Annotated in this window: 52 protein-coding genes, 1 tRNA gene and 1 pseudogene (1 of these 54 running past the window's edge); 10 read left to right on the top strand and 44 right to left on the bottom strand. The window is 73.1% G+C overall.

Annotated features, from left to right (window positions below):
• The 23 genes and pseudogenes from ACWD4P_RS14965 to arc all read right to left on the bottom strand — a co-directional run.
• Nucleotides 1-909: the 5' portion of a proline racemase family protein gene (locus ACWD4P_RS14965; RefSeq protein ID WP_449779873.1), read on the bottom strand. It extends 120 nt beyond the left edge of the window; only the first 909 of its 1,029 coding nucleotides appear in the window; the start codon lies at nucleotides 907-909; its stop codon lies beyond the left edge, outside the window.
• Nucleotides 909-2,264 carry an aldehyde dehydrogenase family protein gene (locus tag ACWD4P_RS14960; protein WP_359830738.1) on the bottom strand — a complete coding sequence of 452 codons (1,356 nt, stop codon included), beginning with the start codon at nucleotides 2,262-2,264 and terminating at the stop codon, nucleotides 909-911. Before ACWD4P_RS14960 ends, ACWD4P_RS14965 begins: the two co-directional genes overlap by 1 nt.
• A gap of 60 nt (nucleotides 2,265-2,324) precedes the next feature.
• Complete coding sequence (locus ACWD4P_RS14955; protein ID WP_359830736.1) at nucleotides 2,325-3,329, bottom strand: proline racemase family protein; 1,005 nt, start codon at nucleotides 3,327-3,329, stop codon at nucleotides 2,325-2,327.
• Between the two features lie 87 nt (nucleotides 3,330-3,416).
• Entirely contained in the window at nucleotides 3,417-4,280 is an 864-nt protein-coding gene (locus ACWD4P_RS14950) for a dihydrodipicolinate synthase family protein (protein ID WP_449779888.1), read from the bottom strand.
• Nucleotides 4,281-4,413: 133 nt separating this feature from the next.
• A complete protein-coding gene (locus ACWD4P_RS14945) occupies nucleotides 4,414-5,865 on the bottom strand; it encodes an FAD/NAD(P)-dependent oxidoreductase (RefSeq protein ID WP_449779872.1) in 1,452 nt (483 codons plus the stop codon).
• A complete protein-coding gene (locus tag ACWD4P_RS14940) occupies nucleotides 5,846-6,163 on the bottom strand; it encodes a (2Fe-2S)-binding protein (RefSeq protein ID WP_449779871.1) in 318 nt (105 codons plus the stop codon). Before ACWD4P_RS14940 ends, ACWD4P_RS14945 begins: the two co-directional genes overlap by 20 nt.
• Before the next feature lie 67 nt (nucleotides 6,164-6,230).
• Entirely contained in the window at nucleotides 6,231-7,391 is a 1,161-nt protein-coding gene (locus ACWD4P_RS14935) for an NAD(P)/FAD-dependent oxidoreductase (protein ID WP_359819862.1), read from the bottom strand.
• 159 nt (nucleotides 7,392-7,550) lie between these two features.
• Nucleotides 7,551-8,447, bottom strand: a complete 897-nt coding sequence (gene tatC / locus ACWD4P_RS14930; RefSeq protein ID WP_359819859.1) for a twin-arginine translocase subunit TatC — start codon at nucleotides 8,445-8,447, stop codon at nucleotides 7,551-7,553.
• Nucleotides 8,448-8,610: 163 nt separating this feature from the next.
• A complete protein-coding gene (gene tatA, locus ACWD4P_RS14925) occupies nucleotides 8,611-8,910 on the bottom strand; it encodes a Sec-independent protein translocase subunit TatA (RefSeq protein ID WP_359819856.1) in 300 nt (99 codons plus the stop codon).
• 191 nt (nucleotides 8,911-9,101) lie between these two features.
• Nucleotides 9,102-9,329, bottom strand: a complete 228-nt coding sequence (locus tag ACWD4P_RS14920; RefSeq protein WP_359819853.1) for a hypothetical protein — start codon at nucleotides 9,327-9,329, stop codon at nucleotides 9,102-9,104.
• A 21-nt stretch (nucleotides 9,330-9,350) separates the two neighbouring features.
• Nucleotides 9,351-9,557, bottom strand: coding sequence for a hypothetical protein (locus tag ACWD4P_RS14915; RefSeq protein WP_380699046.1), 207 nt, complete (start codon nucleotides 9,555-9,557; stop codon nucleotides 9,351-9,353).
• Between the two features lie 27 nt (nucleotides 9,558-9,584).
• Nucleotides 9,585-10,541 carry a helix-turn-helix transcriptional regulator gene (locus tag ACWD4P_RS14910; RefSeq protein WP_049652005.1) on the bottom strand — a complete coding sequence of 319 codons (957 nt, stop codon included), beginning with the start codon at nucleotides 10,539-10,541 and terminating at the stop codon, nucleotides 9,585-9,587.
• Between the two features lie 73 nt (nucleotides 10,542-10,614).
• The gene (locus tag ACWD4P_RS14905) at nucleotides 10,615-11,589 is read right to left on the bottom strand and encodes a helix-turn-helix transcriptional regulator (protein WP_359819850.1); all 975 of its coding nucleotides are present in this window, start codon (nucleotides 11,587-11,589) and stop codon (nucleotides 10,615-10,617) included.
• Between the two features lie 199 nt (nucleotides 11,590-11,788).
• A complete protein-coding gene (locus ACWD4P_RS14900) occupies nucleotides 11,789-12,199 on the bottom strand; it encodes an FKBP-type peptidyl-prolyl cis-trans isomerase (RefSeq protein ID WP_449779870.1) in 411 nt (136 codons plus the stop codon).
• Between the two features lie 132 nt (nucleotides 12,200-12,331).
• Nucleotides 12,332-13,645: an FKBP-type peptidyl-prolyl cis-trans isomerase gene (locus tag ACWD4P_RS14895; RefSeq protein ID WP_359819846.1), complete on the bottom strand. Its 1,314-nt coding sequence runs from the start codon at nucleotides 13,643-13,645 to the stop codon at nucleotides 12,332-12,334.
• Between the two features lie 213 nt (nucleotides 13,646-13,858).
• Complete coding sequence (locus tag ACWD4P_RS14890; protein ID WP_359819844.1) at nucleotides 13,859-14,848, bottom strand: FKBP-type peptidyl-prolyl cis-trans isomerase; 990 nt, start codon at nucleotides 14,846-14,848, stop codon at nucleotides 13,859-13,861.
• Nucleotides 14,849-14,986: 138 nt separating this feature from the next.
• Nucleotides 14,987-16,348 carry a Pup--protein ligase gene (pafA, locus tag ACWD4P_RS14885; protein ID WP_359819842.1) on the bottom strand — a complete coding sequence of 454 codons (1,362 nt, stop codon included), beginning with the start codon at nucleotides 16,346-16,348 and terminating at the stop codon, nucleotides 14,987-14,989.
• A gap of 120 nt (nucleotides 16,349-16,468) precedes the next feature.
• Nucleotides 16,469-17,224: a proteasome subunit alpha gene (gene prcA / locus ACWD4P_RS14880; RefSeq protein ID WP_359819840.1), complete on the bottom strand. Its 756-nt coding sequence runs from the start codon at nucleotides 17,222-17,224 to the stop codon at nucleotides 16,469-16,471.
• Nucleotides 17,225-17,255: 31 nt separating this feature from the next.
• Nucleotides 17,256-18,053, bottom strand: a complete 798-nt coding sequence (gene prcB / locus ACWD4P_RS14875; protein ID WP_449779887.1) for a proteasome subunit beta — start codon at nucleotides 18,051-18,053, stop codon at nucleotides 17,256-17,258.
• Nucleotides 18,050-18,127 (bottom strand): annotated as a pseudogene (locus tag ACWD4P_RS14870) (endonuclease VII domain-containing protein); the annotation flags it as partial. The pseudogene ACWD4P_RS14870 and the gene prcB, both read right to left, overlap by 4 nt.
• A 132-nt stretch (nucleotides 18,128-18,259) precedes the next feature.
• Nucleotides 18,260-18,478, bottom strand: a complete 219-nt coding sequence (locus ACWD4P_RS14865; RefSeq protein ID WP_188299085.1) for a ubiquitin-like protein Pup — start codon at nucleotides 18,476-18,478, stop codon at nucleotides 18,260-18,262.
• Nucleotides 18,479-18,652: 174 nt separating this feature from the next.
• Complete coding sequence (gene dop, locus ACWD4P_RS14860) at nucleotides 18,653-20,164, bottom strand: depupylase/deamidase Dop (RefSeq protein WP_359819835.1); 1,512 nt, start codon at nucleotides 20,162-20,164, stop codon at nucleotides 18,653-18,655.
• 228 nt (nucleotides 20,165-20,392) lie between these two features.
• Nucleotides 20,393-22,159, bottom strand: a complete 1,767-nt coding sequence (gene arc / locus ACWD4P_RS14855; RefSeq protein WP_359819833.1) for a proteasome ATPase — start codon at nucleotides 22,157-22,159, stop codon at nucleotides 20,393-20,395.
• Nucleotides 22,160-22,445: 286 nt separating this feature from the next.
• On the opposite strand from arc, the gene ACWD4P_RS14850 reads away from it, so the two are divergent.
• On the top strand, nucleotides 22,446-22,751 hold the full coding sequence (locus tag ACWD4P_RS14850) for a ferredoxin (protein ID WP_316520352.1): 306 nt from the start codon (nucleotides 22,446-22,448) through the stop codon (nucleotides 22,749-22,751).
• Nucleotides 22,752-22,773: 22 nt separating this feature from the next.
• On the opposite strand, the gene ACWD4P_RS14845 is transcribed toward ACWD4P_RS14850, so the two are convergent.
• From ACWD4P_RS14845 to ACWD4P_RS14835, 3 genes are all read right to left on the bottom strand, one after another.
• On the bottom strand, nucleotides 22,774-23,388 hold the full coding sequence (locus ACWD4P_RS14845; protein WP_359819831.1) for a hypothetical protein: 615 nt from the start codon (nucleotides 23,386-23,388) through the stop codon (nucleotides 22,774-22,776).
• Between the two features lie 129 nt (nucleotides 23,389-23,517).
• On the bottom strand, nucleotides 23,518-24,477 hold the full coding sequence (locus ACWD4P_RS14840; protein WP_449779869.1) for a tRNA (adenine-N1)-methyltransferase: 960 nt from the start codon (nucleotides 24,475-24,477) through the stop codon (nucleotides 23,518-23,520).
• Nucleotides 24,478-24,534: 57 nt separating this feature from the next.
• Nucleotides 24,535-25,842 carry a site-2 protease family protein gene (locus ACWD4P_RS14835; RefSeq protein WP_449779868.1) on the bottom strand — a complete coding sequence of 436 codons (1,308 nt, stop codon included), beginning with the start codon at nucleotides 25,840-25,842 and terminating at the stop codon, nucleotides 24,535-24,537.
• A 70-nt stretch (nucleotides 25,843-25,912) separates the two neighbouring features.
• Between ACWD4P_RS14835 and ACWD4P_RS14830 the strand changes: the two genes are divergently transcribed.
• A complete protein-coding gene (locus ACWD4P_RS14830; RefSeq protein WP_359819823.1) occupies nucleotides 25,913-26,818 on the top strand; it encodes a RecB family exonuclease in 906 nt (301 codons plus the stop codon).
• A complete protein-coding gene (locus ACWD4P_RS14825; RefSeq protein ID WP_188299078.1) occupies nucleotides 26,819-27,490 on the top strand; it encodes a response regulator in 672 nt (223 codons plus the stop codon).
• A 97-nt stretch (nucleotides 27,491-27,587) separates the two neighbouring features.
• Here ACWD4P_RS14825 and ACWD4P_RS14820 read toward each other — a convergent pair whose 3' ends face one another.
• The 3 genes from ACWD4P_RS14820 to metH form a co-directional block, all read right to left on the bottom strand.
• On the bottom strand, nucleotides 27,588-29,192 hold the full coding sequence (locus ACWD4P_RS14820; RefSeq protein ID WP_359819821.1) for an ABC transporter substrate-binding protein: 1,605 nt from the start codon (nucleotides 29,190-29,192) through the stop codon (nucleotides 27,588-27,590).
• Nucleotides 29,193-29,413: 221 nt separating this feature from the next.
• Nucleotides 29,414-30,118: an HAD family hydrolase gene (locus ACWD4P_RS14815; protein WP_359819819.1), complete on the bottom strand. Its 705-nt coding sequence runs from the start codon at nucleotides 30,116-30,118 to the stop codon at nucleotides 29,414-29,416.
• A gap of 140 nt (nucleotides 30,119-30,258) precedes the next feature.
• On the bottom strand, nucleotides 30,259-33,771 hold the full coding sequence (metH, locus tag ACWD4P_RS14810; RefSeq protein WP_359819816.1) for a methionine synthase: 3,513 nt from the start codon (nucleotides 33,769-33,771) through the stop codon (nucleotides 30,259-30,261).
• A 143-nt stretch (nucleotides 33,772-33,914) separates the two neighbouring features.
• On the opposite strand from metH, the gene ACWD4P_RS14805 reads away from it, so the two are divergent.
• Both ACWD4P_RS14805 and ACWD4P_RS14800 read left to right on the top strand, forming a co-directional pair.
• Entirely contained in the window at nucleotides 33,915-35,009 is a 1,095-nt protein-coding gene (locus tag ACWD4P_RS14805; RefSeq protein ID WP_449779867.1) for a hypothetical protein, read from the top strand.
• A gap of 352 nt (nucleotides 35,010-35,361) precedes the next feature.
• On the top strand, nucleotides 35,362-36,318 hold the full coding sequence (locus ACWD4P_RS14800) for a PAC2 family protein (protein ID WP_359819812.1): 957 nt from the start codon (nucleotides 35,362-35,364) through the stop codon (nucleotides 36,316-36,318).
• 120 nt (nucleotides 36,319-36,438) lie between these two features.
• Here the strand turns inward: ACWD4P_RS14800 and mshC are convergent, their stop codons facing one another.
• The 6 genes from mshC to ACWD4P_RS14770 form a co-directional block, all read right to left on the bottom strand.
• A complete protein-coding gene (gene mshC / locus ACWD4P_RS14795; RefSeq protein WP_359819809.1) occupies nucleotides 36,439-37,668 on the bottom strand; it encodes a cysteine--1-D-myo-inosityl 2-amino-2-deoxy-alpha-D-glucopyranoside ligase in 1,230 nt (409 codons plus the stop codon).
• A 230-nt stretch (nucleotides 37,669-37,898) separates the two neighbouring features.
• Nucleotides 37,899-38,735: a dioxygenase family protein gene (locus ACWD4P_RS14790; RefSeq protein ID WP_449779866.1), complete on the bottom strand. Its 837-nt coding sequence runs from the start codon at nucleotides 38,733-38,735 to the stop codon at nucleotides 37,899-37,901.
• A 122-nt stretch (nucleotides 38,736-38,857) separates the two neighbouring features.
• Nucleotides 38,858-39,736 carry an AraC family transcriptional regulator gene (locus ACWD4P_RS14785; protein WP_449779865.1) on the bottom strand — a complete coding sequence of 293 codons (879 nt, stop codon included), beginning with the start codon at nucleotides 39,734-39,736 and terminating at the stop codon, nucleotides 38,858-38,860.
• Nucleotides 39,737-39,932: 196 nt separating this feature from the next.
• Nucleotides 39,933-40,730 (bottom strand): SCO1664 family protein, encoded by a 798-nt coding sequence (locus ACWD4P_RS14780; protein ID WP_449779886.1) that lies wholly within the window; start codon nucleotides 40,728-40,730, stop codon nucleotides 39,933-39,935.
• Between the two features lie 44 nt (nucleotides 40,731-40,774).
• Nucleotides 40,775-41,341 carry a DUF3090 domain-containing protein gene (locus ACWD4P_RS14775; protein WP_359819800.1) on the bottom strand — a complete coding sequence of 189 codons (567 nt, stop codon included), beginning with the start codon at nucleotides 41,339-41,341 and terminating at the stop codon, nucleotides 40,775-40,777.
• Between the two features lie 197 nt (nucleotides 41,342-41,538).
• A complete protein-coding gene (locus ACWD4P_RS14770; RefSeq protein ID WP_449779864.1) occupies nucleotides 41,539-42,231 on the bottom strand; it encodes an MSMEG_4193 family putative phosphomutase in 693 nt (230 codons plus the stop codon).
• Nucleotides 42,232-42,367: 136 nt separating this feature from the next.
• On the opposite strand from ACWD4P_RS14770, the gene ACWD4P_RS14765 reads away from it, so the two are divergent.
• Nucleotides 42,368-43,348: a magnesium and cobalt transport protein CorA gene (locus ACWD4P_RS14765; protein WP_449779863.1), complete on the top strand. Its 981-nt coding sequence runs from the start codon at nucleotides 42,368-42,370 to the stop codon at nucleotides 43,346-43,348.
• A gap of 66 nt (nucleotides 43,349-43,414) precedes the next feature.
• Here ACWD4P_RS14765 and ACWD4P_RS14760 read toward each other — a convergent pair whose 3' ends face one another.
• Complete coding sequence (locus ACWD4P_RS14760; RefSeq protein ID WP_449779862.1) at nucleotides 43,415-44,461, bottom strand: LLM class F420-dependent oxidoreductase; 1,047 nt, start codon at nucleotides 44,459-44,461, stop codon at nucleotides 43,415-43,417.
• Between the two features lie 239 nt (nucleotides 44,462-44,700).
• Between ACWD4P_RS14760 and ACWD4P_RS14755 the strand changes: the two genes are divergently transcribed.
• Together ACWD4P_RS14755 and ACWD4P_RS14750 are read left to right on the top strand one after the other, a co-directional pair.
• The gene (locus ACWD4P_RS14755; protein WP_449779861.1) at nucleotides 44,701-45,681 is read left to right on the top strand and encodes an aldo/keto reductase; all 981 of its coding nucleotides are present in this window, start codon (nucleotides 44,701-44,703) and stop codon (nucleotides 45,679-45,681) included.
• Between the two features lie 58 nt (nucleotides 45,682-45,739).
• Nucleotides 45,740-47,944 carry a helix-hairpin-helix domain-containing protein gene (locus ACWD4P_RS14750; protein ID WP_449779860.1) on the top strand — a complete coding sequence of 735 codons (2,205 nt, stop codon included), beginning with the start codon at nucleotides 45,740-45,742 and terminating at the stop codon, nucleotides 47,942-47,944.
• Nucleotides 47,945-48,060: 116 nt separating this feature from the next.
• Here the strand turns inward: ACWD4P_RS14750 and ACWD4P_RS14745 are convergent, their stop codons facing one another.
• The gene (locus ACWD4P_RS14745; RefSeq protein WP_359829833.1) at nucleotides 48,061-48,666 is read right to left on the bottom strand and encodes a hypothetical protein; all 606 of its coding nucleotides are present in this window, start codon (nucleotides 48,664-48,666) and stop codon (nucleotides 48,061-48,063) included.
• A gap of 367 nt (nucleotides 48,667-49,033) precedes the next feature.
• Between ACWD4P_RS14745 and ACWD4P_RS14740 the strand changes: the two genes are divergently transcribed.
• Complete coding sequence (locus tag ACWD4P_RS14740; RefSeq protein ID WP_359829843.1) at nucleotides 49,034-49,240, top strand: DUF5703 family protein; 207 nt, start codon at nucleotides 49,034-49,036, stop codon at nucleotides 49,238-49,240.
• Nucleotides 49,241-49,391: 151 nt separating this feature from the next.
• Here the strand turns inward: ACWD4P_RS14740 and ACWD4P_RS14735 are convergent, their stop codons facing one another.
• From ACWD4P_RS14735 to ACWD4P_RS14725, 3 genes are all read right to left on the bottom strand, one after another.
• Entirely contained in the window at nucleotides 49,392-50,276 is an 885-nt protein-coding gene (locus tag ACWD4P_RS14735) for a chaplin family protein (protein ID WP_449779859.1), read from the bottom strand.
• Nucleotides 50,277-50,644: 368 nt separating this feature from the next.
• Nucleotides 50,645-50,884, bottom strand: a complete 240-nt coding sequence (locus tag ACWD4P_RS14730) for a chaplin (protein ID WP_359829835.1) — start codon at nucleotides 50,882-50,884, stop codon at nucleotides 50,645-50,647.
• 254 nt (nucleotides 50,885-51,138) lie between these two features.
• The gene (locus ACWD4P_RS14725) at nucleotides 51,139-52,470 is read right to left on the bottom strand and encodes a M20/M25/M40 family metallo-hydrolase (RefSeq protein WP_359829837.1); all 1,332 of its coding nucleotides are present in this window, start codon (nucleotides 52,468-52,470) and stop codon (nucleotides 51,139-51,141) included.
• A 291-nt stretch (nucleotides 52,471-52,761) separates the two neighbouring features.
• Between ACWD4P_RS14725 and ACWD4P_RS14720 the strand changes: the two genes are divergently transcribed.
• Nucleotides 52,762-52,846 (top strand) — tRNA-Leu (locus ACWD4P_RS14720).
• Between the two features lie 86 nt (nucleotides 52,847-52,932).
• Here ACWD4P_RS14720 and ACWD4P_RS14715 read toward each other — a convergent pair.
• The 4 genes from ACWD4P_RS14715 to ACWD4P_RS14700 all read right to left on the bottom strand — a co-directional run.
• Complete coding sequence (locus ACWD4P_RS14715; protein ID WP_359829839.1) at nucleotides 52,933-53,202, bottom strand: hypothetical protein; 270 nt, start codon at nucleotides 53,200-53,202, stop codon at nucleotides 52,933-52,935.
• Between the two features lie 256 nt (nucleotides 53,203-53,458).
• Entirely contained in the window at nucleotides 53,459-54,820 is a 1,362-nt protein-coding gene (locus ACWD4P_RS14710; RefSeq protein ID WP_449779858.1) for a chloride channel protein, read from the bottom strand.
• 165 nt (nucleotides 54,821-54,985) lie between these two features.
• Nucleotides 54,986-55,726 (bottom strand): TetR family transcriptional regulator, encoded by a 741-nt coding sequence (locus tag ACWD4P_RS14705; protein ID WP_359831914.1) that lies wholly within the window; start codon nucleotides 55,724-55,726, stop codon nucleotides 54,986-54,988.
• An 85-nt stretch (nucleotides 55,727-55,811) separates the two neighbouring features.
• On the bottom strand, nucleotides 55,812-56,111 hold a 300-nt coding region (locus ACWD4P_RS14700; protein ID WP_449779857.1), incomplete at its 5' end, for an acyl-CoA dehydrogenase family protein.

Raw genomic sequence — 56,111 nt, 5'->3', positions numbered from 1 at the left:
CGCGAGGACCCGTCCGCTGAAGACCGTCCCGATGACCGACTCGTGCCGCAGCGGCTCGCCGGGGGCCAGCCGCCCCTCGGCGGCGAGCACCGCGAGCCGGGCGGAGGTGCCGGAGCCGCAGGGCGAGCGGTCGATCTGCCCGTCCGCGAAGACGGTGACGTTGCGCTGGTTCAGTACGCCGTCCACCGGGGGGAGTTCGTCGTACAGGATGACCCCGTACACGCCGGACAGCCGGGCGTCCGTCGGGTGCGCGACCGCCTCCGATCCGGCCAGGGCGGCCCTGATCTCCCGCCCCACGGCGGTGAGTTCGGGCAGCCGGCCGGTCTCCACGGAGAGCCCGAGGGCGGCCGCGGACACCGAGGCGTAGCAGGCGCCGGAGTGCGCGACGGCGACCTCCACGGTGCCGTGCGAGGTCTCCACCGGGAGCTTCAGCGCCGTCACCCGGCTGGGCACGTTGCGGAAGGTCACCCCGGTGGTCCGGCCGCCGGCCCGGTGCACCAGGGCGGTCACCCGGCCGGAGGGCACGTCGATCCGCACCCGGGCCACGCCGTCGGCGGGGGCCGTGACCAGTCCGGAGTCCACCGCCCAGGCGCCGAGCGCGATGGTGCCGTGCCCGCAGGCGGTGGAGTAGCCGTCCTTGTGCCAGAACAGCACGCCCAGGTGCGCCTCGTCGTCGTCCGGCGGCACCAGGAAGCCGCCGTACATCCCGGCGTGGCCGCGCGGCTCCCGGCTGAGCAGCTGCCGGACGTCGTCGAGCGCGCTGGGCCGGGGCGCGGTGGCGCTGCCGCCCGCGCCGAGCGCGATGGCACGGCGCTCGGCGACGGTGTCGCCGGGGATCGGCGGTACGCCGTCCAGCACGATCCGGAACGGCTCGCCGGCCGTGTGGTAGTCGACGGTGCGGACGAACATCAGGCGACACCTCCCGGCAGCACGCTGACGGTCCGGCTGACGGTGTAGAAGTCCAAGGCCGCCTGGCCCTGCTCGCGCTCGCCGTGGCTCGCGCCCTTGGTCCCGCCGAAGGGCAGGTGGAAGTCGACGCCGCTGGACGGGGCGTTGACCCGGATCATGCCCGCGTCGAGCCGGTCGGCGGCGGCCAGCGCCACGTCCAGGCTGCGGGTGTGCACCGAGGTGGAGAGGCTGTGCGGGGTGTCGTTGGCGAGCGCGACGGCCTCGTCCAGGTCGGCGACGGCGTGCAGCACGGCGATCGGGCCGAAGAACTCCTCGCGCGCCAGCGGGTGTTCGGCCGGCACCTCGGTGAGCAGGGTCGGCTCGACGTACCAGCCGGCCCGCTCGGGCACCCGCCCGCCCGTCAGGACGGTGGCCCCGGCCTCGACGGCCGAGGAGACGGCTCCGGTCAGCCGGTCCCGGGCCGCGGCGTTGATCACCGGCCCGCAGACCGCGTCGTCGACCGCCGCCAGCGCCTTGACCAGCGCCTCGCGCAGCGGCTCGTACGCGGCGCCGACCGCGATCACCCGGCTGGTGGCGGTGCACTTCTGCCCGGCGTACCCGGCGACGGCCGCGGCGATGTGCCCGGCGGCCTGCGCGATGTCGGCGTCCGGCAGCACCAGCGCGGCGTTCAGCCCGCCGAGTTCGGCCTGCACCGGCACCCCGCGCTCGGTCGCGGCCCGCACCACGGCCCGGCCGACGCCGGTCGAGCCGGTGAAGGAGACCACGTCCGCGGCGTCGACCAGCGCCGCGCCCTCCTCCGCCCCGCCGGGCAGCACGGTGAAGACGTCCTCGGGCAGCCCGGCCAGCTCCGCCAGCCGCAGCGCGCAGGCCGTCGCCTCGGGCGCCGGCTTGAGCACCACCGTGTTGCCGACGGCGAGCGCGGGCGCGGCCTTCCAGGTCGGGATCGCCAGCGGGAAGTTCCACGGCGCGATCAGCCCGGCGACCCCGTACGGGCGGCGCCGGGTGAGCAGCAGCCCGGGGCCGGCGGCGGTCTCGTGCACCGCTCCGGAGGGCGCGTACGGTGCCTGCGCGTAGTAGCGCCAGATCGCCGCCGTGCGGGCGACCTCGCCGAGCGCCTCGGCGAGCGGCTTGCCGACCTCGCGCACGATCAGCGCGGCCAGCTCGTGGGCGTGCGCCTCCACGGCGTCCGCGATCCGGCCGAGCGCCGCCGACCGGGCGCCCGCCCCTGCGGCGAGCCAGTCGCCCTGGGCCGCCCGGGCCCGCCCGACGGCGGCCCGCACGGCATCGGCGCCGGGCTCCTCGACGGCGACCACGAGGTCGTCCGGGTCGGCGGGGTTGTACGAGGTGATGGTCACGGCCAGCAGCCCTTCGGGGGAGGTACGGGGACGAAGGAGGTCGGTGGGGTCCCGGTGGGGTCAGAGCAGGAAGCCCGCCGGGAACGGGTCGCTCGGGTCGAGGAAGTACTGGGCGGTGCCGGTGATCCAGGCCCGTCCGGTGACGGTGGGCACGACCGCGGGCCGTCCGGCCACCTCGGTCTCCTCGACCAGCCGCCCGGTGAAGGTGGTCCCGATGAAGGAGTCGTTGCGGAAGTCCCGTCCGAGCGGCAGTTCGCCGCGCGCGTGCAGCTGGGCCATCCGCGCCGAGGTGCCGGTGCCGCAGGGCGAGCGGTCGAACCAGCCGGGGTGGATGGCCATCGCGTGCCGGGAGTGCTCGGCGGTGGAGCCGGGGGCGAGCAGCTGGACGTGGTGGCAGCCGTGGATGGACGGGTTCTCCGGGTGCACCGGGCGGTCCGGGCTCGCGTTGATCGCGTCCATCATGGCCAGGCCGGCGTCCAGGATCTCCTGCTTGCGCTCGCGCTCGAAGGGCAGCCCGAACTCGGCGAGCGGCAGGATGGCGTAGAAGTTGCCGCCGTAGGCGAGGTCGTAGGTCACCGTGCCGTGGCCGGGCACCTCGATCTTGCGGTCCAGGGCGACGGAGTAGGAGGGCACGTTGCGGATGGTCACCGCCTTGGCGGCGCCGCCCTCGACGTGGACGTCGGCGATCACCAGTCCGGCGGGGGTGTCCAGCCGCACGGTGGTGACCGGCTCGACCACCGGGACCATCCCGGTCTCGACCAGTACGGTCGCGACCCCGATGGTGCCGTGCCCGCACATCGGCAGCAGCCCGGAGACCTCGATGTAGAGCACGCCGAAGTCGGCGTCCGGCCGGGTCGGCGGCTGGAGGACGGCGCCGCTCATCGCCGCGTGGCCGCGCGGCTCGTACATCAGCAGGGTGCGGAAGTCGTCCAGGTTCTGCTGGAAGTGCACCCGGCGCTCCGCCATGGTGGCGCCGGGGATGACGCCGAAGCCGCCGGTGATCACCCGGGTCGGCATGCCCTCGGTGTGCGAGTCGACGGCGTGGAACACGTGACGGGTGCGCATGGGTCACAACTCCCGTGGGGGTTCGGATGGGTGGTGTGGGCCGGGCCGGCTGCCGCCGCAGCCGGCCCGGAGGCCCGGGATCGGGTCTCAGACCAGGCCGTCGGCCAGCGCCTTCTCGGTGGCCGCGCGGACGGCCGCCTCGATCTCCGGGGTGAGCGGCACGCGCGGGGCGCGCACCGGGCCGCCGGGGCGCCCGGCGATGTCCATGGAGAGCTTGATCGCCTGGACGAACTCGGTCTTGGAGTCCCAGCGCAGCAGCGAGTGCAGCGACTTGTAGAGCGGCAGCGCGGTCTCCAGGTCCTTGGAGACCGCGGCATCGTAGAGCGCCACGGAGGCGGTCGGCAGGGCGTTCGGGTAGCCGGCGATCCAGCCGACGGCGCCGGCGAGCGCCAGCTCCAGCAGCACGTCGTCGGCGCCGATCAGCAGGTCCAGCCCGGGGGCCAGCTCGGCGATCTCGTACGCCCGGCGGACGTCGCCGCTGAACTCCTTGACGGCGACGATCGAGCCCTCGGCGTGCAGCTGGGCGAGCAGCGCGGGGACGAGGTCGACCTTGGTGTCGATCGGGTTGTTGTACGCCACGATCGGCAGGCCGGCCTTGGCGACCTCGGCGTAGTGGGCGCGCACCGAGGCGTGGTCGGCCCGGTAGGCGTTCGGCGGGAGCAGCAGGACGGAGCCGGCGCCGGCCTCGGCGGCCTGCTCGGCCCAGCGGCGGGACTCGGCGCTGCCGTAGGCGGCGACGCCGGGCATGACCCGGGAGCCGTCGCCGGCCGCCTCGACGGCGACCTCGACGACCTTGGCGCGCTCCTCGGCGGTGAGCGTCTGGTACTCGCCCAGCGAGCCGTTGGGGACGACGCCCTCGCAGCCGGAGTCGATCAGCCAGCGGACGTGCTCGGCGTAGGCGTCGTAGTCGACGGAGTGGTCCGGGCGCAGCGGCAGCGTGGTGGCGACCATGATGCCGCGCCAGGGACGGTTGGTGTCGTGCTGGGTGGTGGACACATGAGCTCCTTGATGAGGTGTGACATTTTACTAGAGCGGGCGGGCCGGAGACAAGGGTCCCCGGCCCGCCCTTCGACGACGGGACCCGTTACGCCTCCGGGGTGGGCCTCGCCGCCGGGTCCGGGGCGGGTCCCGCCGCCAGCTGGGAGAGCGGCACCGGGCAGCCCAGCGGCCGCCGGTCCGGCCCCGGCTCACCCGGGCCGGCCAGGCAGGCCACGGCCGGACCGCACATCCGGCCCTGGCACCAGCCCATTCCGGCCCGGGTGAGCAGCTTGACGGTGCGCGGATCGCCCGCGCCCAGCTCGTCGACCGCCTCCCGGATCGCCGAGACCGGCACCTCCTCGCAGCGGCAGACGTCGGTGTCCGGACGCAGCCAGCCGGTCCAGCCGGGGCCCGGCCGGTGGGCGGCGGCCATCAGGTCGGCGAAGGCCCGCAGCCGCGAGCGGCGGCGCAGCAGCGCGGGTGCGGGCGGCCGCCCGGCCACCGCGTGCGCGGCCAGCTCGCCCTCGGCGAGCGCGAGGTCGGCGCCGCCGACACCGTTGGTCTCCCCCGCCGACCAGAGGCCGGGCACGCTGGTGCGCAGCCGGGCGTCGACCTCCAGCGCGACCGCGCCGTCCGGCCCGGTCGCGGTCCGCGCGCCCAGCTCGGTGGCCAGGTCGATCTGCGGCAGCAGGCCGTGGCCGACGGCTAGCGCGTCGCAGTCGATCCGCCGCCCGGTGCCGGGCACCGGCCGCCAGTCGGCGTCCAGCCGGGCCACCGTGACACCGGTGACCCGGTCCGTCCCGTGCGCCTCGACCACCGCGCTGCGCGGGCGCAGCCGTACGCCGTGCCGCAGCAGCGCGCCGCCGTGTCCGGCGCCCTCGACCAGCTTCCCGGGGACGCCCGCCAGCACGCCGGGGCGCCGCGCGTACCCGAGGTAGGCGGTGGCCTCGACCACGGCGGGCACCTCGGCCCCGGCGGTGACCAGCGAGGAGGCCGCCGCGAGCAGCAGCGGGCCGCTGCCCGCCACCACGATCCGCTTCCCGGGCAGCACCAGCCCGGCCTTGAGCATGGCCTGGGCGCCACCCGCGGTGACCACCCCGGGCAGGGTCCAGCCGGGGAACGGCAGCTGCCGCTCGTACGCGCCGGTGGCGAGCAGCACCGACCGGGACCGGACGGTGGCCCGGTCGGTGCTCTCCGGCCCGCGGGTGACGTGCACCGCGAAGCCGTCCCCGACGCGCTCCAGCGCCCACACCTGGTGCCCGGCCCGGAAGGCGGCCCGCCCGGCGCGTTCGTGCGCGTCGAGCCGGTCGGCCAGGGCCGTGTAGGCGGACCAGTGGTGGTGCAGCCGGTCCGGCCGGGCCGCACCCAGGCCGGGCGCCGGGTGGCGGTAGTACTGCCCGCCGGTGCTCCGCCCGCCGTCCAGCAGGGCGCAGCTCAGCCCGAGGTCGGCGGCGGTGACGGCGGCGGCCAGCCCGGCCGGGCCGGCGCCGACCACGACGAGGTCGAAGGTCTCGGAAGCCCCGGTGGTCCCGGAGGTCTCAGACGGCGAGGTCGGCACGGCCGTGGCCCTCCTGGGTGGTGACGGTGGTGCCGGGCTCGGCGGGCAGCAGGCAGGTGCGCTGGTTGGGGCGGCCGTCCACGGTGGCGAGGCAGTCGAAGCAGGCGCCGATCCCGCAGAACGCCCCGCGCGGCCTGCCGCCGACCCGGGTGGTGCGCCAGGCGAGCACGCCGTCGGCCCAGAGCGCGGCGGCGATCGACTGGCCGGGCAGCGCGGGGACGGGCCGCCCGTCGAACTCGATGTGGTGGGCGGGGCCGGGCTCGGCCTCGACCAGCCGGGCGGGGGTGCGGCGGCGCATCGTCGGCTTCTCCAATCCAGAACGTGGTCTCAGGGGGTCGCGGGCGGTCGCCCGGGCGGCGGGGCCGTCACTCGGCCGGGAAGCGGTCCGCCCGGAACGGCGCGAGGTCCAGCTCCGGCTGCTTGCCGGTGAGCTGCTCGCTGATCAGCAGCCCGGTCGCCGGGGCCAGCCCGATGCCGGCCCCCTCGTGCCCGCAGGCGTGGTACAGCCCGGGCACCCGGGGGTCCGCGCCGATGGCCGGCAGGTGGTCGGGCAGGTACGGGCGGAAGCCCCGGTAGGTGCGCATCACGGTGACGTCGGCGAGCACCGGGAAGAGTTCGGCGGCCTGGGCGGCGAGCCGGCGCAGCACCTCCTGGGAGAGCGTGCGGTCGAAGCCGACCCGCTCCCGGCTGGCGCCGATCAGCACCGGGCCGCCCGGGGTGCCCTCGATCACGGCGGAGGTCTCCAGCCCGGCCGATCCGCTGGCCACGTTGGCCACGTAGTCGGCGGCGTAGACCTTGTGCCGGACGACCCTCGGCAGCGGCTCGGTGACCAGCACGAAGCCGCGCCGGGGCAGCACGGGCAGGTGCACCCCGGCCAGGGCGGCCAGTTCGCCGCCCCAGGTGCCGGCCGCGTTCACCACGGCGCCGGCGGCCAGGCTCCGGCGGTCGGTCCGCACGCCGCGCACGGCGCCGTCCGGGCCCCGGTCGACGGCGGTGACGCTCTCCCCGGTGATCAGCTCGGCGCCCATCCGGCGGGCCTCGCGCAGCAGGTGGGCGGCGGCGAGGGCGGGCTGGACCTGGGCGTCCTGCGGGTAGTGGAAGCCGCCGGCCAGGCCCTCGGCCAGATGCGGCTCCAGCTCGCGCAGCCGCTCGCCGGGCACTTCCTCGGCCTCGACCCCGACGGTCCGCTGCCCGGCGGCGAAGGCCCGCAGGGCGTCCTGCCCGGCGGCGGTGGAGGCGACCACCACGCCGCCCTTGGGCTCGTACTCGATCGCCGGGCCGAGCCGCTCGGCGAGTTCGCGCCAGAGTCGGGTGCTGAGCAGGGCGAGGTCGAGTTCGGGGCCGGGCTCCTTGTCGGAGACCAGCAGGTTGCCCTCGCCCGCGCCGGTGGTGCCGCCGGCCACCGGCCCGCGGTCCACCACGGTGACGGCGAGGCCGGCGCGGGCGGCGTAGTAGGCGCAGGCGGCGCCGACCACACCGGCGCCGACCACGACGACGTCCAGGGGAGGTCTCTCGTTCTTCAGCACGTCAGTAATATGTCACATGCCATGCGACCTGCCAAGACCGTCCCCCGAAACCCGGCGAGCCCCGACCAGCGGAAAGGGCCGCAACGCCGGGGAGCCCCGGCCCACCGCTCGGCAGAGCGGCGGACCGGGGCTCCCTCGGGACCCACCGGTTCGGCCGGATCAGGTGATGTCGTCCATCTCCTCGCGGCGGGACGCCGGCACCGGTGCGGCACCGGCCGTCGGCGCCGCCGAGGCGCTCACCGACTCCGCGCCCTCGACCCGCTGCACCGAGAGGTCCAGGTGCGAGGCCTCCTCGTCGTCCAGCCCGGCGTCCGGGTTGCGGCGGGCCTTGCGCTTGTCGTTGAAGATCGCGATCCCCACCGCGATGAAGTACAGCGCCCAGATCGGCGCGGCCAGCGCCAGCATGCTCAGCGGGTCGGCACTCGGCGTGGCGAAGGCCGCGAACACCGTGATGCCCATGACCATGCCGCGCCACCAGCCCAGCAGCCGCTTCCCGGTGACCACGCCGACCATGTTCAGCATCACCAGCAGCAGCGGGAACTCGAAGGCCAGGCCGAAGACCAGCACCATCCGGGTGGCGATGTCGAAGTAGTCCTCGGGCGGCAGGATCGGCGTGGTGTCGTTCGGGGTGAACGAGAGCAGCACGTCGACCGTGGTCGGCAGCACCAGGATGGCCACGGCCACACCGGCCAGGAAGAGCGGCGTCCCGCAGATCAGGAAGACGACCGTGTACTTCTTCTCGTGCTTGTGCAGGCCCGGCGCCACGAAGGCCCAGACCTGGTAGAGCCAGATCGGCACCGTCCCGACCACGCCCGCCGTCAGGGCGACCTTGAGCATCCAGGTGAAACCGGCGGTCAGACCGATGTTGGAGACCTGGGCGCACTTGCCGTGGTAGTGCTTGGCCAGCTCCAGGGTTTCGCACCGCGGCAGCGGCTGCAGCAGGAAGTCCTCGATCTGCTTGTGGTAGATCGCCGCCACGATGGTGATCAGCACGATCGCCAGGACCGACTTGACCACGCGGTTGCGCAGTTCCCGCAGGTGGTCGGCGAGGGCCATCCGCCCCTCAGGATCCTTTGACGCCTTCGGCGCCTTGGAGAGCTTGCTCAACCCCGGTCCTCAACTCGTGCGTCGGGGCCCGCCGGTCGGCGGGCCTCCGTGGTCGCGCGCGCCCCGCGCGTCGGGTGCGCGGCGCGCGCCAGGTGCCTCACGTGCGCCGCGCTCAGTGCGGGCGGTCGCCGTCGGGCGCGGAGGCCCCGGCGGCGGGCTCGTTCACCGGACGGGCCGTGGCCGACGCCCCCGGAGCGGACTGGATGGTCCGGCCCGCGGCACCGTCGACCGGGGCCGCGGCGGGCCGGGCCGGCTGCTCGGACTCGCCGTCCGAACGCATCGCCTTGGCCTCGCTCTTGAGGATCCGCATCGACTTTCCCAGCGAGCGCGCCAGGTCCGGGAGCCGCTTGGCTCCGAACAGCACGATGGCGAGAACCACGATCACCACGATCGCGGTCATCGAGATGCGCATGCGCGACCACCTTCAGTCATGGCGGCCCGACGGGCCGTCCGCTGCGGATGGTAACCGCTGCGGATGACGCCACGACGACGGCCGCCCGAACAGGACAGCGGCCCCCGGTACACGGTTCAGGAGCCATCTGAGAGCGTAACCCGACCCCACCCGCGCGCAGCAGCCCCCGTACCGTCCCGGACCCGACCGTGCTAGGCCACCGGGACGGCCCGCTCCCCGGCCGGGGCGTTCGCGTCCGGGGCGTTCGCGGCCGGCATCGCCTCCGCCAGGTCCCCGGCGGCCGCGGCCAGCGCCCGCGAGGCCGCGTCCACGCCCTTGGCCAGCGCCCGCACGTCCAGCCAGAGCCGGATCGCGAGGACCCCGAGGACCAGCAGGCCCGCGGTGGCGAGCAGGACGGCGGCGACGAGCATCCAGGACATGCGCCCCAGCCTATACGCGTACTACCCCTCGGCCGGGACGAGCCGCATGGTGCGCACCCCGGCCCCGGTGAGCGCCTCGACGATCTTCTCCCCGGCCGGCTTGCGCACCGCCGCCCCGCACCGCGGGCAGCCGAAGCTGTAGTGCGCCTGGGCAGGGGTGCGACCGAGGGTCAGGCGGAACTCCTCGGCCGGGAGCTCCACCTTCTCCCGGCACTCGGAGCAGTACACCTTGAATCTGGTCCCGGGTTCCACCGCTCAGACCCGCCCCTCCCCGTAGGCGGCCAGCGCCTCCCGCGCGGCCGAGCGCGCCTGCTCGGCCAGTTCGGGCGGCGAGACGATCCGGCCGTCCCGGCCCAGCCGCAGCGCCAGCGGGCGCAGCTGGGAGGGGTCGGCGCTGCGCAGGGTGATCCGCAGCCCGCCGTCGGGCAGTTCCTCGGCCCGGTCGTGGGTGTAGTACTCGGCCACCCAGCGCCCGCCGGAGGAGACCTCGACGACCACCTCGGGGTCGTCCGCCGCCGGGTTGACCAGCCCGCCGCTGAGGTCGCGCGGCTCGCGCCGGGGCGGGTCGGCCGGGACGTCCAGGACGCGGATCTCGGCGACCCGGTCGAGCCGGAACATCCGGTGGTCCTCGGAGGTGCGGCACCAGGCCTCGAGGTAGGTGTGGCCCTCGGTGAGCAGCCGGATCGGGTCGACCTCGCGCTCGGTCATCCCGCCGCGCCCGTGCGAGTAGTAGCGCAGCCAGAGCCGGCGGCCCTCGCTGAGCGCGCGGTCGATGTCGGCGAAGACGTGGCTCTCCGCCTCGAAGGTCACGCCGACCCGGGCGCTGCCCTCGGCGCTCTCCCCCGCCGCGTTCTCGATCTTGGCGACGGCCCGGGTGAGCGCCTCGCGGTCCCCGGCCCGCAGGCCCGGCAGCCCGGCCACCGCGCGGGCGGCCACCAGCAGCGCGGTCGCCTCGTCGGCGGCCAGCCGCAGCGGCTGGGCCACGTCGTCGACGTTGTGCCACCAGATCCGCTCGCCGTCGGTGTCGATGTCGAGCAGGTCGCCGCCGCGGAAGCTGGTGCCGCACATCGGCAGCACGTTGAGGTCCGCGATCAGCTCGCGCTCGCTGATCCCGAACGCCCGGGCCACCTCGGCGACCTCGGCCCCGGGCCGCTCGCGCAGGTAGGTGACCAGCGACAGCATCCGCCTGGTCTGGTCGATCGCGTTGCTCATGCGTCCACCTCACTGGACTCTGCGGGCGCCGCGCACAGCGCGTGCCCTCCGGTGGTCCGCTCGCCGCGCCCGCTCACGCCTGCTCTCCCTCGGTACCCGCGACCGCCCGCAGCCGGTCGACCACATCAGCCCGCAGCTCCTCCGGCCCGAGCACCAGCACGTCCGGCCCGAACTCGGCCAGGTCCGCGCCCAGCCCGTTGCCGTACGGGATCTCCAGCTCGTCCCAGGCCTCGTCCACCCGGGTGCTGCTCAGCGCCTTGGTGCGCAGCGGGAAGCCGGCGCCCCGGCGGACCCGGACGGTCGCGGTGGCGGTGGCGCCCTCCCCCGCGAACTTCGCCACGGTGGCCCGGACGTCCACGTGCTCGGGCACGGTGCCGAGGAAGGCCCCGGACCTCGCCTTCACCCTGCCGGTGATCCGGCTCAGCCGGAACACCCGGGCGTCGCCCCGGTCGCGGTCGTACCCGGCCAGGTACCAGTGCCCGCGCCAGCACTCCAGCGCCCACGGCTCGACGCTGCGCTGCTCGACGGCGGCGGCGCCGGCCTTGCGGTACTCGAAGGTGACCGGACGGCGGTCCCGGGCGGCGGTGAGCAGTGGCTCGAACGCGGCCTCCCGGGCGGGGATGCGCGGCTCCAGGGCGGTGCGGCCCTCGGCCTCGGCGAACGGCACCCCGGCCGCGCGCAGCTTCTGCAGGGCGCCGCTGGCCGCACCGGACATCTTGGCCTGCTGCCAGACCCGGGCGGCCAGGGTCAGCGCGGCCGCCTCCTCGGCGTCCAGGGCGATCTCGGGCAGCCGGTTGCGGTCGGCCCGGGCCAGGTAGCCGAGCTCTCCGTCCAGGGTGCTCTCGTCGACGTCGATCACCAGCCCGAGCTCGCGCAGGTCGTCCTTGTCCCGCTCGAACATCCGGTTGAAGGCGTCCTCGCTGCTGGCCTGCCAGGCCTCGCGGTACGCCTCGATGGACTCCCGCAGCTCCTTCTTGGAGAGCGGACGTCTGGTGTTCATCAGGCACAGGGCGAGATTCATCAGCCGCTCTGCCTTGGCGATCGCCATCGCTGACCCTTCCGGTGTGCCGCGCCGTGCGCGGGGTGCGCCAACCGGGCGATCACCACCCGGCGGGACCGACCGTACCGGTAGCGGTACGCACGGCAAAAGCGGCCTCCCGCGGGCGGTGCCCCCGGGGTCCCGGTCGGGCCCGGACACGCCCGTGGGCCGGGCCCCCGGAGGGGTCCGGCCCACGGTCACGGCAGGCTCAGACGGCCAGCAGGTCGACCACGAAGATCAGGGTCGAGTGCGGCGGGATCGCCGGGGTCGGCGACTGGGCACCGTAGGCCAGGCGCGACGGGATGGTCAGCTCGCGGCGGCCGCCGACCTTCATGCCCTCGACGCCCTGGTCCCAGCCCTTGATGACGCGGCCGCCGCCCAGCGGGAAGCGGAACTCGTTGGGGCTCCGGTTCCAGCTCGCGTCGAACTCCTCGCCGGTCTCGAAGGTCACGCCGACGTAGCGGACGCTGACGTTCTGGCCACGCTTGGCCTCCGCGCCGTCACCGACGACGATGTCGCGGATCTGCAGCTCCGTCGGGGCGTCGCCGATCGGGAAGTCGATCTCGGGCTTCTCGTTGAGGTTGACGCTCACAGTCCCTCTTCTCACATTCGCTTGCATTCACGACCAAGCGGCGGGCGTCCGCACCCGGTCCGTTCCCGGACCACCGTACGGGCGCCCGCCGCCCGTCCGGGTCCGGCCACGCGGCCGGACCCGAAGGTCACACGTCGACCATTGTCACCCGAAAGTGGATCAGCCCTGACCCGCGTCCAGAATGTCCACCACGAAGACCAGCGTCGCGCCGGGCGGGATGTCGCCCTGGCCCTTGTCGCCGTAGCCCAGCGAGGCGGGGATCACCAGCTCGACCCGGCTGCCGACGGTCTGGCCCTCCAGGCCCTGGTCCCAGCCCTGGATGACCTGGCCGCCGCCGACCGGGAAGCTGAACGCCTGGCCCTTGCTGAGCGAGGAGTCGAACACCTTGCCGCTGGAGAACAGCGCGCCGGTGTACTGGACGACGACCTTCTCGCCCTTCTCGACCTTCGGCCCGGTGCCCTTGATCAGCACGTGCGACTTCAGCTCGGTCGGGTCCTTGGCCCCGGCCACCGGGGTGATCTCGGCCGGCTTCTTGCCGTTGTCCTTGACCTGCGGGAAGTCCGCGGGCGGCGGGGTGACGGTGCCGCTCACCACGGAGTCGGGCGCGTTGGCGTTGCGGATGTCGATCACGAACACCAGGTCGTCCTTGGCGCCGATCGACATGTCGGCCTTGCCCTGCTCGCCGAAGGCGGCGGCCGGCGGGGCCACCACCAGCAGCCGGCTGCCGGCCTTCTTGCCGACCACGGCCTGGTCCAGCGCCGGGATCAGCGCGTCGGTGCCGGCCTGGAAGATCTGCGGCTTCCCGTTGTCGTCGTACGAGCTCGGGATGTCCTTGCCGGTGTTCCAGTCCTTGGCGGTGTAGTCCACCGAGGTCCAGGAGTTCTTCTCCACCTTGGCGCCGGTGCCCTCGGTGAGCACCTTGACCACGAAGGAGCCGTCGGAGGCCTCGCCCGGGATCTGGATCTCGGCCTTCTTGCCGAAGTCCCCGGCGACCGTCGGCAGCACCTTGGCGCTGTCCTTGATCGGCGGCACCGGCGCGGCGGTCGGCGTGGGCGGCGCGGACTTGGTCGCGTCCGCCTGGGCCGCGGTGCCGTCCTTGGAGCCGTCCTTGTTCACCATGTAGAGCGTGACACCGCTGCCGACCAGCAGCAGGGCGATCACCGTGCCGAGGATCACTCCCAGCTTGCCGACGCCGGGCGGGTTCTCGTCGTACCCGGCCTCCGAGGTGTCGCTCTTGCGCACGTTGGAGGCGAAGATCTGCGGGGCGTCGTCCGTCTTGGTCCCGCCCGCGGCGCGCTGCGCCTCGCCGGGCTGCGCCCAGCCGGCCTGCTGCGCCAGGATCGCCGGGGGGACGACGATCGACTCGCGGTCCCCGCCGACCGGACCGCCGGGGCGGGAGGCGGCCGGGTCGCCCGCAGAACCGTCGTTCGCCGCGGTGCCGGCCCCGCCCGGGCTCGGCGTCTTCTCAGTCATGACTCCCCATCCATCTCGCCACGAGGTCTTCCAGATCTGCTCCGGCGTGGGCACGCCGGCCTGCGGTCGCACCGCCCGCCCGGACCTCGGCGCCGGGCGGCGCCTGCCACAGTGCGTGGGCAGTATGACAGCTCAGGATGAGGGCGGACGCTTCGTTGTACGAGCGTCCGCCCAAGCGTACGGAATCCCCCCGGCCAGTTCATAGGGCGTGTCTCAGACCGCTTCGAGAATGTCGATCACGAAGACCAGGGTCGAGTTCGCGGGCACCGAGCCCTGCGCCTTGTCCTGGTAACCGAGCGACGGCGGCACCACGAGCAGGACGCGGCTGCCCACGTTCTGCCCGACCAGGCCCTTGTCCCAGCCCTCGATCACGCTGCCGGTGCCGATCTGCACCGCCTGCGCCCCGCCGTGCGTCCAGGAGGCGTCGAACTGCTGGCCGTTGGCCCACAGCACCCCGGTGTACTGCACCACCAGGGTCTGCCCGCTCTTGACCTGCTTGCCCTCGCCCTTGATCAGCACCGCCTGCTGGAGGTCGGTGGGCGCGGCCTGCCCGGCCGGGAGGGTGATCGTCGCCGGCGCCTTGCCGTTGTCCTTGACCTGCGGCATCGTCGCGGCCGGCTCGGTCATGGTCCCGGTCAGCGTGGAGTCCGGCGGCAGGCTCTCCATGATGTCCAGCACGAACACCACGGTGTCGCCCTTGTTGACGCCCAGCTGGCCGGAGCCCTGCTCGCCGAAGGCAGCGGCCGGCGGGGCCACCACCAGCAGCCGGGTGCCGACCTTCTTGCCGATCACGCTCTGGTCCAGCGCGGGCACCAGCTGCCCGCTGCCGGCCTGGTAGAGCTGCGGCTTGCCGTTGGCGTCGTACGAGCTGGGCAGGTCCTTGCCGGTGGTCCAGTCCTTGGCGGTGTAGTTGACCGTCACCCAGTCGCCCTTGTTGACGGTGGCCCGCTCGCCCTCGCTGACCGTGTTCACCACGAACTGTCCGCTGGGCTGCTGCCCCTCGGGGATGGTGATGGTGGCCTTGCTGCCGAATCCGCCACCCGAAAGAGTGGGCATCGGTGACGCCTCGCCGACCGGCGCGGGCACCGTCGGGGCGGCGCTCGCCGGGGAGGGCGACGCCGGGCCGGCCGCCTTGGGCGAGCTGCTGCAGGCGACGGCCAGCAGCAGCGGCAGGGTGAGAAGCAAACCGGCGGTGCGGCGCACGGTGGTCCTAACTGTCGGTCGAAGTCGGCTCTCCTGACTCGACGGACAGCGTATGCCCGGCACGCGTCCGGCCCCGGTAGGCACCACCGGGGCCGGCTCCAGCGTGTTGATCTTGGCGCGTCGCCCGCGCGCCCCGGGCTACATCCCCGCGATCAGCTTCTCCACCCTCTCGTCGACCGAGCGGAACGGGTCCTTGCACAGCACCGTGCGCTGCGCCTGGTCGTTCAGCTTCAGGTGCACCCAGTCCACCGTGAAGTCCCGGCGCTGCTCCTGCGCCCGGCGGATGAAGTCCCCGCGCAGCCGGGCCCGGGTGGTCTGCGGCGGGATCGACTTGGCCTCGAAGGTCTTGAGGTCGGTGGTCACCCGCTGCGCCTGGCCCTTGCCCTGGAGCAGGTAGAACAGCCCGCGGCGGCGGTGGATGTCGTGGTACGCGAGGTCGATCTGGGCGACCCGCGGGTTGGACATGCTCATCTGGTGCTTCTCGCGGTAGCGCTCGATGAGCTTGTACTTCATGATCCAGTCGATCTCCTGGGCCACCCCGTCCAGCCGCTCGGAGCGGACGGCCTCCAGGGTGCGGCCCCAGAGGTCGAGCACCCGGCCGACGGTGCCGGTGTTGATGCCCTTGCGGTCCGCGAACTCCAGCGCCTTGGTGTAGTACTCCTCCTGGATGTCCAGCGCGCTGGCCTCCCGGCCGTTGGCGAGCCGCACCTGGTGGGTGCCGGTGAGGTCGTGGCTGACCTCGCGGATCGCCCGGATCGGGTTCTCCAGGGTGAGGTCGCGCATCACCACGCCGGCCTCGATCAGCCGCAGCACCAGGTCGGTGGCGCCGACCTTGAGCAGCGTCGTGGTCTCGGACATGTTGGAGTCGCCGACGATCACGTGCAGCCGGCGGTACCGCTCGGCGTCCGCGTGCGGCTCGTCCCGGGTGTTGATGATGGGGCGCGAGCGGGTGGTGGCGGAGCTGACGCCCTCCCAGATGTGCTCGGCCCGCTGGCTGACGCAGTACACCGCGCCGCGCGGGGTCTGGAGCACCTTGCCGGCGCCGCAGATCAGCTGGCGGGTGACCAGGAAGGGGATCAGCACGTCCGCCAGCCGGGAGAACTCGCCGTGCCGGGCCACCAGGTAGTTCTCGTGGCAGCCGTAGGAGTTGCCGGCCGAGTCGGTGTTGTTCTTGAAGAGGTAGACGTCCCCCGCGATGCCCTCCTCGTGCAGCCGCCGCTCGGCGTCCACCAGGAGCCCCTCGAGGATGCGCTCCCCGGCCTTGTCGTGGGTCACCAGCTCGACGACGTCGTCGCACTCGGGGGTGGCGTACTCGGGGTGGGAGCCGACGTCGAGGTACAGGCGGGCGCCGTTGCGCAGGAAGACGTTGCTGCTGCGCCCCCAGGAGACGACCCGGCGGAACAGGTACCGCGCCACCTCGTCCGGCGACAGCCGTCGCTGCCCGCGGAACGTGCAGGTCACGCCGTACTCGTTCTCCAGCCCGAAGATCCGGCGGTCCATGAGCACTCCATTCTTGTCGGAGCTGTCCGAAACCGCCTCCACGACGACTGGGCCGCCGCAGGGGCACGGGAGTCCCGCACGGCGGCGGCAGGGCCGCCGCACGGGACTCCGCAGGAACTGCTACACCGGCGTGCCGTCCGCCGGATCGTCCTCGTCGTCCGCCTCGGCGGACTGGTCCCCGTCGAGCAGCCGGCCCAGCTGGTTGCCCAGGATCCGCTTGAACTTGCGCTGCTGGAACCGCTGGCGGTCGAGGACCGCCACCTCCAGCTGTTCCGGTGTGAGGCTGCGCGGGCTGCCGCCGTTGGGGTCGCGGGCGAGCGAGTCCACCGCGACCTTCACCGCCTCGGTGAGGCTCAACCCGGCCCGGTGGCGCTGGCCCAGGTAGTTGCCGATCGAGTCGGCGTTGCCGCCGACCACCACGTAGTTCTTCTCGTCGACGACCGAGCCGTCCGGGGTGAGCCGGTAGATCTGGTCGTTGTCGGGGGTGCGGCCGACCTCGGCCACGATCAGCTCGACCTCGTACGGCTTCTCGCCGACCGAGGAGAAGATCGTGCCCAGGGTCTGGGCGTACACGTTGGCCAGGCCCCGGGCCGTGACGTCGGCCCGGTCGTAGGAGTAGCCGCGCAGGTCGGCGTAGCGGACGCCGCCGATGCGCAGGTTCTCGAACTCGTTGTAGCGGCCGACCGCCGCGAAGGCGATCTTGTCGTAGATCTCGGAGACCTTGTGGAGCGCCCTGGAGGTGTTCTCCGCGACGAAGACGATGCCGTCGGCGTAGGTGAGCACGACCACGCTGCGGCCGCGCGCGATGCCCTTGCGGGCGTACTCCGCGCGGTCCGCCATGGCCTGCTGGGGGGAGACGTAGAACGGTGTCGACACCGGCGGTCGTCCCTTTCCTGTGAGGTGGAAGCTAGATCAGCGGGGCCTGCGGGCCGTTGGGCCGGGCCAGGCGCTCGTCGGTGATGGCGACGACGACTTCCGTGACCTCCGCCTCGGTGAGCCGGCGGAAGCCGTCCTCGGTGATCAGCGAGACGATCGGGAAGATCTTGCGGGCGAGGTCCGGGCCGCCGGTGGCGGAGTCGTCGTCCGCCGCGTCGTACAGCGCCTGGACGACCATGGTGACGGCCTGGTCGGCCGTCAGGTCCTCGCGGAAGAGCTTCTTCATCGAGCCGCGGGCGAAGACCGAGCCCGAGCCGGTGGCGGTGAAGCCCCGCTCCTCGGAGCGCCCGCCGGTGACGTCGTAGTTGAAGATCCGGCCGCGGCCGAGGTCCAGGTCGTAGCCGGCGAACAGCGGCACCACCGCGAGGCCCTGCATCGCCATGCCGAGGTTGCCCCGGATCATGGTGGTGAGCCGGTTGGCCTTGCCCTCCAGGGAGAGGGTGGTGCCCTCGATCTTCTCGTAGTGCTCCAGCTCCAGTTGGAACAGCCGGACCATCTCGATCGCGAGGCCCGCGGTGCCGGCGATGCCGACCGCGCTGAACTCGTCGGCCGGGAAGACCTTCTCCATGTCGCGCTGGGCGATCACGTTGCCCATCGTCGCCCGCCGGTCACCCGCGATCACCACGCCGCCGTCGAAGATCGCGGCCACGATCGTGGTCCCGTGCGGGGCCTCGACCATGACGCCCTCGGGGAGCCCGCGGCGGCCCGGGAGCAGCTCCGGCTGGTGGTCGGCGAGGAAGTCGATGAACGACGACGACCCCGGGGTCAGGAAGGCAGCCGGTAGACGCCCGGTGCCACGAGTGTTGGCTTCCACACGATTCCTTCCAGGTAGCTTGAAGCGCGCGCTGCCCGCACCCTACCCGCCCGACGATCACTGTCCACGGGTGGAGGGGCCGGTGCCGGACGGCCGGGCGGTGCTCGCCGCCCGGCCGCCCCGAACGGTCGCGACCGTGAATTCGGAATACCGGTGCCGGGCTATTGCCCGCCCTTCTGGACGAATCCCCGCACGAAATCCTCGGCATTCGACTCGAGGACCTCGTCGATTTCGTCCAGCACCGCGTCGACGTCGTCGCTCAGCTTTTCCTGGCGCTCCTTGAGGTCGTCGGAATTCTGGCTTTCCGCGGCCTGCTCCTCGACCTCCTCGGAGGAACGGTTCGCCCGCTGCTGGCCGCCGCCGGTGTCCTTGCTCGCCATTTCCCTCACCCCGCTCGATTCGTCTGGCACGGTTCGGTCGCTGCTTGCTGCACCGACCCTATACACAAGGTGCGACTGCCGCTCCCGGTTTGCCGGTGGCGCTTCCTGTCCAACACCCGCTGCCACCCCGGATGATTCCCATTCGGCGGACGTTCACCCATGGTGATCGAAAAGTTACCCGCCGGACAGCACGCGCAGCAGGTCCTCGGCCGTGCGGCAGCGGTCCAGCAGCTCCTTGACGTGGTTGCGGGTGCCCCGCAGCGGCTCCAGGGTGGGAACGCGCTGCAACGAGTCCCGGCCCGGCAGGTCGAAGATCACCGAGTCCCAGGAGGCCGCCGCGACGTGCTCCGCGTACTGCTCCAGGCAGCGCCCGCGGAAGTACGCCCTGGTGTCCTCCGGCGGCTTGGTGACGGCCCGCTCGACCTCGTCCTCGGTGAGCAGCCGCTCGAACCTCCCGCGGGCCACCAGGCGGTTGTAGAGGCCCTTCTCGGGGCGCACGTCGCTGTACTGGAGGTCGACCAGGTGCAGCCGCGGGTTGTCCCACTCCAGGGCGTCCCGGCTGCGGTAGCCCTCCAGGATCTCCCGCTTGGCGATCCAGTCCAGCTGCCTGGAGAGCGACATCGGGTCGCGCTCCAGGCGGCCCAGGACGTCCTCCCAGCGCGCGAGCACGTCCACCGTCTGCTCGTCCGCGTCGGTGCCGAAGCGGTCCTCGACGTACTTGCGGGCCAGCTCGAAGTACTCCAGCTGGAGCTGGACGGCGGTGAGCCTGCGCCCGTTGCGCAGGGTGATCAGGTGCTTGAGCGTCGGGTCGTGGGAGACCCGGTGCAGGGTGCGCACCGGCTGGTCGACGGCGAGGTCGGCGGCGATGAACGAGTCCTCGATCATCGACAGGACCAGCGAGGTGGTGCCCAGCTTGAGGTAGGTGGAGATCTCGGAGAGGTTGGCGTCCCCGATGATCACGTGCAGCCGGCGGTACTTCTCGGCATCGGCGTGCGGTTCGTCCCGGGTGTTGATGATCGGGCGCTTGAGCGTCGTCTCCAGGCCCACCTCGACCTCGAAGTAGTCGGCCCGCTGGCTGATCTGGAAGCCGTGCGCCGAGCCGTCCTGGCCGATGCCGACCCGGCCGGCGCCGGTGACCACCTGGCGGGAGACGAAGAACGGGGTGAGGTGGCGGACGATGTCGGCGAACGGCGTCGCCCGCTTCATCAGGTAGTTCTCGTGGGTGCCGTAGGAGGCGCCCTTGTTGTCGGTGTTGTTCTTGTACAGGTGGATGTTCTGCCCGTTGGGCAGTTCCAGCGCGCGTTGCGCCGCGGCCGCCATGATCCGCTCGCCGGCCTTGTCCCAGAGCACGGCGTCGCGCGGGTTGGTCACCTCGGGCGAGCTGTACTCGGGGTGCGCGTGGTCCACGTAGAACCGGGCCCCGTTGGTGAGGATGACGTTGGCGAGGCCGATGTCCTCGTCGGTGAGCTGGCTGGCGTCCGCGACCTCGCGGGCCAGGTCGAACCCCCGTGCGTCGCGCAGCGGATTCTCCTCCTCGAAGTCCCAGCGGGCCCGCCGTGCCCGGTGCATCGCCGCCGCGTACGCGTTGACGATCTGGGACGAGGTGAGCATGGCGTTGGCGTTGGGGTGCCCGGGCACGGAGATCCCGTACTCGGTCTCGATGCCCATCACGCGCCGTACGGTCATGCGGCCCTCCTTGCCCGGTGCGCCGCCCCCGACGGGCGGAGCACTCTGACGTACCGCCGAACAACACCGACGCCGGGCCTCTGCCCGCGCACGGTGGGTCGAGCCTAGAACCCGGCCCCGAGCGGCGGGCCCGGAGACGCGCCGTCCGGCTGCGGGGCCGCGAGGCGCCACAGCCGGACGGGGTGCGTACAGCTCCGGGGACCGCTGCCGGCCCGGACAACCGCGTGCTTACAGGTACTGCCCCGTGTTGGCGACAGTGTCGATCGAGCGGCCGGACTCGGCGCCCTGCTTGCCGGTGACCAGCGTGCGGATGAAGACGATCCGCTCGCCCTTCTTGCCGGAGATGCGGGCCCAGTCGTCCGGGTTGGTGGTGTTCGGGAGGTCCTCGTTCTCCTTGAACTCGTCCACGCAGGCGGCGAGCAGGTGGGAGACGCGCAGGCCCCGCTGACCGTGGTCGAGGAAGTCCTTGATGGCCATCTTCTTCGCGCGGTCGACGATGTTCTGGATCATCGCGCCGGAGTTGAAGTCCTTGAAGTACAGGACCTCCTTGTCACCGTTGGCGTAGGTGACCTCCAGGAAGCGGTTCTCCTCCGTCTCGGAGTACATCCGCTCCACCACCGACTGGATCATCGCGGCCACCGTGGTCTCCACGGAGCCGTCGTGCTCCTTGAGGTCGTCCGGGTGGAACGGCAGCGAGTCCTTGAGGTACTTGGAGAAGATGTCCTTCGCGGCCTCGGCGTCCGGGCGCTCGATCTTGATCTTGACGTCCAGGCGGCCGGGCCGCAGGATCGCCGGGTCGATCATGTCCTCGCGGTTCGAGGCGCCGATGACGATGACGTTCTCCAGGCCCTCCACGCCGTCGATCTCGGCGAGCAGCTGCGGGACGATGGTGTTCTCCACGTCCGAGCTGACGCCGGAGCCGCGAGTGCGGAACAGCGACTCCATCTCGTCGAAGAAGACGATGACGGGCGTGCCCTCGCCCGCCTTCTCCCGGGCCCGCTGGAAGACCAGGCGGATCTGGCGCTCGGTCTCGCCCACGTACTTGTTGAGCAGCTCCGGGCCCTTGATGTTGAGGAAGTAGCTCTTCCCCTGGGGGCGGCCGGTGACCTCGGCGACCTTCTTGGCCAGCGAGTTGGCGACCGCCTTGGCGATCAGCGTCTTGCCGCAGCCGGGCGGGCCGTAGAGCAGCACGCCCTTGGGCGGGCGCAGCTCGTACTCCTTGAAGAGGTCGGCGTGCAGGTAGGGCAGCTCGACCGCGTCGCGGATCAGCTCGATCTGGTTGCTCAGGCCGCCGATCTGGCGGTAGTCGATGTCCGGGACCTCCTCGAGGACCAGCTCCTCGACCTCGGCCTTCGGCACGACCTCGAAGACGTAGCCGGAGCGGGGCTCCAGCAGCAGGGCGTCCCCGGCCCGGATGGTCAGCCCGCGCAGCGGCTCGGCGAGGCGGACCACGCGCTCCTCGTCGGTGTGCCCCAGGACCAGGGCGCGCTCGCCGTCCTCCAGGAGCTCCTTGAGGGTGACGATCTCACCGATGTTCTCGAAGGCCATCGCGTCCACGATGTTGAGGGCCTCGTTGAGCATCACTTCCTGGCCGCGCCGCACCTCGTCGAGGGCGACGTTGGGGCTGACGTTCACGCGGAGCTTTCGCCCCCCGGTGAAGATGTCCGCGGTGCCGTCCTCGTTCGCGTCGAGGAAGGTGCCGAAGCCGGCCGGGGGCTGTGCGAGCCGGTCCACTTCCTCCTTGAGGGCCACGATCTGGTCGCGGGCCTCGCGCAGGGTGGAGGCGAGCCGTTCGTTCTGGGCGGTCACGCCCGCCAGGTTGGTCTGGAGCTCGACGATCCGCTCTTCGAGGATCCTCGAATTGCGCGGCGAGTCGGCGAGCTTGCGGCGCAACACGGCGATTTCCTGCTCAAGGTACGAGACCTGAGCGGCCTCGTCGGAACCACGAGCGGGCCTGCCGGTGCTGCGGTTGTAGTCGTCATCGTGGGCTGCCACGGTCCTCACCTCCTCCGGGGAGCTGGACGCTTCCAGACCCTACCTGGGACCAGGGGTCCGTAAACCCCTAGATCAAGAAAGATGGAACGGGCGTGTCCGATCTTCGCCCCAGCGCGCTTCCCCTCTGCTAAGGGGGATACCCACCGCGCACCACCCAAAGCGGGCCAGATGTATCGTCGACCGAAGTGATATCCGATCGCGACCACAAGTCGAGGTCCGATCGTTGTACGAATGGCGGGATTGCTCCAGGAATAGGGGCGACCCGGGACAGAAACGGCAGGGGACCATGTCGGTGACCGAGCAGACGGCGGCAGCGGCCGAGGCGCTGGAGGTGTGGATCGACCAGGATCTGTGCACCGGCGACGGCATCTGCGCGCAGTACGCACCCGAGGTCTTCGAGCTCGACATCGACGGGCTGGCCTACGTGAAGGGACCGGACGACGAGCTGCGCCAGCAGCCCGGGGAGACGGCCCCGGTGCCGCTGACGATCCTTCAGGACGTGGTGGACTCGGCGAAGGAGTGCCCCGGCGACTGCATCCACGTGCGCCGGGTCGCCGACCGGGTCGAGGTCTACGGGCCGGACGCGGAGTAGGCGACGCGGGGCGGTCGGTCCGTCACACGGCGGAGACCGGGGCGGCGGTCTGGGAGCGTTCCCAGCCGCCGCCCCTGTGCGTCCAGGTGAGGTCGATCGAGATGTCGGGGCGGAAGCGCGGCACGTCCTCGCTCGAATACCCCTGCGCGTGGCCGGTGATGGCGCCGTCCGAGCGCACCGCGATCCGGCTCACGGTGAGGTTCTCGCGCTCGGGGAGCAGGGTGGCCACCACCTCGGGCCGCCCGCCCGTGCCGAAGCCGAGCAGGTAGACGGCGTCCGGCGGGGTGCCGGTCTCGGTGGCGCAGTGCGCGGCGACCACCGTGGCGGCCCGCCCGTCGCCGAGCAGCGCGGAGGCGCTGAGCGCCGTCCTGACCGGGAACGGGCCGCAGTCGAGCGGGAGTTGGACCTGCGCCGGGTCGGGGCCCGCGCTCGCCGCGAGGGAGGTGACCGCGGGGTGGACGGACACCGGGGTGCCGGTCGCCGGGGAGGCGGCGAGCGCCGCCCCCACCACCGCGCCGCAGCCGGCCAGGGCGACGGCCCAGTGCCAGGGGGCGGTGCGCGCGTGCCCGGGCCCGGTGCGGCCCCGCGGTGTCTGCTGTCCGGCCTGCGCCGTCGTCGTCCCGACCGCGGTCTCCACCAGGCGTCCCCTCCAGGGCTCCGGCCACCAAAGCGTGAGCGAGCATCGTCCCACACCGGGATCGGCGCAATGCCGAAGGGGTGGCCGCGAGCGACGTGCTCGCGGCCACCCCTTCTCGGTGGTTCCGGCTCAGCCCAGGTCGGGCTGGTCCGCCTCCTGGGCGCGGGCGGCCTTGCGGGCGGCGGCACGGTCCTGGAGGGAGGGCTCGGGCGCCCCGTTGTCGTAGTCCTCGCCGTACGCGCCCTTGGCCGGGCGGCGGCGGCGCAGCGGCGGCTCCACGCCGTCCGCCAGGCGGCGGGCGGTGAGCAGGAAGCCGGTGTGCCCGATCATCCGGTGGTCCGGGCGGACGGCCAGGCCCTCCAGGTGCCAGGTGCGGACCATGGTCTCCCAGGCCTGCGGCTCGGTGAAGGTGCCGTGCTCGCGCAGCGCCTCGACGGTCTTGGACATCTGCGTGGTGGTGGCCACGTAGCAGCAGATGAGGCCGCCGGGGACGAGCGCCTTGGAGGCGACGTCCAGGCACTCCCAGGGGGCCAGCATGTCGAGGATGACGCGGTCGACGTCGGTCTCGACCAGGTTGTCCTGGAGGTCGCCGACGGTGAGCTTCCACGCCGGGTGCGGGCCGCCGAAGTAGCGCTCGACGTTCCCCTGGGCGATGTCGGCGAAGTCCTGCCGGCGCTCGTAGGAGGCGAGCAGGCCCTGCTCCCCCACGGCGCGCAGCAGGTACGTGCTGAGCGCGCCCGAGCCGACACCGGCCTCGACCACGCGGGCACCCGCGAAGATGTCGGCCATCGCCAGGATCTGACCCGCGTCCTTGGGGTAGATCACGGCGGCGCCGCGAGGCATGGACAGGACGTAGTCGGGGAGCAGGGGGCGCAGCGCGAGGTACGGGACGTTCCCCGTGGTGCGCACGACCGTGCCTTCGGGAGCGCCGATCAGCTCGTCGTGCGGGAACGCACCCTTGTGGGTGTGGAACTGGTTCCCGGCCTGGAGCGTGAACGTGTAGTGGCGACCCTTGGGGTCGGTCAGCTGGACCTGGTCCCCGACCTGGAAGGGCCCGCGTCTGCGGGCGGCACCGGTCGGTTCGGACATGCCGACAATCCTAAGGGAAGCGGACCGGCTCGCAGGACACGGGTGATCGGCGGGCGGTCAGCGGCCGGTCAGGGCCGCGGTCAGCCGCTGCTCGATGTCGCTGAGCGCGGCGACGCCGTACACCCGGCCGTCCGACTCGACGACCAGGTACTCCCCCGCCGGGGTGGCCTGGACCGCCCGCAGCAGGTCCTCGCCGCCGAGGTCGGCGTCCAGCCGCAGCCCGGGTTCGAGGTCCCGGGCGAGCGGGCCGACGGCCACCCAGGGGCGGCGGTGCTCTGGCACCGAGCGGACGGCGGACTCGCGCACCAGGGCGATCGGCTCGCCCCGGCCGTCCACCACGATCACCGCGCCGGCCTGGGCCTCGCGGGCGCGGCGCAGCGCCTCGCCGAGCGGGGTGTCGGCGGTGACCTCGACGGCCCGCCGGGCCACCTCGCGCAGCCGCAGGCCGGGCAGCACCTCCTTGAGCCGGGCGTTGCGCAGGCTGCCGGTGGCGCCGTTCCAGATGATCGCGGCGAGCACCGCGGCCAGCACGGCGTCCACCAGGGTGTCGGTGGTGGTGCGCTCGATCCCGCGGGCGGCGCTCAGCAGCGGCAGGCCGATGAGCACGGCGACGGCGAGCCCCCGGCCGACCCAGGCGGCGGCCACGGTGCCGGCCATCGGCTTGCCGGTGATCGCCCAGACGACCGCGCGCAGCATCCGGCCGCCGTCCAGCGGCAGCCCGGGCAGCAGGTTGAAGGCGGCGACCACCAGGTTGGAGACCATCAGGCCGGTGAGCAGCACCCCGGGCACGGTGGACAGCTCCACCGCCCGCACCGCGAGGTAGAACACGCCGCCCAGCAGCAGCGAGAGCAGCGGGCCGACGAAGGCCAGCCAGAACTCCCGCCAGGGGCTCTCCGCCTCGTTCTCGATCTCGGAGACCCCGCCGAAGAACTGGAGCTGGATCCGCCGCACCCCGAGCTTGTAGCGCAGCGCGACCAGGGTGTGGGCGAGCTCGTGCACCAGGACGGAGGCGTAGAAGGCGACCGCGAAGGAGAACGCGACCAGGTAGCGGGCGCCGCCCAGGTCGGGCAGCACGTCGCCCAGCTGCCCGCCGAACACCCAGGTGATCAGTGCGGCGATGACGAACCAGGAGGGGGTCACGTAGATGGGCACGCCGAAGGGCCGGCCCATCAGGATGCCGCCGCGGCGCTCGGGCGGCGGCGGCGCCGGACGCCCGCCGCCCGCCCGCGGTGGCTGGTCGGAGGGCTGCTGCCCCCTGCTGTCGCTCACCGTGATCCCTTCGGTCGTCTCCCCCGTCGTGCCCGGTGCGCCCACGCTACGTGATCGTGGCCCTCCCGCGCCGCGCGGCCCTCCTGCTGCCTTCATACCCACTCGTCGGCCGCTCCGGCAGCACCGTGGCAGCGGGATGACGGCGAAGGGCAATAGGGTCGTGGTCATGCAGCACACCGAGACCACCAGTGCCGCCGGGCGTCCGGCGGCACCCCCGACCGGGCTCTCCCCGTCCCGAGCGGGGGACTTCCTCACCTGTCCCCTGCTGTACCGGCTGCGGGTGATCGACCGGCTGCCCGAGCCGCCGAGCTCGGCGGCGACCCGGGGCACCCTGGTGCACGCGGTGCTGGAGCGGCTGTTCGACAGCCCGGCGGCCGAGCGGACGCCGGAGCGGGCGCTGGGCCTGCTGCGCCCGCAGTGGGAGCGGCTGCTGGGCGAGCGCCCGGAGCTGGGCTCGCTCTTCCCGGACGACCCGGACGGCGCGGCGCTGACCCGCTGGCTGGCGGACGCCGAGAAGCTGGTCGGCCAGTGGTTCCGGCTGGAGGACCCGACCCGGCTGCACCCGGTGGAGCGGGAGCTCTACGTGGAGACGGCCCTGGACTCGGGGCTGCTGCTGCGCGGCTACATCGACCGGGTGGACGTCGCCCCGACCGGTGAGGTCCGGCTGGTCGACTACAAGACCGGCCGCGCGCCCTCGCGGGACTTCGAGGGCAAGGCGATGTTCCAGATGAAGTTCTACGCCCTGGTGGTGTGGCGCTGGAAGGGCGTGATCCCCAAGCGCCTCCAGCTGGTCTACCTCGGCGGCGGCGGGGACGTGGTCAGCTACGACCCGGACCAGGCGGACCTGCTCGCCGTGGAGCGCAAGCTCCAGGCACTGTGGGAGCGGATCGGCCAGGCGGTGGCCACCGGGGACTTCCCGGCCACCCGCAACCGCCTCTGCGACTGGTGCGACCATCAGGCCAGCTGCCCGGAGTTCGGCGGCACCCCGCCGCCGTACCCGCTGCCGGTCCCGCCGGCCCGTACGTCGGATGCAAGCGATCCCACGGGGGATCCGATGAGCAAGGAGTCCTAGGTGACGATCCGAGTGCTGCTGGTCGACGACCAGCCGCTGCTGCGCACCGGTTTCCGGATGATCCTGGAGGCCGAGTCCGACCTCGTGGTGGTCGGCGAGGCCGGCGACGGCCAGCAGGCGCTGGACCAGGTGCGGGCGTTGCAGCCCGACGTGGTGCTGATGGACATCCGGATGCCCAGGATGGACGGCGTCGAGGCGACCCGCCGGATCGCCGGCCCGGGGCGGGACGGCCCGGCCAAGGTGCTGGTGCTGACCACCTTCGACCTGGACGAGTACGTGGTGGAGGCGCTGCGCGCGGGCGCCAGCGGCTTCCTGCTGAAGGACGTCCCGGCCGAGGAGCTGGTTCAGGCGATCCGGGTGGTCGCGGACGGCGCGGCAATGCTGGCGCCGAGCATCACCCGCCGGCTGCTGGACATGTACGCCACCAAGCTGCCCTCGGGCGACGAGGCGCCGCCGCAGGCGCTGAGCGCGCTGACCGAGCGCGAGCTGGAGGTGCTGAAGCTGGTGGCGCGCGGGCTGTCGAACGCGGAGATCGCGGCCGAGCTGTTCGTCAGCGAGACCACCGTGAAGACCCACGTGGGCCACGTGCTGACCAAGCTCCAGCTGCGCGACCGGGTGCAGGCGGCCGTGTACGCCTACGAGAGCGGCCTGGTGCGCCCGGGAGCCCTGTAGGGGCCCGGGTGGCCCTCCAGGGGCCGCAGAAACGTCACGGCGGCCCGTCCGCTCCCCGTCTCGGCGGGGATGCGGGCGGGCCGCCGTCCTGCGGGCGCTACTTGTTGGTCCGGCTGATCTCCCAGAAGCGGAAGTAGCCGGTGGTGTCGACGGTGGACTCGACGCCGGTGACGTACGAGCGGGCCGCGAAGAAGGACTTGTTCTGGTAGAGCGGGATCAGCGGCACGTTCTCGGCCTCGATCGACTGGATCTGCGCGTAGGTGGCGGCCGCGGCGCTGCGGTCGGTCTGCTTGAGGCCCTCCGGCACCAGCCGCCCGCTGATCCGCGGGTCGTCCCAACCGTGGTGGTAGGCGCCGCCGTTGATCAGCAGCGGGGCGAGGTAGTTGTCCGGGTCCGGGTAGTCGGCGAACCAGCCGATGACGTACGCCTGGTACTTGCCCTCGGACCAGCCCTTCCGGTACGAGTCCCAGTCCGCTTCCTGGGCGAGCGTCACCTGGAAGACGCCGCCGGTCTCCAGCTGCTTCTTCAGCGTCTCGGCCTCGTTGCTGCCGGCCCGCGAACGGGACCAGGTCAGGGTGAACTTGACCGGGGTCTGGATCTTGGCGTCGGCCAGGATCTTCTTCGCCTTGTTCACGTCCTGGTCGCCGTAGCGGTCGAAGAAGGCCGTGGTGTGGCCGGGCAGGCCGGCCGGGACCATCGAGTAGAGCGCCTGGACGGTGCGCGCGAAGACGTCGCGGGCCAGTGCCTTGCGGTCCATCATCTGGGCCACGGCCTGGCGCACGGCGACGTTGCTCATCAGCGGGTCCTTGGTGTTGAGGACCAGCGAACGGGTGTCGTTGCTGTCGCCCTCGGTCACCTGGAGGTCGGTCTTGCCGCCCTGCTGGTCGGAGCGGACCTGGGCGGCGGTGTTCGGCTCCAGGCTGTTGTCGGTGAGGTCGACCTCGCTGCGGTCCAGCGCGCCCTTCAGGTCCTCCGACTTGTCGAAGTACCGCACGGTGAACTTGCTGTTCCGGAGCTTCGCCTCGCCGCCGTACTTGTCGTTGGCCGACATGACGACCTTGCCCAGCTGCTTGCCGCCGCTCAGGTTCTCGACCGAGTCGAAGCGGTACGGGCCGGAGCCGATCAGCTTGTCGTTCGGGAGGACCTTGTCGGCGGGGTAGACCTGGTGGTCCACGATGGCGCCGACCGGGCTGGCCAGCTTGGCCGGGAGGGTGGCGTCCGGCGCGGAGAGGTGGAAGAGCACCTCGTTGTCGCCCTTGGCCTCGACGGACTTGATCGAGTCGAGCAGCTCGACCGGGCCGCTCGGGTCGTTGATCTTCTTGGTGCGCTCGATCGAGAACACCACGTCCTGGGCCGTCAGCGGGTGGCCGTTGGAGAACTTCTGGCCGGGCTTCAGGGTGCAGTGGTACTCGATGGCCTCACTGCCGGTGAACTCGCAGGACTGCGCGGCGTCCGGGGACGGCGAGCTGGAGGCGGCCTGGAAGGTGAGCAGCGACTGGAAGGTGTTGCGCAGCAGCAGCCAGGAACCGGCGTCGTACGCCGCCGCCGGGTCCAGGACACCGGTCAACTGGGTGGTGCCCATGGTTATGGACTTGCCGCCGTCCCCCTTGACCACGTCGGTCACCGATCCACAGCCCGCGACCGACACGGCGACCAGACCGGCGCAACCGAGTACTGCCAGGCGTTCAGCTGAAGTCTTCACGAGGCGCGTCCTTCTGGGTGGCACGAACTGGAGTAGCGTGCCACATCGAACACGTACGACCGGTACCCGCGCAGATGACGTTTGGGACACGGTGGTTGAGGGCATCACGACGCGCCCGACGAGTTGTCAGCCAATGCCCGTTTTCTCCTGCGACGACTCCGGCGCGGAGACCCTCGGGGCCGCTTACCGGCCGGTAGGGCCGGGTCGCAATGAGACGACAATCACACGCGTGAGGCGACCAGGGAGTGCAACAGGTCGAGGTCGACCTGCTCCAGCGAGGACAGCACCAGCCGCCCCGGAGCCGGCTCGATCGCCGCCACCGAGGGCACCGCGACCACCGGGCAGCCGGCCGCCTCGCCCGCCCGCACCCCGGTCGGCGTGTCCTCGATCACCACGCAGCGGGACGGCTCCGCACCCAGCCGCCGGGCCGCCTCCAGGTACGGGTCCGGGAACGGCTTGGTGCGCGGCACCTCGTCCCCGCCGATGGTGAAGGCGAAGTGGTGGGCGCCCAGCGAGCGCAGCACGATGTCGATCACGTGCCGCTGCGAGGCGGACACCAGGGCGGCCGGAATCCCGTGCGCGGCAAGGGTGTTGAGCAGCCGCTCGGCGCCCGGCATGAGCGGCACGCCGCCGGCCAGCAGGTCCACGAAGCGCTGGTTGACCAGCACCCCGAGGTCGGCCGGCGCGATGTCCGCCCCCGTCCGGGCGACCAGGTACTCCATCACCCTGGCCATCGGGCCGCCGACCACCTGGGCGCGGTCCGCCTCGTCCAGCTCGTGGCCCAGCTCGGCGAAGAGCGAGGCCTCGGCCTGCCACCAGAAGTCCTCGGTGTCCACCAGCGTCCCGTCCATGTCCAGCAGCACCGCCTGGAGCCCGCGGCCGTCCCCGTGGTCGAGGACGCGCGTGGCGGTGGGGCTGGTCGTCATGGCAGGGGTCCTTCCGGCAGGCCCGGGACGCTCCCGGGGAAGGCTCGGGCCGGCCCGCAGGTGAGCGGACCGGCCCGTTCAGGATCATCCAGGATACGCCCGCTTCGTCCGGAAAGAGCGAACGCGGTGGAAACCGGGGGTTACCGGGCGTTGAAGTACTTCGCCTCCGGGTGGTGGATCACGATCGCGTCGGTGGACTGCTCCGGGTGCAGCTGGAACTCCTCGGAGAGCACCACGCCGATCCGCTCCGGCTTCAGCAGCTCGGCGATCTTGGCCCGGTCCTCCAGCTCGGGGCAGGCCCCGTAGCCGAGCGAGAAGCGGGCGCCGCGGTACTTGAGCGCGAACATGTCCTTGACGTCCTGCGGGTCCTCGCCGGAGAAGCCCAGCTCGTAGCGGACCCGCGCGTGCCAGAACTCGGCCAGCGCCTCGGCCAGCTGCACCGAGAGGCCGTGCAGCTCCAGGTAGTCCCGGTAGGAGTTGTCGGCGAACAGCTCGTTGGCCGCCTCCGAGATCCGGTTGCCCATGGTGACCACCTGGAGGCCCACCACGTCCCGCACCCCGGACTCCTCCGGGCGGAAGAAGTCGGCCAGGCAGAGCCGGCGCCCGCGCCGCTGGCGCGGGAAGGTGAAGCGGGTGCGCTCGGTGCCGTCATCGTGGAAGACGATCAGGTCGTCGCCCTTGGAGTTGGCCGGGTAGTAGCCGTAGACCACGGCGGCCTCCAGCCAGCCCTCCGTCTGCAGCCGGTCCAGCCAGGCCCGCAGCCGCGGCCGGCCCTCGGTCTCCACCAGCTCCTCGTACGAGGGGCCCTCGCCGGTGCGCGCGGCCTTCAGGCCCCACTGCCCCTTGAACAGCGCGTCCTCGTCCAGCCAGGAGGCGTAGTCCGCGAACGGGATGCCCTTGACGATCCGGTCGCCCCAGAACGGCGGGGCGGGCACGGTGTTGTCGACGGCGACGTCGGAGCGGATCTGGCCGAGGTTGACCTCGGGCTCCGGCTCCTCCACCACGACCCGGGCGTGCCGGCGCTGCTTGAGCTCCGGCAGGGCCGCGCCCGGCACGCCGCGCTTGACCGCGATCAGCGCGTCCATCAGCCGCAGGCCCTCGAAGGCGTCCCGGGCGTAGCGGACCTCGCCCTCGTAGATCTCGTGCAGGTCCTGCTCGACGTAGGCCCGGGTGAGCGCGGCGCCGCCGAGGATCACCGGGAAGCTCGCGGCCAGCTTGCGCTGGTTCAGCTCCTCCAGGTTCTCCTTCATGATCACGGTGGACTTCACCAGCAGGCCGGACATCCCGATCACGTCCGCGTTGTGCTCCTGCGCGGCGTCCAGGATCGCCGAGACCGGCTGCTTGATGCCCAGGTTGACCACGTTGTAGCCGTTGTTGGACAGGATGATGTCGACCAGGTTCTTGCCGATGTCGTGGACGTCGCCCTTGACGGTGGCCAGCACGATGGTGCCCTTGCCCTCGCTGTCGGACTTCTCCATGTACGGCTCCAGGTGGGCCACCGCGGTCTTCATCACCTCGGCGGACTGGAGCACGAACGGCAGCTGCATCTGGCCGGAGCCGAAGAGCTCGCCGACCACCTTCATGCCGGCCAGCAGGGTGTCGTTGATGATCTCCAGCGCCGGGCGGACGGTCAGCGCCTCGTCCAGGTCGGCTTCCAGGCCGTTCCGCTCGCCGTCGATGATCCGGCGCTGCAGCCGCTCGTCCAGCGGCAGCGCGGCCAGCTCCTCGGCCTTGGAGGCCTTCACCGAGGCGGCGGAGACACCCTCGAACAGCTCCAGCAGGCGCTGCAGCGGGTCGTAGCCGTCCCGGCGGCGGTCGTAGACCAGGTCGAGCGCGGCCTCGCGCTGGTCCTCGGGGATCCGGGAGATCGGCAGGATCTTGGAGGCGTGCACGATCGCCGAGTCCAGGCCGGCCTCCACGCACTCGTGCAGGAAGACCGAGTTGAGCACCACCCGGGCGGCCGGGTTGAGGCCGAAGGAGATGTTGGACAGGCCCAGGGTCGTCTGCACGGCGGGGTGGCGGCGCTTGAGCTCGCGGATCGCCTCGATGGTCTCGATGCCGTCCCGGCGGGACTCCTCCTGACCGGTGGCCAGGGTGAAGGTGAGGCAGTCGACCAGGATGGAGCCCTCGTCGATGCCGTAGTCGGCGGTGAGTTCGGCGATCAGCCGCTCGGCGATCGCGACCTTCGTGTCGGCGGTACGGGCCTGGCCGCTCTCGTCGATGGTCAGCGCGATCAGGCCGGCGCCGTGCTCGCGGGCCAGCGAGGCGATCCGGCCGAACCGCGAGTCGGGGGCGTTGCCGTCCTCGTAGTTGACCGAGTTGAGCACCGCGCGGCCGCCGAGCGCCTCCAGGCCGGCCCGCAGCACGGGCGGCTCGGTGGAGTCCAGCACGATCGGCAGGGTGGAGGCGGTGGCCAGCCGGCCCGCGATCTCCTTCATGTCGGCGACGCCGTCGCGGCCGACGTAGTCCACGCAGAGGTCCAGCAGGTGGGAGCCGTCCCGGATCTGGTCGCGGGCGATCTCCACGCAGGCCTGCCAGTCGCCGGCCAGCATCGACTCGCGGAACTTCTTCGAGCCGTTGGCGTTGGTGCGCTCGCCGATCGCCAGGTACGAGGTGTCCTGGCGGAACGGCACCGCCTGGTACAGCGAGGCCGCCGAGGGCTCCGGCCTCGGCTCACGGACGGCGATCGGACGGCCCTGGACCCGCTCGACCACCTGGCGCAGGTGCTCGGGGGTGGTGCCGCAGCAGCCGCCGACCAGCGAGAGGCCGTACTCGCGGGTGAACACGTCGTGGGCGTCGGCCAGTTCGGCCGGGGAGAGCGGGTAGTGGGCGCCGTCCTTGCCGAGCACCGGCAGGCCCGCGTTCGGCATGCAGGACAGGCCGATCCGGGCGTTCTTGGCGAGGTAGCGCAGGTGCTCGCTCATCTCGGCCGGGCCGGTGGCGCAGTTGAGGCCGATGTAGTCCACGCCCAGCGGCTCCAGCGCGGTGAGCGCGGCGCCGATCTCCGAGCCGAGCAGCATGGTGCCGGTGGTCTCCACCGTCACCTGCACCAGCACCGGCAGGTCCAGCCCGGCCTCGGCCAGGGCGCGCTTGGATCCCAGGATGGCGGCCTTGGTCTGCAGCAGGTCCTGGCTGGTCTCGACCAGCAGCGCGTCGGCGCCGCCGGCGATCAGGCCGGCCGCGTTCTCCTGGAACCCGTCGCGCAGGGTCTCGTACGGGGCGTGGCCGAGGGTCGGCAGCTTGGTGCCGGGGCCGATCGAGCCGAGCACCCAGCGGGTGCGGCCGTCGGCGGCGGCGTGGGCGTCGGCCACCTCGCGGGCGATCCGGGCGCCGGCCGCGGACAGCTCGAAGATCCGCTCCGCGATCTCGTACTCGCCGAGCGCGCTGAAGTTCGCGCCGAAGGTGTTGGTCTCCACGCAGTCCACGCCGACACCGAAGTAGGCCTCGTGGACGGAGCGGACGATGTCCGGGCGGGTGACGTTGAGGACCTCGTTGCAGCCTTCGAGGTTCTGGAAGTCCTCCAGCGTCGGGTCCTGCGCCTGGAGCATGGTGCCCATGGCACCGTCGGCGACCACCACCCGGGTGGCGAGTGCTTCACGAAGCGCGTTCGCGCGACTCTGCTGAGTGATGGACGGGGTGGCTGCTGTGGCCATGGGGCTTCTCCCTGGTGCGACGGCTGTCGGCTTTGCGAACCCGCTTGGTCGGGCACGCACGTGGCCAGGGTATCCGCCCCACGGCTCGGCCCGCCGGTCCGTTCCGTATCCTGAGCGCTCGACCGCAAGGGGGGAGCAAGCGCGTGGCCGGATTCCGGACCTGCGCGCAGCGGGCGGGCCGGGCCCTGACGGCCCCGTTCCGCGCGCTGCGCGACCGCTGGCGGGCATGGTCCCGGTGGCGCCGTGCCCTGCTGGTGCTGGTGCTCGTGGCGGCCGTTCCGGTCGCCGCGCTGGGCTCGGCGTTCGCCGTGTTCCGGCTGCACTACACCGGCGAGCCCGCCGCCGACGCCCGCACCCGGGGCCGGGACGCGCTCTGGCTCGGCCACGCCTGGGTCGACGGCCGCAAGACCGAGGCCGACGTGGCCGAGCTGGGCCGGCAGCTGGCCGGAACCGGCATCCGGGACCTCTATGTGCACACCGGCCCGCTGGAGCACGACGGCTCGCTGCCGCCCGCCGTCCACCCCCGGGGCCGCTGGTTCACCGACACCGTGCACCGGGAGCTGCCCGGCGTACGACTGCAGAGCTGGCTGGGCGACGAGGTCAAGCCGGAGAAGGACGCCCTGGACCTGGAGGACGGCCCCACTCGGGACCGGATCACCGCCTCCGCCCGCCAGGTGCTGGACCTCGGCTTCGACGGCGTGCACTTCGACATGGAGCCGATCCGCCCCGGCTCGGCCGGCTGGCTCGCGCTGCTCGACCGGGTCCGCCCCGTCACCGCGGAGCGTGGCGCGAAGCTGTCGGTGGCCGCCCCGCAGATCGACCCCGTCCCCGGCCTGCACACGGCCGGCATCCTGCTCACCGGCCACGGCAAGTGGTGGGACGCGGCGTACTTCACCGAGACCGCCCGCCGGGTCGACCAGATCGCGGTGATGAGCTACGACACCTCGATGCCCACCGAGCCGCTGTACGGCGGCTACGTCGCCCGGCAGACCGAACTGGCCCTGCGGGCGACCCCGGCCGACGTGGACCTGCTGATGGGGCTCCCCTTCTTCTGGGACGACAAGTGGGGCCACTGGGGAGACGCCGAGACCGTCCGGGCCGCCGTCCGGGGCGTGCGGCTGGGCCTGGGCCGGGAGGACCGGCGGCGGGCCGGCTTCGGGGTCGCGCTGTACGTGGACTTCGCCTCGCGGCCCGAGCACTGGGCGGCGTACCGCGACGGGTGGGCGGACGCGGGGTAGCGGCCGCCCCGGCCCGCCGCGGCTCCTCGTGCCGCGGCCCGTCACGCCCCGCCGAGGCCCGTTCCGTCACGCCGCGTCGCAGGTCGAACACTCCTCGCCCCCGGTGAACGCCTGACGGACCGTCAGCCCGGGGCCGCCGATATCCGGTGGCTCGCGACCGCCCGCTCCCGCAGACTGTCCCGGTGCCCGGCCGCCATGCGCATCAAAGCCCGTAGGCTGGGCAGGTAGGGACCATGGAGCGAGGCGTTCCATGGGAGACGAGAGGTTCGACAGTCGGCAGCCGGCCCGTCGGCGCTCCGGCAGGCCAGCCGGGGCGGCGCAGGCCCGACCGCCGACCGGAGGGAGACGCTGGGTGATCGAGCTGGAAGATGTTCCCGAGTTGATCGACCCGGTGATGGTCTGCGCCTTCGAGGGCTGGAACGACGCCGGCGACGCCGCCTCCGCGGCGCTGGCGCATCTGGACGAGACCTGGAACGGCAAGGTGTTCGCCGCCCTGGACGCGGAGGACTACTACGACTTCCAGGTCAACCGGCCCACGGTCTGGCTGGACGGCGGCATCCGCCGGATCACCTGGCCGACCACCCGGCTCTCGGTGATCCGGGTGACCGAACCGACGACCAGGGACATCGTTCTCATCCGCGGCATCGAGCCGAGCATGCGCTGGCGCTCGTTCTGCAACGAGCTGCTGGGCTTCGCGCACGAGCTGGGCGTCGAGCTGGTGGTGATCCTGGGCGCGCTGCTCGGGGACACCCCGCACAGCCGCCCGGTGCCGGTCAGCGGGGTCACCTCCGACCCGGAGCTGGCCCGCCGGCTGGACCTGGAGGAGAGCCGCTACGAGGGCCCCACCGGCATCGTCGGGGTGCTCCAGGAGGCCTGCACCCACGCCGGGGTGCCGGCCGTGACGCTCTGGGCCGCGGTGCCGCACTACGTCTCGCAGCCGCCGAACCCCAAGGCCACGCTGGCCCTGCTCAACAAGCTGGAGGACCTGCTGGACCTGCGCATCCCGCCGGGCGAGCTCGCCGAGGACGCCCGGGCCTGGCAGCTCGGCGTGGACCAGCTGGCCGCCGAGGACAGCGAGGTGGCCGAGTACGTCCAGCAGCTGGAGGAGGCGCAGGACACCGCGGAGCTGCCGGAGGCCTCCGGCGACGCCATCGCCCGCGAGTTCGAGCGCTACCTGCGCCGCCGGGAGAACGTCGGGCCGACGGGCGAGAAGCCGGTGGCCGGGCACGCCACCGCCGAGCGGCCGGCCGACCCGGAGGCGCCGGGCGGCCCCGCCCGGGAGAGCCAGGACGGCGCCGAGGACGAGTAGGGCCCGCCCGGGCCCACCTGTGCCCGCCCGGCCCGTCTGTGCCCGCCCGGCCCGTCTGTGCCGAAGGGGCGTCAGGACCAGGTGTCCTGACGCCCCTTCGGCGTTCCGTGCGGGTGCGGGTTACAGCGCGACGCCGAGCAGGGCGTCCACGGTGCGGGTCACCAGGCCGGGCGCGCCGGTGTCGGTGCCGCCCTCGGTGTCCTGGAGGGCCGCCCAGCGGTCGACCGCGGCCAGCGCGGCGGGCGCGTCCAGGTCGTTCGCGAGCGCCTCGCGGACCTCGGCGAGCAGCTGCCCGGCCGACGGGCCGTCCGGGCGGGAGACCGCGGCGCGCCAGCGGGCGAGGCGCTCGACGGCGTCGTCCAGGGTGCTCTTGGTCCACTCCCAGTCCGCCCGGTAGTGGTGCGAGAGCAGCGCCAGGCGGATCGCCGCCGGGTCGACGCCCTCGCGGCGCAGCGCCGAGACGAACACCAGGTTGCCGCGGGACTTGGACATCTTGTGGCCGTCCAGGGCCACCATGCCGGCGTGCACGTACGCCTTGGCGTACGGGTGGGTGCCGGTGGCGACCTGGGCGTGCGCGGCGCCCATCTCGTGGTGCGGGAAGGAGAGGTCGCTGCCGCCGCCCTGGATGTCGAAGGACATGCCGAGGTACTGGAGGGCGATGGCGACGCACTCGATGTGCCAGCCGGGGCGGCCGTGGCCGAGCTCGGTGTCCCAGGCGGGCTCGCCCGGGCGGGCGGCCAGCCAGAGCAGGGCGTCCAGCGGGTTGCGCTTGCCGGGGCGGTCCGGGTCGCCGCCGCGCTCGGCGAAGACCGGGCGCATCGCCTCGCGGGTGAGGCCGGAGACCTCGCCGAAGCGCGGGTCGGCGTCGACCGAGAAGTAGATGTCGCCGTCCACCTCGTAGGCGGCACCGGAGGCCAGCAGCTTCTGGACGATCGGGACGATCCACGGGATCGACTCGACGGCGCCGATGTAGTGGGCCGGCGGGAGCATGCGCAGCGCGGTCATGTCCTCGCGGAACAGGGCCGTCTCGCGCTCGGCCAGAGCGGTCCAGTCCTGGCCGGTCTCGACCGCGCGGGCGAGCAGCGGGTCGTCGACGTCGGTGACGTTCTGGATGTACAGGACGTCGTGACCGGCGTCCCGCCAGACGCGCTGCACCAGGTCGAACGCGTTGTAGGTGGCGGCGTGGCCCATGTGGGTCGCGTCGTAGGGAGTGATGCCGCAGACGTAGATCCGGGCGGTGCCGTCCAGCGGCACGACCTCGCGGACCGTGCCCGCTGCGGTGTCGTGGATACGGAGGGGGAGCCCCTGACCAGGCAGGGCGGGAACCTCGGAGGCGGGCCAGGCATGCATGGAAACAACTTTAACCTTGCGAACATTTGAAAGCCTAACCAGTACGAAAGATCGACTGGATTCGCTTCCTGCCATTGCCTGGCGGATTCCCGACTGGTACTGCACGGAACTGGCGTGTCGCGGAACCGGCCGTGTCCGGAATCCGCCCCCGGCTCCGGACGTGGTTGAGCGCCCGGTCGGCCCTGCCGCCGACCGGGCGCCCGGCGCCCCGGGGGACGCGGTCGGAGCCGCTACGACCGCTGCCAGAGGGCCGGCACGTTCGGCGGCTCCCAGCCCGCCATGGCGGTGTGCGCCTGGAGGCAGGTGTAGGAGACGCCGGAGTAGGTGACGCGGTCGCCCGCCTTGTACGCCGTGCCCGCGGCCCAGGTGCCGCCCGGCGGCGGCGTGCTGGGGCCGCCGGTCGGGGTGACCGTGGGCGACGGGCTCGGCGTGCCGGGCGTCTGCGCGACGTTCAGCACGAAGTCGAAGCCGGCCTCGCGGGTCGACCCGTTCTGCCGGACGTTCATCAGCAGCCGGGGGTCGTAGATGCTGTCCGTGTTGTTGCGCGGCTCGTTCGGGAAGTACAGCTGGGTGGTGATGATCGGGCGGCCGGGCGCCTGGAGCTTGACGTGCAGGTGCCGGGTGCGGCCCGGGTAGAGGCCGGGCACGATGGTGTCCAGCTTGTACGCGCCGTTGGCGTCGGTGAACTGGTGGCCGCGGAAGGTGTAGGTGACGTTGTCGTAGTTGCCGCCGTCGTCGGCCTGCCAGAAGTCCAGCAGCACTCCGGAGATGGGCCGGCAGGCGCGGCCGAAGACGTAGCCGCTGACGACCAGGTGGGTGCCGGGGCCGTCGTTGACCATCGAGCTGCGCAGCGGGGAGTTGGGTTTGAAGTACGGCCCTTCGATCTGCTCGATGGTGGGGGCGTCCCCGTCGTGGCACTCGGGGGTGGGAGCGAGCGGCTCGCCGCTGCTGATCTGGTCCCGGGCCAGGGCGACGCCGCCGCCGACGAGCAGCGGGGCAGCCCCGAGCGCGGCGGCGGCCTTCAGTACGGTCTTGCGGCTGATCATGCCGTCGGGCGGTGTGGGCATGCGCCGTCTCCTTCTCATGAGGCGGGGTGGGGGCGGCCCTTGCCATGGTGGGGGCATGACAAGGGCCGGACCGGCAGCCCGTTCGCGCGCGCCGGACCGGCCACCGGTGGCCAGCAGCAAAGTTACGGGCCGTCGGGTGCGACCGCGATGGACATGATCCGGGGATCGTGGTGATTTCCGTCGACCCTGGACCGGAACTCCCCCGGGGTCATCCCGGTCTCCCGGCGGAAGAACCGACAGAAGTACGCCGGGTCGACGAAGCCCGCCTCCTTGGCGACCTGACGGATCGTCAAATCCGTGCAGGCGAGCAGCCGTTTGGCCTCCAGGGTCTGCTGGCGGCGGATCAGTCCGCCGGGGGTGCGGCCGGTGGCCTGCTTCACCAGGGTCTGCAGGTGCCCCGGGGAGACGCCGAGCTCCTGCGCGGTGGAGGCCACCGAGTGCCGCACCCCGCCGGGCCGGGCGATCAACCGGGTGAAGGCGGCGGCCACTTCGGCCGGCCGGCTGGGCACCGCCGGGCGGTCGACCGGGGCACAGGCGCGCAGCGCCCGGACGATCAGGATGTGCAGGCTGGCGCGCAGCACACCCTGGTAGCCGGGCGCCCTGGTCCGGTACTCGTGCTCCATGTCGCCGAGCAGCGCGGCGACCGCGTCGGCCTGCTCGCCGAGCGCGAGGGCCGGGCGGGTGGCCAGGGCCCGCAGGGCGGCGAGGTCCTGGGGGTGGCCGAGCAGGAAGTCCTCGTTGAACAGGACGACCCGGCCGGTCAGTTCCTCGGTGTCCGCCCAGTAGTGCACCTGGCCGGGGGTGATCACGCACAACTGCGGTGGCGCCAGCGGCCGGTGGACGAGGTCCAGGACGTGGGCGCCGTGGCCGCCGGTGACGTGGACGATCTCGTAGAACGAGTGCCGGTGGGGGAAGCCGGCCCGCGAGAGCGGGCCGATCGCGTCGAAGCTGCCGATGGCGAAGGGGAGCAGGTGGGGCAGCGGGACCTGTAACCGGTGCAACGGCAGGTCCGGCGTGGTTCGGGGGGTGGGGGTGGTCCGTCGCACATCCATCGGAGCAGTGTGCGACCTGTTCCGGGGAAAGGTCCAGACCATCTGCCGCCGTTTTCGAAGACCGGCCCGGACCACCGGCCGCGCGGGCCGCCGGGACCCGCCCCTGGACTTTTCGCGGGCCCGGGGAACGGGCCCGCGAGGTGTTCTACACCGGCGGCCAGGGGATCGCGGGCCAGTCCTCGGGCGGCAGCGGGTGCCGGCCGGAGCCGCGCAGCCCGGCCACCCGGGCCCGGGTGGCGTCCAGTTCGGCCGCCGTCAGGTGCGGGGCGAGCCGCTCGGCGAGCTCTCCGTCCAACTGCTCGGCCAGCCGGGCCAGCACCTCCAGCGCCTCCTCCGGCAGCGGGTCGCCGGCCCAGCCCCAGAGCAGGGTGCGCAGCTTGTCCTCGGTGTTGAAGGTGACGCCGTGGTCGATGCCGTACACCCGGCCGTCGGCCGCCGGGATCAGGTGGCCGCCCTTGCGGTCGGCGTTGTTGAGCACCGCGTCCAGGACGGCGAGCCGGCGCAGCCGCCGGTCGTCGTGGTGCACCAGCAGGGCGGTCCGCCCGCCCTCGACCTCGGCCCGGACGATCGGCAGCCAGCCCGCCTCCGGGCCGCGCGGGTCCTGGAGCGCCAGCAGCGGCTCGGCCCCCGGGTCCGGCTCGACCCACAGCTGCACCATGCCCGGCCCGTGCGGGCCCTCGCGCAGCACGGTGGGCGGGACCAGCGCCCAGCCGGTCGCGGCGGACAGCTCGTACGCGGCGACCTCCCGGCCCGCCAGGGTGCCGTCCGGGAAGTCCCACAGCGGGCGCTCGCCGGCCACCGGCTTGTAGACGGCCTGGGCGCTCAACGAGCCGTGCGCCACCGTGCAGTACAGCGCGGCGTTGGAGGCCTCGGTGAGCCGGCCGTGCACGGTCAGCTCGCCCTGGCGCAGCAGCGCGAGGGCCGTGGGCACGTCGGCGGCCAGCGCGGCGGCGGCCGACGGGTCGGCCTGCGGCGGGGTGTCGGTGTTCAGCGCCGGTAGCCGTTCGCGCGCGGGCACAGGTGGCCCTCCGGGTCGAGCGGCAGGTTGCAGAACGGGCAGGGCTTGCGGCCGGCCGCGACCAGGTCCAGCGCGCGCTTGGCGAAGACCCGGGCCATCGCGCCCGACAGCCGCACCCGCAGCATGTCCGGGCCGTTCTCGTCGTCGGTGAAGACCGCCTCGGCGGCCTCCTCCTCCTCGTCCTCGACCAGCGCCTGCGCCTCGACCACCAGGCAGGCCTCCACGCTGTCCCAGGCCAGGGCCATGGTGCCGACCCGGAACTCCTGCTCCAGCGGGAGGTCCAGCGGGGCGGTGTCGAGCAGGTCCTTCGGGGCGGCGGCCGGGATGGCGGCGTCCCCGCCGCTGCGCCGCAGCGCCTCGTCCAGGACCTCCTCGATCCGCTCGGCGAGCGCCGCGACCTGGGTCTTCTCCAGCAACACGCTGGTGATCCGGCCCCGGGCGCTGGCCTGAAGGTAGAACGCCCGGGCACCGGGCTGGCCGAGGGTGCCGGCCACGAACCGTTCGGGCTGGTCGTAGAAGAAGACCTGACGGGGCACGCTCTCGCTCCGGATCGTGTCGGTCGGCACGGTTCCGCCGGGGACGGATCGCGGCCGGATGGACTCATCAGTCACCCTACGACCTTCGGGCTCCGGCCGGGGAGCCGAGCCGACGGCGGCGGGGCGGTTGGCACCCGGGGAAGCGGACGGTGCCGCCCCGAACGGCGCCTCCCCGGGCGGCCCGTCGGCGGCGAGGCTCAGACGGCGCCGCCGACCACGGCGTCGCCGGACGGGGTGGCCGCGGCCGGGCCGGGCCGGGGGGCGAGCGAGGCGAGGTCGCCGGTGTCACCCATCCTCAGCACGAAGGGCCGCTGCGGGGTGTAGCGGATCGCGGTGACCGAACACGGCTCGACGCTGATCCGCTGGAAGTGGTCCAGGTGCAGCCCGAGCGCGTCGGCGACCACGGCCTTGATCACGTCCCCGTGCGAGCAGGCGATCCACACCGCGTCCTCGCCGTGCTCGACGGCGATCCTCCGGTTCCACTCGCGCACCGCGTCCACCGTGCGGTGGCTCAGCTCGCGCAGCGACTCCCCGCCGGGGAAGGCGGCCCCGGCGGCGTGGTCCTGCACGGTGCGCCAGAGCGGCTCCTCGGCCAGCTCGGCCAGCGGGCGGCCGGTCCACTCGCCGTAGTGGCACTCCCCCAGCCGCTCGTCCTCGGCCGGCGCACCCAGCTCGGGCCGGACCGCCAGCAGCGGCTCCAGCGTCTGCCGGCAGCGCTCCAGCGGACTGCTGACCGCCCGCACCAGCGGCACGCCGGCCAGCCGGCCGGCCAGCGCCGCGGCCTGGGCGCGCCCGGTGTCATCGAGGTCCACTCCGGGCGTCCAACCGGCCAGGATTCCGGCGGTGTTCGCGGTGGAGCGGCCGTGGCGGACGAGCAGCAGGGTGGGCATGGGGTCAGCCTACGGCCTCCGGGCCCGGCCGTGGACCCGGGTTCTCCGCCCGCCCGCCCCGGGCCGGTGGCGGCCGGTGGGCCCGGTCTCCCCCGGGTCCGTGCCGTACGGGCCGAATCGGGTGACAATGGCCCGCATGATCGTCCACTGCGCCGCCTATCACGACGGCCGCCGGATCGAGGCCCCCGAGGACCTGGCCGGCGCGCTCGCCGCCGCCCGCGCGGCCGGTCCGGACGGCTTCGTCTGGATAGGCCTGTTCGAGCCCACCGCCGAGGAACTCGACCACGTCGGCAAGGAGTTCGCGCTCCACCCGCTGGCCGTCGAGGACGCCGTCAGCGCCCACCAGCGCCCCAAGGTGGAGGCCTACCAGGGCTCGCTGTTCGTCGCCCTGAAGACCCTCGGGTACCACCCCGGCGGCCACGTCGTCACCGTCGGCGAGGTGATGGTCTTCCTCGGCCCGGACTTCGTGATGACGGTCCGGCACGGCGCGGACAGCCCGCTCAGCGGCCTGCGGGCCGCCCTGGAGGCGGACCCCGAGCAGCTGCGCTTCGGACCCAGTTCGGTGCTGCACTCGGTCTGCGACACCGTCGTGGACGGCTACATGGACGTGGCCACCGGGCTCCAGACCGACCTGGACGAGCTGGAGGCCGACATCTTCTCCCCCAGCCGGGTCGGCCGGGACACCGCCGGACGGATCTACGGCTACAAGCGCCAGGTGATGTCCGTCCGCAGGGCCACCGGCCCGTTGCTGGAGCCGATGACGGCCCTGCAGCGCGGTGCCCGCTTCGTCCGCCCCGAGACCGCGCCCTACCTGCGGGACGTCGCCGACCACGTGGCCCGGGTGAACGACCAGGTGGACGGCATGGACCGGCTGCTGTCCGACATCCTGAGCGCCAACCTGGCGCAGGTCAGCGTCCAGCAGAACAACGACATGCGGAAGATCTCGGCCTGGGCGGCGCTGGCCGCCGTGCCGACGATGATCGCGGGCGTCTACGGGATGAACTTCGAGCACATGCCCGAGCTGCACCAGATCTGGGGGTACCCGGCGGTGCTGGTGCTGATGACCGTGGTGTGCCTGGTGCTGCACCGGGTCTTCAAGCGGCACGACTGGCTGTAGTTCCGCTCTCCCGCCGGCCTCCCGGCGCGTCCGGCGCGTCCTCGCCCGGCGCGCCGGCCCGCCCGGTCAGGCCAGACCGGCGCGCTCCAGCGCCTCGACGCCGGTGCGCAGCGCCAGGACCCGCTCGTCCAGGGTGAACCCGGACGGGGCCAGGGTCAGGGTGCTGACACCGGCCTCGGCGTAGGCCTGCATCCGGTCGGCGATCCGGGCGGTGTCGCCGATCAGCGAGGTGGCGTCGATCAGGTCGTGCGGGACGGCCGCCGCGGCGCCCGCGTAGTCCTTGGCGAGGTACTTCTCCTGGATCTCGTCGGCGGCCTGCTCGTAGCCCATCCGCCGGGTGAGCTGGTTGTAGAAGTTCTTCTCCTTGCTGCCCATGCCGCCGATGTAGAGCGCGGCGTAGGAGCGCAGGCCGTCGACGGCGGCCTTGACGTCCTCGCCGACCGCGATGTTCACCGTCGGGCAGAGGTCGAAGCCCTCCAGGGTCTTCCCCGCCTTGGCGCGGCCGGCCGTCAGCGCGTCCAAGGAGAGCGCGGAGTGCTCGGGCGAGAAGAAGATGCCCAGCCAGCCGTCGGCGATCTCGCCGGTCAGCTCCAGGTTCTTCGGGCCGATCGCGGCGATGTACAGCGGGATGCGCTCGCGCACCGGGTGCACGGTCAGCTTGATCGGCTTGCCCGGGCCGCCGGGCAGCGGCAGCGTCCAGTGCGCGCCCTCGTGCACCAGGCGCTCGCGGGACATCGCCTTGCGGATGATCTCCACGTACTCGCGGGTGCGGGCGAGCGGCTTGTCGAACTTCACGCCGTACCAGCCCTCGGAGACCTGCGGGCCGGAGACGCCGAGGCCGAGCCGGAAGCGGCCGCCGGACAGGGTGTCCAGGGTCGCCGCGGTCATCGCGGTCATCGCCGGGGTGCGGGCCGGGATCTGGAAGATGGCCGAACCGACGTCGATCCGCTCGGTCCTCGCGGCGACGAAGCTGAGCACCGTCGCGGCGTCCGAGCCGTACGCCTCGGCCGCCCAACAGACCGAGTAGCCGAGCCGGTCCGCCTCCTGGGCCACGGCGATGTTGTCGGCGTCCATGCCGAGCCCCCAGTAGCCGAGGTTGATACCGAGTCGCATCTGCCGCACCTTCCAGTGGGTCGGGGTTGTGGCGAGGGTAACCATGCCCGGACCGAACGCGCTACTGACGGGTAGGGGTGGGTTGGGTCACACCGGAGCCGATGATCGTTCTGCGGGTCGGCACCTCTGTCCGCGCACCGGCCGCTACGCTCGGCCGAGGTGGGGAGAGCTCACCCCACCTGCGCGTTCACAGGGCCGCCGGGGCTCCCGGGGCCACCGGCCAGTGGAGGGCCCGTCCGATGGAAAAGCGTCACCTCGGCCGTACCGGCCTGCAGGTCTCCCGGGTCGGCCTCGGCACCATGACCTGGGGCCGCGACACCGACGAGCAGGAGGCCGCCGAACAGCTCAAGGAGTTCGTCGACGCCGGCGGCAACCTGGTCGACACCGCCGACGTGTACGCGGACGGCGGCGCCGAGTACCTGATCTCCCGGATCACCGACAGCCTGATCCCCCGCTCCGAACTCGTCATCGCCACCAAGGCCGGCAGCGTCCCGGAGTCCGCCCGCCGCTTCGACGGCTCGCGCGGCCACCTGCTCGCCGCCCTGGACGCCTCGCTGCGCCGGCTCGGCACCGACCACGTCGACCTGTGGCAGGTGCACTCCTTCGATCCGGCGACCCCGGTCGAGGAGACGCTCAGCGCCCTCGACATCGCCGTCTCCTCCGGGCGCGCCCGTTACGTCGGGGTCTGCGACTTCAGCGGCTGGCAGCTCGCCAAGGCCGCCGGCCGGCAGCACGCCCACCACGGCCGGGTGCCGCTGGCCGGGGCGCAGCTGGAGTACTCGCTGCTCCAGCGCGGCATCGAGCGGGAGGCGCTGCCCGCCGCGCTGGACGCCGGGGTCGGCGTGCTGGCCGGCTCGCCGCTCGGGCGCGGAGTGCTCACCGGCAAGTACCGGCACGGCATCCCGCAGGACTCGCGCGGCGCCTCGCCCTACCTGTCCGGGTTCGTCCAGCCGTACCTCGGGGAGCGCTCGCGACGCATCGTGGACGCCCTCGCGACCGCCGCCGACGGGCTCGCCAGCACCCCGCTGGCCGTCGCGCTGGCCTGGGTCCGGGACCGGCCCGGGGTGGCGAGCGCCCTGGTCGGGGCCCGGACGGTGGCCCAGCTGCAGGCGGCGCTGTCGGTGGAGGCGCTTACGCTTCCGGATGAGATCCGTGGTGCGCTGGACGACATCTCGTCGCCGGTACACCGCTACCCGGACCAGGGGTGGACGGAGCTGTGACCCCCGGGCCCGGTTGTCGAGCAGAACCTGCAGTGGAGTGACCTTGGAGCGGACGACGATGACGGACACGGGGAACGGCGCTCCGGAGGTGACCGCCGGGGCCCGGCTGACCGCGGAGGAGAAGGCCGCCAAGTTCGCGGAGCTGGCCCAGCGGATCCGCGGCATGCAGCCGGAGGACGCCGCGGAGAGCGCCGCACGGGCGGGCGCCGCCCGCGCGGAGGCCTCGATGGTGGAACGCCCGGCGGAAGCCCCGGCCGGGGAGGAGTCGGCCGGGGAGGCCCCGGCGGCGGCTCCGACGTCCGTGGCCCCGGAGCCCGGGGAGCCCGAGCCGGCCGCCCCGGCCGCCCCCCGCCCCGCCCGGGTTCCCGCCCCGGCCGCTCCCGCCCCGGTGGTGTCCGACCGGCAGCGCGCCGACGCGCTCCGCGCCACCGCCGAGGTGCTGACCGCCGGCGGCGCCCCGGCCGAGCTGGCCGCGGCCGCCGTCGCCGAGTTCGGCGAGGAGGCCCCGGAGCGGCTGCGCGAGGACCCGTGGTCGGTGCTGAGCCTGCCGGGCGTCCGGCCCGAGCACGCCGACGGCTTCGCCCGGCAGCTGCTCGGCGCCGGTGCCGGGCCGGGCGACGAGCGCCGCGCCCGGGCCCTGGTGCCGTGGCTGCTGGAGCAGGCGGCGCTGCGCGGGCACTCCGCCCTGGAGCTGACCGAGGTGACGGCCGGGCTCGACCGGCTCCGGATGCCCGATCCGGCCGGCGCGGTCCAGGCCGCCGTCGCCGACGGGCGGGTGCTGCCCTTCCAGGAGGAGCTGACCGGCGCCGAGGCGCACGCGGCGGGAGGCGACGAGGAGGACGAGGCACCGACCCGGACGCTGCTCGCCCTGGAGGGGCCGGCGATGGCCGAGGACAGCCTCGCCGAGAAGCTGCTCCAGCTGATGGCCGTCTTCGTGCCGGGCGAGGACCCGGACGGGGCCGACGACGGGGACGCAGGCTCCTCCGACGCGGCCGAGGACGGTACGCCGGCCCCGGTCGCCGAGGACTCGGTCGAGCAGCCGCCCGCCGCGGGCCCGAGCGCCGGCCCGACCGCCTGGGCGGCCGCCGCCGAGGCCGCGCCGTCCTCCTCCGCGACCGCCCTGATCACGGCCGTCGCCGAACACGCCGTGGTGCTGCACACCGGCGGTGAGGCGGCCCGCGCCGAGCCGGCCGCGCTGGTCACCGCCGCCCGGGGCCTCGGGCTGCGGGCCTGGGCCGCCACCTGGACCGACCAGGGCCGGGACTCCCTCGCCGCGCTCACCGGGACCGCGGACGGGGCCGAGGCCCCCGTCGTCACCCTCGCCGAGCTGCTCTCCGGTGCCGCCGGCCCCGGCCGCGCCCCGGACGGCACGCTCGCCCTGGACCTGCTGGTCGTGCTGGACGCCCCGCTGCTGGACGTCGAGCTGGCCGCCGTCGTCCTGGAGTCACTGGCCGACGGCACCCGGCTGGTGCTCAGCGGGGACCCGGGCCAGCTCTGGTCGGCCGGCCCCGGCCGGTTCTTCGCCGACCTGCTGGCCGCCAAGGTCTGCCCGGCGGTCGCCTCCCGCACCCCGGACTTCGGCCCGATCGGCGAGCTGGTCTCCGGCGTCGGCATCGGCGAGCTCCAGCCGGTCGAGGCGCCGGACAAGGAGGTGGTCATCCTGACCGCCAAGGACGCCGGCGAGGCCGTCCACCGCGCCATCCAGTTGCTCACCGACTCCATCCCGCGCGCGCTGGGCATCCCTGTCGAGCAGGTCGTGCTGCTCACCCCGGGCCACGGCGGCCCGGCGGGCACCCGCGCCCTGAACGCCGCCGCCAAGGCCCGGCTGAACCCCGGCCCCGGCCGGTTCGGCGGCTTCGACCCGGGCGACCGGGTGGTCGACTCCCCCGCCCCCGGGGTCACCCGCCCGGCCCGGGTCCTGGACGGCGACGCCTCCGGCCTCCACCTGGAGTACGCGGACGGCTCGCGCCGGACGGTCCCGCCGGCCGAGGCCGCCCGGCTGCGGCACGGCTGGGCGCTGACCGTCCACCAGGCGCTCGGCCGGCGCTGGCCGGGCGCGGTCGTGGTGCTCCCGGAGGACGCCGCCCCGGCGCTCACCCGGCAGTGGGTCTACACGGCCTTCGGCCGCGGCGAGCGGCACCTGTCCGTGGTGCACGCGGCAGGCCCGGCGCTCGTCCAGGCCGTCACCGGGCGCGCGGCGCAGCCGCGCACCACCCGGCTGCGGGCGGTCCTCGCCGAGAACACCGCCGCCTCGGAGTACTGACCGGTGTTCCGGACGGCGGTTCCCCGGAGCCGCCGTCCGGAACGCAGGACGGGCGGGCCCGGTGATCCCGGGCCCGCCCGTCGCGCGTTCCGGACGGCTTCGCGTCCTGGGCGGCGTCAGTCGTCCGGGTCCTCGTCGTCGTAGACCTCGCTCACGTCGAACCGGCAGATCAGCAGCTGCGGGTCGGCGTGCTCGAAGGGCTCGGGCAGCCACTCACCCGGCTCGGTCGGCTCGGTGGCCGCGACCCAGAGCGTCGAGTCGGCCTCCTCCAGGCCGAACTCCTCACTGCGGGCGGCGATCTCGTCGGGCTCGTACTCGCCGAACAGCACGCCGATCGCGGCGTTCACCCCGCCCGCGCCGGCTCCGCCCGGCGTCAGCGAATCGTCCAGCCGTTCGGCCTGGGCGCGCAGCCGCTCGGGGTCGACGACGTGGTAGTCGCGGCGGATCAACACGCTGATCGCCTCGGGCTGTTCGGGGCCGTGGTACCCGCCGGGGCCCTCGTCGCCGGGGATCTCGAAGGGCGTCACCTCGTCGTAGGCCTCGTACAGGAGCTGGTCGTAGGCGATGGCGGCCGTCGCGAGCTGCTCGTAAGCGGCGGAAACGGCGGGATCATCAGCTGCGTTGGGGCTTGACACCGCTTCCAGATGACGGTCGATGGCGGCCTTGACCGCCTCAGCGGCGGCGCGTACCTCGGCAATGGTGGGCTGCGCGGCATCAGACATGGTGCAGACGCTATCTCCCCGCGGTGTCGGTACGCACAGCGGTTGTCACCTACACCCGCGATTTCACCGCAACTTCCCCCCTGATGTCCGATCCGCGACGTTTCGTCCCCGCGCGACACCGGCGTGAAGCGGGCGCGGGCGGCGCGCGGCGGGCCGGCCGGGGCCGTTGGGGTGCCGCTTCGCGCGCCGGGATCGGGGTATCCCTTCGGCAGTGGCACCAGGACTGATGGACTGTCAGTCGACGACCCGGATCGCACTCCTTCGGGCCGCCGCTCCCCGCACGGGAGGACGGCCGGAAATGCCCGGGCCGACTGTCCGGGGCAGGCCGTAGTCTTGCCCGAAGGTGATCCCCAGGAGGAGCGTTTTGATCCCACGGAAGCCGGTCCGGCAGCCGGAGTACGAGTACCAGTCCCTGCGCATGCCGCGCGGCACCACGCGCAACGCGGCGCGCCAACTGCTCACCGAGCACGCCGAGTACGGGCACTGGGAGCTCGACCGGTTGAGGCTGTTCCCCGACGGGAGCCGGACGGTCCGGCTGAAGCGGCGGATCATCCGGCAGGTCCGGAACTGGTGACGGGCGGGGTGTCGCGGCTCCGGCCCCACCCCGCCCCGGGTCCTCACGCACCCGCGGCCGCCCGTTCGCTCGGCGGCCGCGGGTGCGTCGTTCCTGCGGTTGTCACGTGCGGGGCCGGCTCAGCGCCGGCCTCCGCGTGCGGTCGGCCGCGTCAGCGGGCGCCGGCCCGGGCCCGGCGGTAGAGCACGCCGCCACCGAGCATCAGCGCGAGACCGGCGGCCCCGAGCAGTTCGACGCCGCCGGCGCCGGTGGAGGCCAGCTGGGCGGTCGGCGCCGGGGCGGCCTGGGCGGCGGCGGGCGCCACGACGGCTTCGGCGGCGATGGCCGGAGCGCCGTTGCGCGCGACGTTCACGACCTCCTCGGCGGAGACCTGCGGCGGAGTCGGGCAAGCCTCGACGCAGCCCTCGACCGGCGGGGTCGGGGTGACCGGGGCGGCCGTCTCCACGTTGGCGCACTGGTTGCCGAACGCCGGGTTGCCGACGCCGGCCACGTTGACCGAGTTGCCGCAGGCGTTGACCGGGACGTCGACCGGCGCCTGGACGCTGTTGCCGGAGATCACCCCTGCCGAGTTGGCGGTGGTGCCGGCGGCGCTCGCGCCCGGGACGGTGGCCGCATCCGGAACGGAGGTGGTGCCCGGCAGGGAGGCGGTGCCCGGGGTGCCGGCGCCCGGAAGGGAGGCGGTGCCCGGAAGGGTGCTGCCCAGGCCTCCGCCCGTCCCGGAACTGTCGACCCCGCCGGCGCCGGCGCCGCCGCCGCCGGTGGCACCCGAACCGCCGCCGGGCTGACCGACCTGGGCGGGCTTCGGCGCCGGGTTGCCCCCGCCGCCGTTGACGTTGGCACAGTGATTGCCGAAGGACGGGTTCAGCAAGCCGACCACGTCGAGCGTGTTGCCGCAGGCGTTGATCGGCACCTCGATCGGCACCTGCACCGAGTTGCCCGAAGCGACGCCGGGCGAACCCACGGCATCCCCCTGCGCCCCGGCTCCCCCCGCATAGGCGTAGCCGGCGGTCGAGGCCAGCACACTGCCGGTGGCCACGGCCGTGAGGATCCCCTTCTTGGCTACATTCCTCATTTTTTCCCCTGACATTTCGAGACGACGTGTCGACCTTGACATGAACCCTGCAAGAAAGTCGGAATTTCGGTATATCCGTAAATCACGCAAGGGCTTCGGCTGCACACGAGTTAACGAGGGGCCATCGGGGAGGTTGAGCCGAACGAATCGGCTTCACCCGATCGAGCGATCGTGTCGGGTTCCCTGTATCCAGGGCCCGTCGGCGCGGCTCCCGGCCCCGCCCGCACCCCGCCCCACCGGCCCCGGGAAGCGAACGCCCCCGGCGCGGCGCGTCCGCCGCCCGGGGGCCGGTTCGAATCGGCTCAACAGGCCGTGACGGCCCGGAGGTCGACTCAGACGTTGGCGCAGTGGTTCCCGAACGCCGGGTTCAGCACGCCGACGACGCTGATGGTGTTGCCGCACAGGTTGACCGGGACGTGCACCGGCACCTGGATCTGGTTGCCGGAGAGGACACCCGGGGAACCGGCGGCCACACCCTCGGCGCCGGCGTGAGCCGAAGCGACACCGGCGGCGGCGAGCACCAGGCCACCGGTGGCGGCGGTGACAGCGGCGATCTTCTTGACCTTCATCATTCCTCCTGTATGGACAAGCAGCCCGTTCGGCGGGCTGCACAGGGATGAACGACGCTGCGGCAAACGGGGTACGGAGAGGCTTTCCCATTCACCCTCAGCGGTGAGGCCTCGCACAAATGATCAGCTTGGAATCCCCAGCAGAATCGCTTCTGTCGATCTCCTTCCACCTGTCCCACAATCATCAGCTCGGACAATGCGGCCGGCCCGCCCCCGGCGCTCCGGGAACGGGCCGACCAAGTCGTCTGATCAGGGATTCAGCAGGCGTCGATGAAGCGGTCCAGCACCCGGGCGCCGAACTTCAGGCCGTCCACCGGAACCCGCTCGTCCACACCGTGGAACATCCCGGCGAAGTCCAGCTCCGGCGGCAGCTGGAGCGGCGCGAAGCCGAAGCAGCGGATGCCCAGGTCCTGGAAGGACTTGGCGTCCGTCCCGCCCGACAGGCAGTACGGCACCGCGCGGGCGATCGGGTCCTCGGCCCGCAGCGCGGTCTGCATCGCCTCGACCAGGGCGCCGTCGAAGCCGGTCTCGATCGCCTTGTCCGAGTGCAGGCTCTCGCGCTTCACGCGCGGGCCGAGGACGCTGTCCAGCTCGGCCAGGAACTCCTCCTCGTAGCCGGGCAGGAAGCGCCCGTCCACGTGCGCGGTGGCCTGACCGGGGATCACGTTCACCTTGTAGCCGGCTCCGAGCATGGTCGGCTGGGCGGTGTTGCGCAGCGTGGTGCCGATCATCTTGGCGATGCCGCCGAGCACGCGCAGCGTCTCGTCCATGTTCTCCGGGTCCAGCTCGACCCCGAGCGCGTCCGACAGCTCGTCCAGGAAGGCCCGGACGGTCTTGGTGATCCGCAGCGGGAACTGGTGCCGGCCGAGCCGGGCGACGGCCTCGCACAGCTCGGTGATCGCGTTGTCGTCGTTCTCCATCGAACCGTGACCGGCCCGGCCCTCGACCGTCAGGCGCATCCAGTGCATGCCCTTCTCGGCCGTCTCCACCAGGTAGAGGCGGACCTGGTCGTTGACCGTGAAGGAGAAGCCGCCGACCTCGCCGATCGCCTCCGTCACGCCCTCGAACAGACCCGGGTGCTTGTCCACCAGGAAGCGCGCCCCGTAGGTGCCGCCGGCCTCCTCGTCGGCGAGGAAGGCCAGCACGATGTCGCGCGGGGGCTTGCGCCCGGTGCGCAGCCGGTCGCGGACGACCGCCAGGGTCATCGCGTCCATGTCCTTCATGTCGACCGCGCCGCGCCCCCAGACGCAGCCGTCGGCGATCTCGCCGCCGAACGGGTCGTGGGTCCAGTCCGCGGCGTTGGCCGGCACCACGTCGGTGTGGCCGTGGATCAGGAGGCCAGGACGGGAGCGGTCCTCGCCCTCGATCCGGACGACGGTCGAGGCCCGGCCCTTGGCCGACTCGAAGATCTTCGGTTCGAGCCCGAACTCGGCGAGCTGCTCGGCCACGTACTCGGCCGCCTTCCGCTCGCCCGGGCCGGAGCCGTCCCCGTAGTTGCTGGTGTCGATCCGGATCAGATCGCGACAGATCTCGGCGACCTCCGACTCAGCCGTCACCTTCGGGGCCGCCGACTCGTTCCGCTCGCTCACGGTCACTCCTCGTCTTGGGCCCGCACCGACGCACCAGCGCGCCACCCCCGGGACCTGCACCCGGGCCGTACGAGCACGTCCGCCCATCCTCCCCCAGCCCCGGATCCCGATCCAGCCCCCGCACGCTCCCGAAACCCCCTGGTCACGCCCCCGCCACACGCCGCCCCTTGCCGTCGCCACCGGCGGCACCGGCCCCTCGGGAACCGTTTTGGGACCCCAAGCCGATCTTTGCTACAGTTACATCTGTCAGCGCGACGGACGAGAGATCGGAAGCCGCGAGGACGACACCCGGTCCGGGTGGCGGAATGGCAGACGCGCTAGCTTGAGGTGCTAGTGCCCTTTATCGGGCGTGGGGGTTCAAGTCCCCCCTCGGACACAGACGAAGGGCCCCAGTCGAACTGGGGCCCTTCTGCTTTTCCCTGTTGGTCTTCCCGCGTTTTCCCCGGGGACCCGTGCCCTAGATCACTCCTGGTTCCAGGTGGCGCCCGCCCCCGTGAAGGAGCCGTAGACGCCGGTGTCGTCGGCCCAGATCCAGAAGTCGGCGTGCGAGAGGCCGTCGGGGCTGACGGAGGACTGGGTGCTGGCGACGCCGGCGCCGTTCTCGTTGGCGATGAACTGGCCCTTGCCGAAGGACGCGTCCAGGCCCTCCTGGGCCGAGGCCAGGCCGGCGCAGCCGATCACGAGCGGGGTGGTGAGGGCGGCGACGGCCAGGACGCGCTGGAAAGAACGCATGAAGATCTCCTCCACGGAGTTTCGGGGTCCGAAGCGGCGGTGCCGATCGACCCCGCCGCGACTTCAGGGAGCCACGCCCCGCATCCCGCCGCAACCGGCGCCGGGACCCGTACGGCCTCACGCCCCGTCAGAAACGCCGCCGCTACCAGCGAAAATACAGTTCGTATGCTCATTTCTGAGGATCAGTCGACCGGAGCACTCCCCGGGGGACGCCCGCCGGTGGCCCGCCGGGGAACGCCGGCGCGGGGCCCGGATCTCAGCCGGCCCCGGTGGGCTCCGTCCGGCCGGCCGGGGCGGCGTCCCGCCGCGGCCGGCCCCGCAGCCACTGCGCGGTGATGACGGACGCCACCGTGGAGACGATCAGCAGCGGCATCGAGTCCGCCGCCTCGCCGCCGAGCAGCATCGCGGCCAGGACCGTACTGGTGACGGGCAGGCCGGTGACGGCGGCGGAGGAGGCCGCGAGCCCGACGGCCAGAGCGGGCGCGGCACCGAAGCCGGGCAGCGGCGCACAGGCCGTGCCGAGGGCCGCGCCGAGCAGGATCGCCGGGAAGATCGGACCGCCGCGCAGGCTCCCGAGGGCGATCGACCAGCCCAGCCCCTTGCAGAGCACCAGGGCGAGCAGCGCGCCGACCGGCCAGGCCGCCGGATCGGCGGCCAGCGCGCCCAGGGTGGCCTGCCCGGAGAGCGCGGCCTCCTCCGGGGAACGCCCGGTCAGCAGGGCGTACGCGGCGAGGCAGCCGCCGACGGCGACCGCGCACAGGACGGTGCGCAGGGCAGTCTGCCGGGCGGTGCCGGTCAGGGTGAGGGCCTTCACCCGGCGGCCCACGCCCTGCCCGGCGACGCAGACCAGGGCGATCGCGACGGCCAGCGGGACTCCCCAGAGGAAGTCCCCCGGGTCGGGCACCCCGCTCTTCGGCACGCGCGGCAGCGAGAGCGCGCCGATCGCCAGGCCGGTCCAGTGGCCGAAACCGGTGAAGACCAGCGCGCCGACCCCGCCGGCCAGCAGGCTGGGCAGGATCAGCGCGATCAGCTGCGGGCCGCCCAGCCCGGCCGCCTCGATCAGCATCACGCCGGCCACCAGCGGGCTGCCGAAGATGGTGGAGATCGCCGCGGCCGCCCCGGCGGTGCCCAACACGGCCACCAGCTGCGGCTGTTCGGCCCGCTCGGCGGACCGGACGGCGAGCAGTGCGAGGCCGCCGCCGAGCGCCATCAGCGGCGCCTCCGGGCCGAGCACCGCGCCGAGCGGCAGACAGACGAGCGCGGCCAGCACCACCCCGGGGACGGCTGCGGGCGCGGTGGGCGGGCCGCCGAGCCCGTCCACCGGGACGTGGCCGCCACGGCCCGGCAGCCGGGTCACGACCGGGGCGAGCAACAGTCCGGCCGCGAGCAGCGCGGGCAGCGGCCACCACCAGGGGGCGCGTCCGTAGCCCGCCGCGGCGGGCAGGCTCTCCCAGACCCAGTGCTGGAGTTCGTGCTCCAGGCCGACGAAGCCGAAGGCCGCCAGCGAGACCGGGACGCCGACCAGCCCCGCGATCAGCAGCAGGCGCAGGTAGCCCTCGTGCAGCAGCACCTCACGCAGGGTCGGGCCGCCGCCCGGCCGCCGGGACGTCGTCGGCATCGCCGCTCCCTCGCGCTCCCGGGCCGCCCGCCGTCCGGAAGGCCCCGTCCTGCGACCGAGTCTCGCCGGTGGCCGGGAGCCCCGCACGGCGCACGGGCCGTCGACCGGCGGCGCGCCGGACACGGCTGCGCCGGGCGGGTGAGGACCGGACCGGGCGGGTGAGGATCAGACCGGGCGGGCGTCGGTGCCCAGGGCGCTCTCGATGCCCTGGACCATCTTCCACAGCGGTGCCCGGCGGCTGGCCACCAGGACCACGACCTCGTCGGCCCCGCCCTCGGCCGCGGCGTCGGCCGGACGGTCGGTCCAGGTGCCGGTGACGAAGGCCATCGCGGCGTCCACCTCGGCGACCCAGTCGCTCTTCCCGCCCGAGCGCAGCCAGGTGCGCAGGGCGTGGTTGTGGGCGGAGACGACGGCCGCGGCGATCACGTCCGCGCGCAGCGGGCCGTCCGGGCGGTCGGCGTAACGGCCGCGCAGGTAGGCGGCCAGGGTGTGCTCGTAGCGCCAGACCACGGACAGCTCGTACGCCCGCAGGCCGGGCACCTTGCGGGTCAGGCGGTAGCGCTGGACGGAGAAGGAGGGCTGCTCGGCGTACATCCGCAGGACCAGGCGGGCCGCGTCACAGGCGTGCTTGACCGGGTCCTCCTCGCCGGTGCCGGACTCCAGGAACTCCGTCATCTCGGCGAGGCTGCGCTCGTGGTCGGGGAAGACCACGTCCTCCTTCGCCGGGAAGTAGCGGAAGAAGGAGCGCCGGCCGACGCCGGCCAGCGAGACGATGTCGTCGACGGTCGTCTGTTCGAAGCCGCGCTCCAGGAAGAGCTCGAAGGCCGCGGCCACCAGCGCCTCGCGCATCGCCGGCTTCGAGGGCCCGTCGTTCATGGGCTGGTCCTGTTCTTCCTTCTCGCTCATTCACCGGAACCTAGCATCGGACGAGGCGTCGGCCCCGACGGCCGGCGGCGGGCCGGCCCGGCCGTCGGGACACCTCGGTGCGCCGCTACGGGAGGTTGCGGGCCATCACGATCCGCTGGACCTGGTTGGTGCCCTCGTAGATCTGCGTGATCTTCGCGTCCCGCATCATCCGCTCCACCGGATAGTCCCGGGTGTACCCGTACCCACCCAGCAACTGCACCGCGTCCGTGGTCACCTCCATCGCCACGTCCGACGCGAAACACTTCGCCGACGCACCGAAGAACGTCAGGTCCCCGTCCCCCCGCTGCGACTTCGCCGCCGCCGCGTACGTCAACTGCCGCGCCGCCTCCAGCTTCATCGCCATGTCCGCCAACATGAACTGCAC

It is taken from the genome of Kitasatospora sp. NPDC002543, assembly GCF_053594915.1.
This window is presented reverse-complemented; position numbering and strand designations above follow the sequence as displayed.

Excerpts from the sequence above, each read along its gene's own strand:
- ACWD4P_RS14900 (WP_449779870.1), bottom strand. The coding sequence starts at position 12,199 with ATGCAAGCGAATGTGAGAAGAGGGACTGTGAGCGTCAACCTCAACGAG.
- ACWD4P_RS14705 (WP_359831914.1), bottom strand. The coding sequence starts at position 55,726 with ATGAGCGAGAAGGAAGAACAGGACCAGCCCATGAACGACGGGCCCTCG.
- ACWD4P_RS14760 (WP_449779862.1), bottom strand. The coding sequence starts at position 44,461 with ATGCGACTCGGTATCAACCTCGGCTACTGGGGGCTCGGCATGGACGCC.
- ACWD4P_RS14905 (WP_359819850.1), bottom strand. The coding sequence starts at position 11,589 with ATGGCGATCGCCAAGGCAGAGCGGCTGATGAATCTCGCCCTGTGCCTG.
- mshC (WP_359819809.1), bottom strand. The coding sequence starts at position 37,668 with ATGCATGCCTGGCCCGCCTCCGAGGTTCCCGCCCTGCCTGGTCAGGGG.
- ACWD4P_RS14790 (WP_449779866.1), bottom strand. The coding sequence starts at position 38,735 with ATGCCCACACCGCCCGACGGCATGATCAGCCGCAAGACCGTACTGAAG.
- dop (WP_359819835.1), bottom strand. The coding sequence starts at position 20,164 with ATGACCGTACGGCGCGTGATGGGCATCGAGACCGAGTACGGGATCTCC.
- ACWD4P_RS14745 (WP_359829833.1), bottom strand. The coding sequence starts at position 48,666 with ATGTCTGATGCCGCGCAGCCCACCATTGCCGAGGTACGCGCCGCCGCT.
- ACWD4P_RS14835 (WP_449779868.1), bottom strand. The coding sequence starts at position 25,842 with ATGAAGGCAGCAGGAGGGCCGCGCGGCGCGGGAGGGCCACGATCACGT.
- ACWD4P_RS14940 (WP_449779871.1), bottom strand. The coding sequence starts at position 6,163 with ATGCGCCGCCGCACCCCCGCCCGGCTGGTCGAGGCCGAGCCCGGCCCC.
- tatA (WP_359819856.1), bottom strand. The coding sequence starts at position 8,910 with ATGCGCATCTCGATGACCGCGATCGTGGTGATCGTGGTTCTCGCCATC.
- ACWD4P_RS14750 (WP_449779860.1), top strand. The coding sequence starts at position 45,740 with ATGACGGACACGGGGAACGGCGCTCCGGAGGTGACCGCCGGGGCCCGG.
- ACWD4P_RS14830 (WP_359819823.1), top strand. The coding sequence starts at position 25,913 with ATGCAGCACACCGAGACCACCAGTGCCGCCGGGCGTCCGGCGGCACCC.
- ACWD4P_RS14920 (WP_359819853.1), bottom strand. The coding sequence starts at position 9,329 with ATGTCCTGGATGCTCGTCGCCGCCGTCCTGCTCGCCACCGCGGGCCTG.
- ACWD4P_RS14755 (WP_449779861.1), top strand. The coding sequence starts at position 44,701 with ATGGAAAAGCGTCACCTCGGCCGTACCGGCCTGCAGGTCTCCCGGGTC.
- ACWD4P_RS14955 (WP_359830736.1), bottom strand. The coding sequence starts at position 3,329 with ATGCGCACCCGTCACGTGTTCCACGCCGTCGACTCGCACACCGAGGGC.
- pafA (WP_359819842.1), bottom strand. The coding sequence starts at position 16,348 with ATGGACCGCCGGATCTTCGGGCTGGAGAACGAGTACGGCGTGACCTGC.
- ACWD4P_RS14910 (WP_049652005.1), bottom strand. The coding sequence starts at position 10,541 with ATGAGCAACGCGATCGACCAGACCAGGCGGATGCTGTCGCTGGTCACC.
- ACWD4P_RS14770 (WP_449779864.1), bottom strand. The coding sequence starts at position 42,231 with ATGCCCACCCTGCTGCTCGTCCGCCACGGCCGCTCCACCGCGAACACC.
- ACWD4P_RS14895 (WP_359819846.1), bottom strand. The coding sequence starts at position 13,645 with ATGACTGAGAAGACGCCGAGCCCGGGCGGGGCCGGCACCGCGGCGAAC.
- tatC (WP_359819859.1), bottom strand. The coding sequence starts at position 8,447 with ATGGCCCTCGCCGACCACCTGCGGGAACTGCGCAACCGCGTGGTCAAG.
- ACWD4P_RS14865 (WP_188299085.1), bottom strand. The coding sequence starts at position 18,478 with ATGGCGAGCAAGGACACCGGCGGCGGCCAGCAGCGGGCGAACCGTTCC.
- ACWD4P_RS14715 (WP_359829839.1), bottom strand. The coding sequence starts at position 53,202 with ATGCGTTCTTTCCAGCGCGTCCTGGCCGTCGCCGCCCTCACCACCCCG.
- ACWD4P_RS14815 (WP_359819819.1), bottom strand. The coding sequence starts at position 30,118 with ATGACGACCAGCCCCACCGCCACGCGCGTCCTCGACCACGGGGACGGC.
- metH (WP_359819816.1), bottom strand. The coding sequence starts at position 33,771 with ATGGCCACAGCAGCCACCCCGTCCATCACTCAGCAGAGTCGCGCGAAC.
- ACWD4P_RS14850 (WP_316520352.1), top strand. The coding sequence starts at position 22,446 with ATGTCGGTGACCGAGCAGACGGCGGCAGCGGCCGAGGCGCTGGAGGTG.
- ACWD4P_RS14950 (WP_449779888.1), bottom strand. The coding sequence starts at position 4,280 with ATGGTCGCCACCACGCTGCCGCTGCGCCCGGACCACTCCGTCGACTAC.
- ACWD4P_RS14710 (WP_449779858.1), bottom strand. The coding sequence starts at position 54,820 with ATGCCGACGACGTCCCGGCGGCCGGGCGGCGGCCCGACCCTGCGTGAG.
- ACWD4P_RS14765 (WP_449779863.1), top strand. The coding sequence starts at position 42,368 with ATGATCGTCCACTGCGCCGCCTATCACGACGGCCGCCGGATCGAGGCC.
- ACWD4P_RS14840 (WP_449779869.1), bottom strand. The coding sequence starts at position 24,477 with ATGTCCGAACCGACCGGTGCCGCCCGCAGACGCGGGCCCTTCCAGGTC.
- ACWD4P_RS14730 (WP_359829835.1), bottom strand. The coding sequence starts at position 50,884 with ATGATGAAGGTCAAGAAGATCGCCGCTGTCACCGCCGCCACCGGTGGC.